The following is a 57,671-nucleotide window of genomic DNA, read 5'->3' as shown; positions in this document are numbered from 1 at the left end:
TGCGCAAACGTGCCGGGCTGGCGCGGGCGCTGGTGCTGGATCCGCAGATCATTCTGGTGGACGAGCCCGACTCCGGCCTCGACCCCGTCCGCACCACGTACATTTCGCAGACGTTGATCGACATCAATGCGGAGATCGATGCGACGATTCTGATCGTGTCGCACAACATCAACCTGGCGCGGACGGTGCCGGACAACATCGGCATGCTGTTTCGTCGTCAGTTGGTGATGTTCGGACCGCGGGAAGTGCTGCTGACTTCGGAGGAGCCGGTGGTCAAGCAGTTCCTGAACGGCACGATGATCGGTCCGATCGGGATGTCGGAGGAGAAGGACGATGCCACCATGGCTGCCGAGCAGGCGATGGTCGACGCCGGTCATCATGCCGGTGGTGTCGACGATGTCGAGGGCATCGTTCCGCAGATGAAGGCGACGCCGGGGATGCCGTTCCGGCAGGCCGTGGCCCGCCGGCAGGAGCGGGTCCGGCACATCATGCATACCCTTCCCGAGAGCGCGCAGATGGCCATTCAGGAAAGCTTCGACGACACCTCTGTGACAATGGATTTCGGAGGCGGGTTCACCGATTCAATCTATGAAGACGCAGTCGATTCGCCCTCGACCGGGCGTGGCTGGAGCTATGCGCCATAGACGTCGGTCTGGCGTTGTTGACACACAATTCTCAAACTCGAGTGCCCCGCCCCCTCCTGCGATCGCAGCCGGGCGCCGAACTTGGATCAAGGCCGGGGGCGTCGTGCGCGGCGAACGCACCGGACGAGAGGTCAATCAGAATGTCGTGACGACTGGGGTCCCGCACCAGGATGCCGGTGAGGGGCGACAGTCGTTCTCGAGCCGTTAGCGGTGCTCGAACACCGGCGTGCGCTTTCAAGGCGAACGTCGTCGTCACTCCCTCTATCTCGCCACCGATGCTTTCGGTGAGCGTGGTCCGGACGAGCGGTGACCGATTCCTTCGCCATCATCGCCACTGAGATATCTCGGTGACAGGCTGAGATGGGACGGGCCGGGACAGGTGTCTCCGACGCGCGTCCATCACGCCGGTCACTGTGGGGCGAATCGTCCAGCGCGGTAGTCGAGGAATGCCTGGCGAATTTGCGCCTCGGTATTCATCACGAACGGTCCGCCCGCGACCACCGGTTCGTGTAATGGTTCTCCCGCACCGAGAAGAACTCGCAGATCTGTGACCGCGGTGACGCTGAGTTCGGTGTCATCGCCGCTGGTAGGACGGTCCAGCCACAGAGTCTGCCCAGCTCGGCCGGAGGTGTGGGTCGCGCCGAATTCGCCATTTCCTCCGCTGCCCGCGGTCATGAACTGAACGTCGCCGGAACCGAGAACCCCACAATTTCCACGATTATCGGAATGGGTGAGCGCACCCTCGATTACATAGGTGATCGTTTCGATTCCTCGATGCGGGTGCATTCCGAAGGCGCCGATTCCGAAGTCGTCTTCCATCATGAGCAGGAACGGATCGTGGCGCACCCAGTTGCCCGCCGGGATCATTGCCCGAGCGACGTGCTGGGGCGAATCCTTGATCAGGGCGGGATCGTCGACGTGGGCGATACGACGAGCGATCGGCACGCTAGCGGGCTCGCGGTTCATGCCCATGTTCCTTTCGGCCTGGCTCCACGGTCGCCGGTGTACAGGCAACTCGCACAATGTGTTATCGAATATTGCACACTGGTGAGGTGTCCACGCCACCGCGGGTGGGTTCGGATTCGGCAACTGTATCGACTGCCGCAAGAACGCAATGGGCTCCGCCATTTTTTGGCGGTGCGCGCAAGAGGCATGTGGCCCGGGTCACGTAGCGTTTGTGGTGGTCGTACTCAGGATGTCGACACCGCAGATCAAGGGCCACTTTCGCCGGCGACTCGTGTCCACGACGTACAAGTCGAAGCTCCCTGTCTGGCCGATGGTTGGCCCAGATGTCCCGTTGAATGAAAGAAGTGAGAACAGTGACTGCTACTGCGATGCCGCGTGATACCCGGGATTTGTTGGCGGAGGCGGTGAAGATTGTTCCGGTGGTGGCCGAGGGGGCGCCGGAGGCGTTGGAGTTGCGGCGTGCTCCGGATCGTTCGGTGCAGGCGTTGGTCGATGGTGGTTTGACGGTGATGTCGTTGCCGGTGGAGCGGGGTGGGTGGCGTGCGCCGACGGCAGTGCAGGCGGAGGTGATGGCGACCCTGGCCGAGGCGGATGGGTCGTTTGCGTGGGTGACGTCGATTTACAACGCGGTCGGGCACATGGTGTGTGCGTTCGGTGATCAGGCGCTCGATGAGTTCCTCAGTTCGGATGTTCCGCGTTCGGCGGGTGTGTTCGCGGTGACCGGCCGTGCCGCGGCGGTCGAGGGTGGGTATCGGGTCAGCGGTAAGTGGGGTTTCAGCTCGGGTCAGCATCATGCTGGTTGGATCATCGTTCCGGGTATTCCGGACGAGGGTGGGGCGCCGGTTGCGTTCCTGGTGCCGAAGGCGGAGTTCGAGGTCAAGGACGACTGGTTCGTCACCGGTTTCATCGGGACTGGCTCGAACACGGTGGTGCTCGAGGATGTGTTCGTGCCCGAGCATCGGGCGATTCCGTTCATGGACATTGTGACCGGGAATTATCGGACGGCGTCGTTGGCCGGTGACACCTATTACAACCAGCCGTTTGTGCCGTTTATGTGTGCGATGTCGGTGGGTCCGGCGATCGGGCTGGGTCGTGCGGCGTTGCGGGCGTTCGAGGAGCGGGTGGGGTCTCGGGGGATCACTTACACCAACTATGCCCGGCAGGCCGATGCGCCGATCACGTTTCATCAGCTTGCTGAGGCGCGGATGAAGCTTGATCAGGCGAAGTTCCATGCGGACCGGATTACCGGTGCGGTCGATGGGCATGCGGCGTCCGGGGCGGTGTGGGAGATCGCCGAGCGGGTGCGGTGTCGGGCGGATATCGCGTGGGCGATCAAGCTGACGCGGGAGGCTTGCGAGATCATCGAGCACGGTTCCGGTGCGAATGCGTTGCGGGGTTCGGACAAGCTCGGTTCGATTCTGCGGGACATCCGCACCATGTCGGTGCACTCGTTCCTGTTGCACTCGACCAATGCGGAGTTGTACGGGCGGATCCTCGCGGGCAACGAACCCGACGTCCCCTTCATCTGACGAGAGACCATGTGTGCAATCGCCTTGCATCATGTGCAGTCGCAGCGACGGTCATGGGCTGCAGGAGAAAAGGAATCAGATCGATGAGTAATGAGAGCGATTCACTTCAGCACAGTTTCAAAGAGGCTATGGCTCACGTGGCGACTCCGGTTGCGGTCGTGTCCTCCGTGGACGGAGGACTGCCCGTCGGAACGACCGTCAGCGCCTTTATGTCACTGTCGATGACCCCACCGATGGTCCTGGTCTCCCTGGACAAGGGTTCGGAGACGCTCGAACTCGTGGCGACTTCGCGGCGGTTCGGCCTGAACATCCTCGCCAGTGACCAAACGTCGACCGCGCTGAAGTTCGCGAAGAAGGGCGGCGTGGGGAAGTTCAACGGCGTCCGGTGGGATCTGGATCATGAGGTGCCCCGGATCACCGGTGTCGCCGGTTGGGTCGCCTGCACCGTGGGGCAGATCGTCGAAGGCGGTGACCACATGATCGTCCTGGGCACCGTTGTAGCGGCGGAGCACGTTCATGGCGAGCCCCTCACCTATCACGGACGGGTGTTCGGAACTCACTCCGCCATCGAAGTGCTGCAGTAGCCCGTCGCGCCCGCCCATGAGCGATCCGGATGGAGTCCATTCTCGCGATCGGAGTTTGGCACATTGCCCATCCCGGTACTCACGGCAGCGCATGAACTGGGCATTGTGCTCAAATTATCGATCCGTTCTTGCGCAATGCGGGACCATGATCCACTGTTATAACAACTTCGCGCCCAACAAGGACGATGCGACGACAGATCCGCCGCTTCTGTCTCAGGCCGAGCCGATCGGGCCCATCCGCTCCCGATCGGCTCGGCTGTCCCGCCGTTCAGCCGTACCCCGATTGCGCCCCGCGCAACATTTCGCATGTAAGGAAAGAGATTCCGATGTCCAACACCCTGACCGCCGCTCACGGGTCCGAGACCCCGGCCGCACAGACCGGCGGTTCGGTCGATCTGGAAACGCTGGAAGCGATTCAGCAGCGAGTGTTGTGGCTTTCGACGTCGATGATCCATCACGCCAACCGAATCCGGCCCAACCCCACAGGTCTGAAGGTGGGCGGCCATCAGGCCTCGTGTGCGTCGATTGTCTCGATCATGACCTCTCTGTGGTTCGAGCAACTCCAGCCGGGCGACCGGGTGTCGGTCAAGCCGCACGCCTCCCCGGTCTTGCACGGCATCAACTACCTGCTCGGTGAACTCGACGAGAAGTACCTGACCACGCTGCGGGAGTTCGGCGGCCTGCAGTCCTACCCCAGCCGGTCCAAGGACCCCGACACCGTCGACTACTCCACCGGTTCGGTCGGTATCGGCGCCACCGCCCCGATCTGGGGTGCCATGGCCCGCCGTTACGTGCAGACCACCACCGGGGGCGCGGGCACCGGCCGCCAGTACTCGCTGGTCGGAGACGCCGAACTCGACGAGGGCGCGGTGTGGGAGGCCATCCTCGACCCCGGTATCGCCGACCTCGGTGAGGTCGTGTGGATCGTGGACCTGAACCGCCAATCCCTGGACCGGGTCATCCCGAACATCGCCGCGAACCGGCTCGAGAAGATGTTCGACGCCGCCGGCTGGCAGGTGATCACCGTCAAGTTCGGCAAGCTCCTCGAAGAACTGTTCACCCGGCCCGGCGGGCAATCACTGCGCACCCGCATCCTCGAGATGCCGAACCCGGAGTACCAGCGGCTGCTGCGCTGCAGCGCCGACGAGGTCCGCACCCGCCTGCCCGGCGACGGCCCCGGCAGCACCGACATCGCCGCCCTGATCGCCGGCCTCGACGACGCCACCCTGACCGCGGCCATCCGCAACCTCGGCGGCCACGACCTGTCCGCACTGACCGCGGCGTACCGGCAGATCGACGACACCCGGCCGACCGTGATCATCGCCTACACCATCAAGGGCTACGGGCTGCCCACCCAGGGACACCCGCAGAACCACTCCTCGCTGCTGTCGGTCGACGAATACGCCTCGCTCGCGGCGGATCTGGGCATGGACCCGGCGTCGCCGTGGGGCCGGTTCGCCGCTGACTCCGCGGCCGGGCGGCGGTGCGCGAGGAACGCGGAGCGGCTGCGCCGGAACCCTGTCCCGGCGCTGCCCGCGCTGACGATTCCCACCGACATCGGCCGCACCCCCAAGGGCACCGCCACCACCCAGGCCGCCCTCGGCCGGGTGCTGCTGGACCTGACCCGCGAAGCCCCCGACGCGGCCAAGCGGGTGGTCACCGTCAGCCCCGACGTCAGCTCGACGACCAACCTCGGCGGGTGGGTCAACAAGGTGGGCGTGTGGTCCGCCGCCGAGCGCCGCAACTGGTTCGACGACGACCGCGAGACGATCATGCACTGGAATGAGCGGCCCACCGGGCAGCACATGGAACTGGGCATCGCCGAAACCAACCTGGTCGGGCTGATGGGGGAACTCGGGGCCACCTGGAGCCGGTGGGGACAACCGCTGTTCCCGATCGGGGTGATGTACGACCCGTTCGTCGAACGGGCGCTGGAACCCTGGTCCTACGGCATCTATGCGGGTGGGCAGTCGATCCTGGTCGGCACCCCCTCCGGTGTCACGTTGGCCGCCGAAGGCGGTGCGCACCAGTCGATCAAGACCCCGTCCATCGGGCTGGAGCAGCCCGGGTGCATCAGCTACGAACCGGCGTTCGCGATCGACACCGAGTGGACCCTGCTGGCCAGCATCGGCCGGCTCGGCCGCCCGGACGGCACCTCCGCCTATCTGCGCCTGTCCACCCGCCCCGTCGACCAAACATTGGCGGCGGTGCCCACCGATCCGGCGGCCCGCGAACGCCGCCGCCGGCAGGTGGTCGCCGGCGGCTACCCCCTCGTTCGTCGAGAGGATGCGCTGGTCACCCTCGTGGCGATGGGCGCGATGGTGACCGAAGCCCTTGTGGCCGCCGACCGCCTCGCTGAGCAAGGCATCCCCGCCGACGTCGTCTGCGTCACCAGTCCCGGGTTGCTGTTCGAGGCGGTCCAGGCGCGGCAGGGCCGCGGGTCCGGGGAGAGCTGGATCCTCGATCAACTCTTCCCCGCCGACCGCGCCACCCCGATGGTCACCGTCCTCGACGGCCACCCGCACACCCTGGCCTTTCTCGCCGGCATCAACCAGGTGCGCAGCACAACCCTCGGGGTCAGCAAATTCGGACAGGTCGGCTCCCTCGACGACGTCTACCGCTATCACGGCATCGACACCGACAGCATCGTGCGGGCCGCGCTCGACATTCTCGCCTGATCTCACACGCCAGGAGCACACAACATCATGACAACCGAACAACTCGCAGGTACGACGGTGCGCATGCCGGCGCTGGGCGAGAGCGTCGACGAGGGCACCATCACCCGGTGGCTCAAGCAACCCGGCGATCACGTCACCGCGGAGGAACCGCTCCTCGAGGTCGCCACCGACAAGGTCGATACGGAGATTCCGTCGCCGATCACCGGGATTCTTCGACACATCCTCGCGGAAGAAAACGACGTCGTCGCAATCGACGCCGAACTGGCAATCATCAGCGAATCGTCCAGTGGTCCGATCGACAATTCGCCTGCGCCTCCGACACCGGCACCCGCTGCGGATCCGGCACCGACCGCAGCAGCGGTGCCCCCGGCTCCGGCGACGGTTCCCTCACCGTCCCCGGAGCCGGACACGGGCAGCACAACTACCCACGTGACGCAGCCCTCCATCGGCGCGATCACCGAAAAGCTGCCGCGCATTCGCCGCACCATCGCCCAGCGGATGGTCGAGTCGCTGCAGACCGCCGCCCAGCTCACGACGGTCCTCGAAGTCGACGTCACCGAGGTCGCCCGGCTACGAACGGCGCACAAGGACGACTTCCTGCAACGGACCGGAATCAAACTCTCGTTCCTGCCGTTCTTCGCCAAAGCCGCCGTCGACGCGCTGGCCGAACACCGCGTTCTCAACGCCTCCCTCAATACGGGGGTCACCGAGGTGACCTACTACGACCACTGCCACTTGGGCATGGCGGTCGACAGCGAGAAGGGGCTGATGGTGCCGACCATCCGCGATGCCCAGCAACTCAGCATCGAGGGCCTCGCCCGGGCGATCGCGGACAAGGCCGACAAGGTCCGTACCGGGAAGATCGCTGCCGATGAGCTATCCGGCGGCACCTTCACCCTCACCAATACCGGAAGCCGCGGCGCCCTGTTCGACACCCCGATCATCAACCAACCCCAGACCGGAATCTTGGGTGTCGGGGCCGTCGTCGAGCGGCTGGTCCCGACGCGACACGACGGCGAGCTCCGTATCGACGTACGGTCGATGGCCTACCTGTCCATCTCCTACGATCACCGCATCGTCGACGGCGCCGACGCTGCCCGCTTCCTCGCGGCCGTCAAAACTAGGCTCGAAAAAGGCTTCACCAAAACGGATTTGACCTGAACGCAAGACATCGAATCGGGACTAGGAGGAATGGTGACCCGAGACACCCACGCCATGCTGGCGTTCGCAACCAAATGGTCCCGTTTCGGCGGAGGAGACGAATACATCCTTCCCGAGTTCGGAATCACCCCCACGGTGTTCTACCAACGCATTCTCGCGATGGTGACCAGCACCCTGATCAACGAAGTCGACTTCGCAACCCGCACACATCTGCGGGAGTTCTGCTCTCACAAAATCGTTCAGGCGAAGGCAACCCCTCCTGTGCAGGTTTCGCGGTAAAACGGCCCGACACGCTGCGGTGTCCCCCTCGGCGGCTGGGTCACTTGCAGGATGCTGGCTACTGGAACACGATGGAGGCCCGGTGATTTCTCGCCGGGCCTCCTCCTGGTCTGCGGTATGTCGACCGCCTCACTCGCCGCCAGAGAGGGCCACGATCGTGATTCCCAGGTGCACGAGACGGGACACGCCCGCCCAGGGGCCCAGCATAGGGAATACCGTCCTATCCAGCGTCACATCGGCGACGAGTTCGAGTGCACCGTCACCGGCCTTGACCGACCGGAGCTGCAACCGTACGGGAGCGGTGGTACCCCGTACAGTCACCTCGCACGGGACGCTCTCGTCCGAAAGGTCGACATTCTCGATCGCCACCTGGACCGTGGGGTGCTCGCGTGTGTGGAGGTAATGCGAGGACCGCAGATGCCAATCACGCGGTGCCAGGCCAGTACTGATCTCGTCGGCGGCGAGGACACCGGTGCCGGCGAGCTTGCCGCCGCCGATTTCTATCGAACCGTCACGAATGGGGAAGTTTCCTCGGACCCACATCGCCCCGAAGGCTTTGGCGCGAAAGGTGACAACTGACCGTGCGGTGTCGACGACGTACGCTCCCGCGGGAATCGAGTCGGGCGAGAAATTGGATGACACGGAGTGAATGTCGGGCATAGCGGAGAGCTCCTCCAATCGGGTGGCCTACGGCACCATCGTAATATGTGATAACAGACATACTAAACGAGTTCGACACTCCTTTCAAACCCTCTCTACCGTCACAGATTCGACTGCTACAAGGACGAAATGAGGCCGCGGCAAGTCCGAGAGGTCGGCGTCGATGCTTGGCACGATGCTCAGCCGCACAGGCCGGCCGCCATTGAAACCGTGCGGATTGATCAACCTCGGCGGCGGCGATTGCACTCTCTGCAAGTCACTGATTGACTATTGCCACGACAGGCCCGGGGAAGTGGGACCATCCCTTCACGCGGCCACCGGGAGAGCTCACGAGGCTGTGGTCCCGGACGATGACACCGCCGCCGCTACCGATCCGGCGAGTCTGAACCACAACCGTCTGCCGTCACGAGGTGCACCGCGGACCCGAACCTAGGAACTGCACGTGCGCTCATCTGTCTCTACCGCCCCAGCCACGCAGCGACGTCTCGCTGCGGTCAGCGAGAGCGACTCTCCTGTTCCCAATGTCGAAACATGCAGTTCGGACACTCAGGACAACCGACCGACACGAGTCACCGGCGCGCAAGCGGTGGTGCGTTCGCTCGAGGCGCTGGACGTAGACGTTGTCTTCGGCATCCCGGGCGGGGCCATCCTGCCCGTCTACGATCCGTTGGTCGACTCCCCGCGAGTCCGCCACGTGTTCGCACGTCATGAGCAAGGCGCCGGGCACGCCGCGACCGGTTACGCGCAGGCCACAGGCAAAGTCGGAGTGTGCATGGCGACTTCCGGGCCGGGCGCGACGAATCTGGTTACTCCCCTTGCCGATGCGCAGATGGACTCGGTGCCGGTGGTGGCCATCACCGGCCAGGTCGGGCGCGGGCTGATCGGCACGGACGCCTTCCAGGAAGCCGACATCTCCGGCATCACCATGCCAATCACCAAGCACAATTTTCTGGTGACGGCCGCCGAGGACATCCCCCGCTCCATTGCAGAGGCATTTCATATCGCCGCCACCGGCCGCCCCGGAGCGGTGCTCGTCGACATACCCAAAGACGTCCTGCAGGCCACGACTACATTCTCCTGGCCCCCCGCCATGGGCCTGCCCGGCTACCGGCCGGTGGCCAAACCGCACCGCAAGCAAATCCGTGCGGCAACCGAACTGATATCCCAAGCCAAGGCACCGGTCCTCTACGTGGGCGGTGGCGTGATCAAAGCCGAGGCCTCGGCCGAGCTGGTCGAGTTCGCGGAACTGACCGGCATTCCCGTCGTGACCACGCTGATGGCGCGAGGAGCGTTCCCGGATAGTCATCGACTGCATTATGGGATGCCCGGTATGCACGGAACCGTCGCCGCAGTGGCGGCACTGCAAAAGAGCGACCTGCTGATCACACTTGGTGCGCGGTTCGATGATCGCGTCACTGGTGAGGTGACCTCGTTCGCGCCCGGCGCGAAGGTCATCCACGCCGATATCGACCCCGCCGAGATAGGGAAGAACCGATACGTCGACATTGCCATCGTCGGCGACTGCAAGAAGACGATCGCGGCCTTCATGGATGAGATCAGTGGGCGACCGGACCGAACTCCGGCGACCGGCCTGGCGGATTGGCTCGCGTACCTCGACGAGGTCCGTCGCGCGTACCCACTCAGCTACGACCGACCCGCAGACGGAAGGCTCTCTCCGGAATTCGTCATCGAGTCCCTCGGCAAAGCTGCTGGTCCCGACGCGATCTATGTTTCCGGCGTCGGACAGCACCAGATGTGGGCCGCTCACTATATCGACTACGAAAAGCCGCGCACCTGGCTCAATTCTGGCGGCCTGGGCACGATGGGTTACGCGGTTCCAGCGGCACTCGGAGCCAAACTCGGAGCACCGGACCGCGAGGTGTGGGCGATCGACGGAGACGGGTGTTTCCAGATGACGAACCAGGAACTGGCCACCGCCGCGATCGAAGGTGTCCCGATCAAGGTCGCCTTGATCAACAACGGAAACCTCGGCATGGTGAAGCAACTTCAGGCGATTCACTACGAGGGCAGGTACTCGAACGTCGACCTCGGTACGCATTCCCGGCGCATCCCTGACTTCGTGCAGCTCTCCGAGGCGCTCGGTTGTGTCGCCCTGCGCTGCGAACGCGAGGAGGACGTTGCCGCGGTGATCGCTGAAGCCCGCTCGATCAACGACCGCCCTGTCGTCATCGACTTCATCGTCGGCGACGACGCCCTGGTGTGGCCGATGATCGCCGCCGGCACCAGCAACGACCAAATCATGGCCGCGCACGGGATCCGTCCCCTGTTCGACGACAACGAGGAATCCATCGAGAGAGCCGCGATCGAGAACTGACGATAAGTATCGCTAGCGTTGTGCACCTGAAATTTACTGGGCTGGTGTGTGTTCGGAGATGAAGATCTCCTCGGTCTTCGTCCAGCCGAACTGATTTCGGGAACTGGCGTCCGTGCCTGATTCAGTCGCGGGTGTCCTTCCCCAGTGCGGCAACGCTTCGGGAGACTTCGCGGTGTGACACTCCAAGTAAGGGAAATATCGTGTTACTTGTATGGGAAATCGTTTCTGCCCGCTCTAGCTCTAGCTCTTGCACGACATCGACGGGCGCGCCGATCGAACTACTGCCGGACTGCTGAGGATTCTTTTGGTGCCGACCGATCGAGCGGTAGCTGGAAATCCGCCCGGGCGCAGCCGGGTACTGACGCCGTGTCGGCCGCTTATGAACTGACGTAGGGTCCGGCGTGCAGGCAATCGGCAAACCGTTATAACATAACTTGACGACTGAGACGGCCGTCGAAGGTCGAGACCAAGCGGAGGATGCGGTGACAGCAACCACACAGGAGCAGCGCTCGTTTGTGCGATCGCTTGCACCGACATCGGTTCCCGATCAGGTGGCGAAGGAGATCCGCCGCGCCATCTTGTGTGGTGAACTGCGGCCGGGGCAGACGTTCTCGCTGCGCGAGATCTCCGGCCAGCTCGGTGTCAGCTTCATTCCGGTCCGCGAGGCCCTTCGCGATCTCGAAGGCCAGGGACTGGTCATCACCCGACCCGGCAAGAGCGCGATGGTGGCCCCACTAGCGCATGACGATCTTCATGGCATCTATCGTCTGCGTCGGCAGATCGAACCCGAGCTCGCCGGGCGCGCTTCCAAGAAGCTCACGAGCCAGGATTTCGACCGGCTCGAGGGATACTTGACGATGTTCGCCGACGAGACGTCGGGTATCGACGACATCTACGACGCCCATCACGCGTTCCATTACGAACTGCTGCGTCCAGCGGCGACGGCTTGGGATCTGCGCACTCTCGAAGGGTTGTGGCATGCCGCGGAGCGGTACGTCCGGCTCGCCTTTTCCGGACGCGACGCCGAACCGGACGAACCGGGCAGACGGTGGCACACACACAATGAACTCCTGGTCGCCACGCGTACCGGTGGAATCCGCCAAATTGCGGCGGCGACACGCAAACATCTCGACGACAACGAACAGATCGCGCTCCGCGCGCTCGACGACATCGCCCCTTGACCACGGAGTGAGCACCCCAGTTCCTGTGCGGTGAGCGGTGTGGATGCAGGAACCCCGTGGCGAACGCGGAGTCTTCAGTGTGTAGGCCCGCAGCCCATCATGGTCGATGAGCTGCGGGCCGGCTTTTGGGTGAGGCCAACACATCTGCTATTTGAGTTCGGTGAGGACGGTGCCCTGGGTGATGGTGGCGCCGGGTTCGACGGCGAGGCCGGTGACGGTGCCGGCCTTGTGGGCGTTGACGGGGTTTTCCATTTTCATGGCCTCGAGGATGGCGATGAGGTCGCCTTCTGCGACTTGTTGTCCTTCTTCGACGGCGACCTTGACGACGGTGCCCTGCATGGGGGCGGTGACGGCGTCACCGGAGGCGGCGCCGCCGTGGGCGCCGCCGCGGGTGCGGGCCTTGGGCTTCTTCCGGACCGCGCCGGCGGGGGCACCGTTGCCGGTGCCGAGGGTGAACTGGCCGGGCAGCGACACCTCGACGCGGCGGCCGCCGACCTCGACGACGACGTTCTGCCGGGGCAGATTCTCTTCGTCGTCGAGGGGGGCTGCGCCGGTGAAGGGTTCGATCTGGTTGTCCCATTCGGTTTCGATCCACTTGGTGTAGACGTCGAAGCCGCTGCCGTCGCCGATGAAGGCGGGGTCGGAGACGATGGCCCGGTGGAACGGGATGACGGTGGCCAGTCCTTCGACCTGGAATTCGGCGAGGGCGCGGCGGGCCCGGGCGAGGGCCTCGTCGCGGGTGGCGCCGGTGACGATCAGTTTGGCGAGCATGGAGTCGAACTGGCCGCCGATGACGGAGCCGGTTTCGACGCCGGAGTCCATCCGGACGCCGGGGCCGGTGGGGGGCACGAACTTGGTGACCGGTCCGGGGGCGGGCAGGAAGCCGCGGCCGGCGTCCTCACCGTTGATGCGGAATTCGAAGGCGTGGCCGCGGGGGGTGGGGTCCTCGAGGATGTCGAGTGCCTCGCCGTTGGCGATCTTGAACTGTTGCAGCACCAGGTCGATGCCGGCGGTTTCCTCGGTGACGGGGTGTTCGACCTGCAGGCGGGTGTTGACCTCGAGGAAGGAGACGGTGTCGCCCTGGACGAGGTATTCGACGGTGCCGGCGCCGTAGTAGCCGGCCTCCTTGCAGATGGCCTTGGCGGAGCTGTGGATGCGGTTGCGTTGGTCGTCGGTGAGGAACGGGGCGGGGGCCTCCTCGACGAGTTTCTGGAAGCGGCGTTGCAGGGAGCAGTCGCGGGTGCCGGCGACGATGACGTTGCCGTGCTGGTCGGCGATGACCTGCGCTTCGACGTGCCGGGCCTTGTCCAGATATTGTTCGACGAAGCATTCGCCGCGGCCGAAGGCGGCGACGGCCTCGCGGGTGGCGGAGTCGAACAGTTCGGGGATTTCCTCGATGGTGTGGGCGACCTTCATGCCGCGGCCGCCGCCGCCGAACGCGGCCTTGATGGCGACGGGGACCCCGTATTCCTGGGCGAAGGCGACGACCTCGTCGGCGTTCTTGACGGGGTCCTTGGTGCCGGCGGCCATCGGGGCGTTGGCTTTTTCGGCGATGTGGCGGGCGGTGACCTTGTCGCCGAGGTCGCGGATCGATTGCGGGGAGGGGCCGATCCAGATCAGGCCGGCGTCGAGCACGGCCTGGGCGAAGTCGGCGTTTTCGGAGAGGAAGCCGTAGCCGGGGTGGATGGCGTCGGCGCCGGACTTGGTGGCGGCGTCGAGGATTTTGTCGAACACCAGGTAGGACTCGGCGGAGGTCTGTCCGCCGAGGGCGAAGGCTTCGTCGGCCAGGCGCACGAACGGGGCGTCGGCGTCGGGTTCGGCGTAGACGGCGACGCTGGCCAGGCCGGCGTCGGCGGCGGCCCGGATCACCCGCACTGCAATCTCACCGCGGTTCGCGACAAGCACCTTGGAAATACGTGCAGGCGCGAGAAAAACTCCATTCGGCATGGGACCAAATATCCTTCGCGGTGTCACGGCGCAGCATTTTGTACCGGGCCTTCTGTCCGTTGGAGAGCAGTTGGATTGCTCATATGCGGTGCGGGTAGATCGAGATCGAGGGGGAACGATTGTCGTGCTTGCCTGAGCACGACGGACATACCTGCTACGGCTCGAGTAACCACAGCCGGGATTGTGAGTGCGCCGACAGCCATGATGCCGAGTATTTTGTCTGCTCTCATCGATCGTCCATTTCTGTATCTTTCAACACCGCTCCGGGGTTAGTAGCCTGCGTTGACCAGGACGGCAGCGGCGGCTACTTGCCGACGCAGAATGAGGGCGGGGGTGCCCCACGAATCGTTATCGGACGCGGGCGTTTGTGCCGCGGAACCGGACGAGGCGATCGCAGCGAATACCGCGAGCACTGCCGCGATGTCGGTGTCGCTGGGGTTGCCCGTGAATGTCACGGCCGGTGCTGCCGGCTCCGAGGCGAGGCCGGCGTCCAGCGCGATCTCGTCGAGCACCTCGTCGATCACCAGTTCCGCGGTCATAGCGGGATGTTCCCGTGCTTCTTGGGCGGGAGGGTGACCATTTTGCGTTCGAGTAGGCGCAGGGCGGCCACGATCTGTCCGCGGGTGTGGGACGGGGGGATGACGGCGTCGACGTAGCCGCGTTCGGCGGCGACGTACGGGTTGACGAGGGTGTCCTCGTATTCCTGCTGCAGTTGCAGGCGCAGCGCGTCGACGTCGTCCCCGTTTTTGGCGGCCTCGAGCAGGCGTTTGCGGTAGACGAACCCGACGGCGCCGGAGGCGCCCATGACGGCGATCTGGGCGGTGGGCCAGGCCAGGTTGACGTCGGCGCCCATGTGCTTGGAGCCCATCACGTCGTAGGCGCCGCCGTAGGCCTTGCGGGTGATGACGGTGATCTTGCCGACGGTGGCCTCACCGTAGGCGTAGAGCAGTTTCGCGCCGCGGCGGATGATGCCGTTGTATTCCTGGTCGGTGCCGGGCAGGAAGCCTGGGACGTCGACGAGGGTGATGATGGGGACGTTGAACGCGTCGCAGGTGCGCACGAAGCGGGCGGCTTTTTCGGAGGCGTCGATGTCGAGGCAGCCGGCGAAGACGGTGGGCTGGTTGGCGACGATGCCCACGCTGCGGCCGTCGACGCGGCCGAAGCCGACGACGATGTTGCCGGCGCGTTCGGCCTGGACCTCGAGGAATTCGTCGTCGTCGAGGATGCGGCGGATGACCTCGTGCATGTCGTAGGGCTGGTTCGCCGAGTCCGGGATCAGGGTGTCGAGTTCGAGGTCCTCGGCGGTGAGGGAGTCCTCGATGGCGCCGGTGATCGGGTCGGTGGGCAGCATCCGGGGGGCGGCGGCCTGATTGTTCGACGGCAGGTAGGAGAGCAGGTCCTTGACGTAGTCGAGGGCGTCCTGTTCGCCGGAGGCGACGTAGTGGGCGACGCCGGACTTGACCATGTGGGTGTGCGCGCCACCGAGGTCTTCCATGGTGACGTCTTCGCCGGTGACGGTCTTGATGACGTCGGGGCCGGTGACGAACATCTGGGAGGTCTGGTCGACCATGACGACGAAGTCGGTGAGGGCGGGGGAGTAGACGTGGCCGCCGGCGGCGGGGCCCATGATCAGGGAGATCTGGGGGATGACGCCGGAGGCCTGGACGTTGCGGTGGAAGATTTCGCCGTAGAGGCCGAGGGAGACGACGCCTTCCTGGATGCGGGCGCCGGCGCCTTCGTTGATGCCGATCAGGGGGCGCCCGGTTTTGAGGGCGAGGTCCATGACCTTGACGATTTTTTCGCCGTAGATTTCGCCGAGGGAGCCGCCGAAGACGGTGGCGTCCTGGGAGAACACGCAGACGTCGCGGCCGTCGACGGTGCCGTAGCCGGTGACGACGCCATCGCCCACGGGGCGGTTGTCGGCGAGGCCGAAGTTCACCGAGCGGTGCCGGGCGAGGGCGTCGAGTTCGACGAAGGAGCCCTCGTCGAGCAGGGCGGTGATGCGTTCGCGGGCGGTGAGCTTGCCCTTGGCGTGGACCTTCAGGGCCGCGGCTTCACCGCTCGGGTGCTGCGCCTCGGCCTGACGATTACGCAGGTCGGCGAGCTTTCCCGCCGTCGTGTGAATATCGGGCGTACTCGCCGACTCCGCCGCAGATTCCTGAACCTGTGTCATTGCTTAGCCCCTGCTGTTCCGTACCGACTGTCGGCCGCTGCTCCTGGTCGCCCGTTTCCTGGTCGCCCGTTGATTCTTTCGACCTGTGGGCGCTCGCTCGGAGGTCCGGTTCCACACACCGCATCGACTCTCGCGCCTGCCCCAGTTCTGTGCGGACGAGAGGTGTCACGTTGCACTCGGGGTGTCGATGGTGTGCCGGAACCGCTTTGCGTAGTCGATGTACCAGTCGAGGGCGGCGGTGTCGGCGACGGTGGCGCGGTTGATTGCGGTCTCCGGAGAGACTCCCTGGATCAGTTTCTTGACCGGTATTTCGAGCCTCTTGCCGGTGCGGGTGATGGGAATCGCGGGGACGTCGATGATCTCGTCCGGCACGTGCCGGGGTGAGGCCTCCCGGCGGATCGTGGTGCGGATCTTCTGCACGAGCGTCTCGTCGAGGTCGTATCCGTCGCGCAGTACCACGAACAGCGGCATGTGATAGCCGCCGTGGGGTAGTTCGGCGCCGATCACCAGGGCCTCGGCGATCTCGGGGAGGGCTTCGACGGCCTGGTAGATGTCCGCCGAGCCCATCCGGACACCGCCGCGGTTGATCGTCGAGTCCGACCGGCCATGGACCACGCAGCTGCCGTCGGCTTCCATGGTGATCCAGTCACCGTGCCGCCACACCCCCGGGTAGGTCTCGAAATAGGCGTCCCGGTACCGGTTTCCGTCCGGGTCGTTCCAGAAGTAGATCGGCATCGACGGCATCGGTGCGGCGATCACCATTTCCCCGACCACCCCGACGACCGCCGCACCGGCCTCGGTCCAGGCCTGCACATCGACCCCCAGGTAGGGGCCCTGCAGTTCTCCCACCCGAACAGGGCTCAGCGGGTTGGCGCCGATGAAGCCGGTGGCCACGTCGGTGCCGCCGCTGTCCGATCCCAGGTGCACATCCGGGCTGACCGTGTCGTAGATCCACCGCCAGGTGGTGTCCGGCAGCGGCGAGCCGGTCGACATGATCGACCGCAACCCGGACAGGTCGAAGTCGGTGCCGGGCTGGGTGCCGGCCTTCTCGCACAGCGTCAGATAGGCGGCGCCGGTCCCGAAACGGGTGGCACCGTAGCGGGCGCAGATCTCGAATTGGTGGTCGGGCCGCCCGAAGGTGGGGCTGCCGTCGTAGGTGACGATCGTCGCGCCGGTGACCATGGCGTCGACGAGCATGTTCCACACCACCCAGGCAGTGCTGGCGGCGATGAACACCCGGTCGGTGGGGCTGAGGTCGTAGTGCAAAGCATTGGCCTTGAGGGCTTCGAGCAGGATGCCGCCGTGCGAGTGCACGATGCCTTTGGGTAGGCCGGTGGTGCCGGAGCTGTAGAGGATCCACAGCGGATGATCGAACGGCACCTGCTCGTACTCGGGTGCGGCGTCCCCGACCACGAGGTCGGCGTACGCGGCGACACTCTGCCGGTGCTTCCCCTCGTAGGGCAGGCCGATGTTGTCGACCATGATGGCGTGCCGCACCGTCGGGAGCTGGCCTAGCAGGGCGGAGAAGACGTCCCGGCGGTCGACGCGTTTGCCGTTGAACTGGTAGCCGTCGACCCCGATCAGCACGGTCGGTTCGATTTGCGCGAACCGGTCCACCAGGCCCTTGACACCGAAATCCGGTGCGCAACAGGACCACACCGCACCGACGCTGGCCGCGGCCAGCACCGCGACGACGGTGGGCGCGATGTTCGGCAGCACCGCGGCGATTCGGTCCCCGGGCTGCACCCCGATCTTCCGGAAGTGGGCGGCGAGGTTGGCGACCTGCGCGACTAGCTCGGCCCGCGAGAGTTCCCCGGCGGTCCCGGTTTCGTCGACCGAAATGATCGCTGGCCCGGCCTGATCGGTGTGGCGGAGCAGGTTTTCGGCCCAGTTCAACCGGGTACCGGGCAGCCACCGGGCGCCGGGCATTCGGGGGTCGGCGAGCACCCTCTGCGGGGGCACCGAGGCGATGACGTCGAAGTACTCCCAGATCGAGAGCCAGAACTTCTCGAGGTCGCTGATCGACCAGCACCACAGCGAGTCGAAGTCGGTGGTGGAGACGTTCTTCTCGGACGCGAGCCATCGTTGGTAGCGGCTCATGTTCGAGGCGAAGACCCGCTCGGGCGGCGGCGTCCACAACACTTCACGTCCTGGCGCGGTCATTACTCATGCGTCCTTTCCGGCGGATTCCGCGGCCCACGGGCAGACTTGGTGTCCTGGCCTACCCGTGGGTGAGGGGTTTCGTGCGTTGGTGTCAGCGTGCGAGCACGGTGCCGAGGGCGCGGGTGAGCTCGTCGGCGGGGTCGGCGACGGCACCGGAGCTGCGCCAGGCGACGTGGTTGTCCGGGCGGACCAGGATCGCCCCGGCGTCGTCGATCTGGCGGAGCTCACTCCAGCGGCCGGTGGGGTCGGTGTAGTCGGCGCCGATCTGGGCGACCTTGATCTGGACCCCGAACTTGTCCTTGGCCAACCGGGCAGCATCGGACCAGGCGGCACCGTCCGCGGCGGTGATCAGCACGAAGTGCGCGTTGTTTCCGGTGAGGTCGTGGGTGGATATCCGCCGGCCCTCGTGTTCGAGCCACGCATGCGGCAGACGATGCCCGGGACGGGTGGTGGGGTAGTACGTCGAGCCCATCGGGTCGCGCGGCGGTGCCTCGGTGCCGTCGGCGACGAGGGCACCATCCCGGTACGCGAAGCCGATCTCGAGGTCGTGGGCCTGGAATTCGGTGCGCTGGGTGCTGATCACCTCGGCGGCTCGGGCGCGGCGGGTTTCGCCCATCGGGGTGTCGGAGAAGTAGTCCCGGAACACCTGGACCTGGGCTTCGAGCGGCTGGCCGGGGATCAGACCGAGACCCGCGTCGATGACCATGTGGTTGAGGAAGGTGAACATGGCCCAGTCGACGTTGCGCATCCCGACGAGGCGGCGTTCGGGCTCGTAGGTGTCGAGCAGGGCGGGGGCGGCGTCTCCCTTGATCACCGCGGCCAGCTTCCAGACCAGGTTGTGGGCGTCCTGGATGGCGGTGTTCAGGCCGAGGCCGGTGGTCGGCGGGTGCCGGTGGGCGGCGTCGCCGGCGAGGAAGATCCGGCCGACCTGGTACTTGTCGGCGAGCACCCCTTCGAGGATCCAGTGGCTGACCTGGTGAATCTCGAGTTCGAGGTCGGGCAGCTTGAGCAACTCGCGCAGCCGCGGAACGATCGCCTCCTCGTCGAAGCGCGCGGGATCATCCGGTCGGAAGGTGAAGTGCAGCACGAACTCCTCGGAGTGCTTGCCCCACGTGGGGCCCATCGCGGCCATGGCGCCGCTGTTCCAGGATCCAGCACCCTCGGGGTTGAGCAGCCAGGTGATCAGGACGTCGTCCTCCCAGTACTGAGACAGGTCGGCGGTGAAGTGGGTGCTGACCATGTCGAGGAGCCCGGTCGGGCCCTCCATTGTCACCCCCAGTTCGGGCCCGACGGTCTTGCCGCCGTCGGCGGCGACCAGGTACTGGGCGTGCACGGTGTAGGTCTCCTGCGTCTCGCGGTTCAGGACGACGGCGTGGATTCCGTTCTCGTCCTGCTCGAAGGAGACGAGTTCGCGGCCGAAGTGGATCGACTCGGGTGCCCGCTTCTCCGCGTGCTCACGCAGCAGCGGCTCGAGCCGGATCTGCGGGTAGTTGCTCGACGCGCAGGGGCTGTCGACCGCGTACTTCTCTTCGAGGATGCCGCCGCCGAACGATTCGAGGGTGTACAGGGTGCGCCCGTCCAGTTCGCCGTCGCCGCCGAGAGAGGTGACCCACCGGGTCTTGCCCATGTTCTTCGGCGGGGTGCCGACCGCGTAGATCGAGTCCGCGACCCCGACCTGGCGCAGCACCTCCATGGTGCGCTGGTTGAGGTAGTGCGCCTTGGGCAGGTGGGAGGTGCTGGTGTGCCGTTCGACGAGGTGGTGGTCGATGCCGTGCTCGGACAGCAGGATCGAGGTGGTCAATCCACACCCGCCTCCACCGACGACGAGGACGGGGACGGTGATCTCAGACATGATGGGTGCTCCTGGAGACAGTGGTGAGGGGGTGCGGGCGATCGGTGGCGGTGAAGCGGTGCCGCATCTCGCCGATGGTGTCGGCGCGGCTGACGAGTTCGTCGTCGACACCGATGAGCCGCTTGGGTTCTCGGGTGAAGCCGATACCGGACGGGGTGCCGGTGAAGATGAGGTCGCCGGGCCGCAGCGGCACGATCGAGGACAGGTAGGCCACCAGGACCGGGATCGGGAAGATCAGATGCCGGGTCCGGGACTTCTGCATCAGTTCGCCCGATAGGACCGTGCTGACCTCGATGTCGTCGGGGTCGTCGAATTCGTCGGGTGTGACCAGCATCGGTCCGATCGGGGCGAAGCCGGCGAACGACTTGCCGAGGGTGAACTGTTGCGGTGGGGGGCCGGACAGTTGCAGGTCTCGTTCGGACAGGTCTTGGCCGAGGGTCAATCCGGCAATATGATCCCAGCCCTCGGCGACGGGGACGTTGCAGGCTTCCTTGCCGATGACCGCGACGAGTTCGACTTCGAAATCGACCGAGCCGCCGGGGTGTTCGACGGTGTCGTAGGGGCCGGTGATCGAGGCGGGGAACTTGGTGAACACGAACGGAGTGTCGGGCAGGGTCAGTCCGGATTCCTCGACGTGGTCGGCGTAGTTGACGCCGACGGCGAAAATCTGCCCGGGCCGGGGAACCGGGGCGCCCAGATCCGACTCGACCACCGCCGCCCCGTCAGTGAAGTCCACCGTGGTCGCCCATGCGGTGAACTCGTCCCACCGGTCGAAGATCTGCTGGGGTTCGGCGGAGAAGCGGCCTCCGCTGGCCGCCTCGACGTCGACGGCGATCCCGTCCGCCACGATCTGGAGCCGGCCGGCCTGGTTTGCCACACGCATGAGAAGAAGTCCTTCGGTGATCGATCGGAGAATGCTGATTCGTCGGGCCGAGCGTGAGCTCGTGAGCAGCTCAGCTGGTCAGCGCCGCCATCGGGTTAGGCAGGTCCGGGCTGGTCTGCAGGGCCCAGGAGTGGGTGGTGACCTCCGAGACCGGGGTGCCCTGGGCGAGTGCTTGCCGCATCAGTTCCGGGACGAACGACACCCCGACCGGGTTGCTGCCGTACTCCGGGCCGTTCATGTAGGCCGTCGCCTCGTCCGGGGTGGTGAAGTTGTCGATCTGCAACTCCACGAAGTTGCCGTCCGGATCCTGGTAGTACAGCGACGTCGTCACCCCGTGCTGGATCGGTACCTTCGGCTCGATGCCCTTCTCTTTGAGTGAGTCGTACCGATCGAGAAGGTCGTCGAGGGTGTCGAAGGTGTACGCGGTGTGGTGCATGCCCGCCGCACCCGGATTGCGGGGTTCGAGCTGTACCGGGGCGCCGAGCAGCGCGACCCGGTGGTGTTCCTCGTCGAAGGTGATGAAGCACAAGCCGTGGCCCTCGTAGACCACGTGCGCATCCAGCACGGTGCAATACCAGTCGCGCATCTCCTCGAACCGGCTCGTCTGCAGGACGACGTGCGCGAACTTGGGGGTGGCGGTCATCGTTGACTCCTTCGATACCGATCACGGTCGGGTGACCGTGAGGGATGTGTGAGACCCGGGTTCGAAATGTCGTTCCACAACTATGGTGAATTCTAACCCAGGGCTATATTTGATAACAGTTCGCCGCGAACGCTTGCAACGACCATTGCTGTGGTGCCCGTCACGTTGCGGTCTCCCCATTTCACGAGATCCGGTCGCGGATAGCTAGTGGCTGGAAAACAGGAACTTCGAGGGAATTTGGTTTACAGCCCAATTCGGGTGACGTGTTGGTTGTAGCGTTGAGGCGGATCGGAAGGATGTCGAGTGCCGCACTGGACTGGTGAATTATCGGGAGCACGGGCCCGGCAACCGGAGCTCGAGTGGCTCAGCCCGGACGCCGAACGGATTCGCGCCGTGCTCGGCGACGGCGCGGTCACCTGGGCCGTCGAAGTCGGCCAGAACATCGCCGCCACGATCTCCGGGAAAGTGCCGGCGCTGGGCGATGGGGTGGCACCTCCGGATGCGTTGCGTCGGGCGACCACCTCGACAGCGCTGCGGGCCCTGACTCTGGTCGCCGGCCTCGGCGAGCCGGAGACGTCGCTGGCCAGTGCCGAGGTGGAGGAGATCGCTGTCGACTTTGCCCGCCAGGGTATGGAGCTCAACGACCTGCTCCGGGCTATCCGGGTCGGGTACGCCGTGCTGGCGGCGGCCCTGCTCGACGCGGCGACCCGCCTGCTACCGCCGAGCGAGAGCAGCAGCGAGTTGCGCCGGATCTCCGTGCTGCTCTTCGAAGTGCTCGACGACTTCACTGGGGTGGCCGCCGCGGCCTTCCTTCACGAGCAGAGCGCGTGGGCAGCGGGGGTATCGGCGGCCCGGCTCGACCTCGCCACCAAGATCATCGCCGCGGACCCCATCGAACCCGTCCACGCCGAACAGGTCCTCGGCTACCCCCTCGGCGGTCACCACGTCGCCCTCATTGCCTGGAGCGGTCCGCACTCGAGCCACGACCTGCGGGCCGTCGTCGACCCGGTGCTGCGGCACTGGGGAACACCGACGGCTGCACTGGTGATCCCCGTCGGGCTGCAGGCGATATGGGCGTGGGGGACGATCACCCCGGACCCGACCCGCGCCCTGACCCCCCCTCCCCCCCGACTTCGGCGACACTTTTGTCGTGACCGGCCAACTCGGCTCCGGGATGGACGGGTTCCGTCGAAGCCACCTCGAGGCCCGCGCGGTCGAGCGGTTGGTTCGCCTGCGGGTAGGCCATCCACCCACCACCACCGCGCACGAGCACATCGGCCTGGAAGTGCTACTGCTCGCCGATCCGGATGCCGCGGTGCAGTTCGCCTCCCGTCTGCTCGGCCCGCTCGCGGGCGACGACCCCCGGATGGCTGGTCTGCGGTCGACCCTGAGCCTCTACCTCGACAAGGAACACAGCCTCGCCAAAGTCGCCTCGGCCGAGCATATTTCCAAGAACACGGTGACCTATCGAGTGCAGAAGGCCTTGAGCCTGTGCACGCTCCCCGGTGAATCGACCACGGACCTGCGGGCCGCGCTCCGCATCTACGAGTGGCTCAAAGACGCCCCCATCGCTCAGTGGTAGCGAGCGTAGGCCGATAGCCCGAACCCCCGGTTGGTTCAGAAACCAAAAGTCGGCGACAACACTGGTCCCTGCAGTAGTGCGAACTGGGTAACTGATGCGGTCTACTTGTGGTGTAGGACACAACGGGTGGTGAAATCCCGAAGGCCAGCGGCACCCGTCCCCGTCCGTTCTCCACGGTTCGTTGCGCTGAGCGCCGCGGTCGACAGAAGGAAGATTTATCATGCATACCCCCTCGAGTCCTGTCCAGGAAACATTCAAGGACGTGATGGCGCACGTGGCCACTCCGGTCGCCGTGGTGACCTCCATGGACGGCGGCCTGCCCTTCGGCACCACCGTCAGCGCCTTCACCTCGTTGTCGATGACGCCGCCGATGGTCCTGGTCTCGCTGGATCGCGGATCGGAGACGCTCGAGCTGATCACGGCATCGAAGAAGTTCGGATTGAACGTGTTGGGTCGAGACCAGCAAGGAACCGCGCTGAAGTTCGCGAAGAAGGGCGGAATCGGCAAGTTCCAGGGCGTGCGGTGGGACCTCGACCACGAACTTCCCCGAATCGCCGGCGCCGCCGGCTGGATCGCCTGTCACGTCGCCCAGTTAGTCGAGGGCGGAGATCATGTGGTCGTGCTCGGCAACGTCGTTGCGGCAGAGAACAACTACAGCGACCCGCTCACCTATCACCGCCGCGTCTTCGGCACGCACTCGGCGCTCGAATCCGTATAACCCACCACTCGATCAGTAGTCCGCCGCGGCCAGCCCGATCGGGCGCGCGCAGCAGCAGGATCTTTCGCACAGGGAAGGCACGCCATGACGACCTCGTTCGCGCCCCGCGCCTCGCACCATCGGTCATGGTCGACGCTCGCCGCCGGTAGCCGCGCCCTCGCCGCCGGTGAGCTGATCATCCTGAGCCATCACCGCCGCGTCGTGCTCGTCGGGTGCGCCGGCGCCGTGACCACCGGGCAGATGACCTTCCTGATCCGTCACACCACAGGATTTCTGCAGGTGGCAATGCACGAACGGATCTGTGACCGTCTGGTCCTGCCAGAAGCGACCCCCACGGTTCGGGTCATCTCCACCCTCGGCCACGGTCAGTGTGTCACCGTCGACGCCGCCGCCGGCGTCACCACCGGGATCTCCGGCGCCGACCGGGCACACACGGCCCGCACCCTCGCCGACCCGGCCACCGGGCCAGGCGATCTCACTCGGCCCGGGCACCTGGTCCCGGTGCGCGTGACACCGACGGAGTTCCGGATGCGCCTGACCACCCCCGCCGTCGCCCTCGCGCTCACCGACGCGACCGAGGCCCAGTACTCGGGCGCGGTGTTCGCCGACCTCGACGGCATCGCCGACCCGACAGACGCCGGCGATCGAGGCGATGCCGAGGTCCTTGCCGACCGGTACGGGCTCACGCTCGTCGCCGGACCGGACCGTGAGGGCACCTTCCGCTGACCCCCGGCCGTGCCGTTCGCGACACGCACACCGACCAAGCCGGCATCCGCACACCTCAGGCGCGGTTCCGGCATGTCCAGAGCTACGCCGATCGCCCCCAGTAGCTGAGAAACACCACCCTTACACATCGGAGAAAACAATGGACATCACCCGCACGGAACACATGGACCGGGTGCACGCCCTGGTACCGGCTTTCGCCGAACGCGCTCAGAAGACCGAGGAGAACCGGGCTCCCCTCGACGAGACGATCACCGACCTCATCGACTCGGGAATCCTGTCCACGCTGACCCCTAAGGAGTACGGCGGACTCGAACTCGGACTCGACGTCGCCGCCGAGATCGTCCGTACCATCAGTGCGGTGTGCCCGTCGACCGGGTGGGTCACCTCCTTCTACATCGGCGCGGCCTGGCGAGTGAACATCTTCACCGAACAGGCGCAACGAGAAGTGTTCGCCGACAAGCCCTACACCCTCACCGCCGGTACCGCGGCCCCGCTCGGGCAGGTGCGCAAGGTCGACGGCGGCTACCGCATCACCGGGCAGACGGCCTGGAATTCCGGGTCGGCGCACGCGGAGTGGTTCACCTTCGCCGGCGTCGTGTTCGAGGAGGGCAGCGCCCCCACCCCGTTGTGGTTCCTGGTACCCCGCGAGGACGTCAAGATCCTCGACACCTGGTACATCGCCGGCATGTCCGGCACCGGCAGCAACGACGTCAGCGTCGACGACGTCTTCGTCCCGGACTACCGCACCGGTCCGTTCGCCCTCGCCCTCGCCGGTACCGCTCCCGGACAGCTGATCCACCCCAACCCCATGTACCACCTCCCCTTCCTGCCGTTCGCGATGGCCGAGGTCACCCCCGTCGTCGTCGGTGCGCTGCGCGGTGCGGCGGACGCGTTCGTCCGGCGCACCCGGGACCGGCAGGGAACCATCAGCCAGGAGAAGGCCTCCGGCAAGCAGGCCGCCCAGATGCGGCTCGGCCGGGCGCTGGCCGCGGCGGACGCCGCCGAAACGCTCCTCGACGCCTTCTTCGAACGCCTCACCGCCCAGCGGCCCGAGCAGGCCGAACCCCGCGATCGTGCCGAAATGAAGTTGAAGGCAGCATATCTGGCAGATCTGGCCCGCAACGCCCTCAACGACATGGTGCGTGGAATCGGTGGCGACGGGTACCGGACCTCTGCACCGATCCAGCGGTTCTTCCGTGACCTGTCCGTGCTGTCGGTGCACGCCTTCCTCGACATCGACACGGCCTCGGAAACGATCGGGCGGTTCACCCTCGACCTTCCCGTGGCCGATCCGCTCCTGTGATCGGCGGCGGCACCACCGCGATCACGAGCAGCCGGGACCGGGCATGAATCGGCATCGACCCAAAAAGGGGCAGGAGGAAACAAAGTGGTGAGCAGTAACCCGACGGTCGACTGTCTCGACGACGCAGCCAGAGAGCTGCTGTTCGCGGGAGCACGAACAGTCAACAACTTCGCATCGACCCCGGTCAGCGATGACGAACTCGCACAGATCTGGGACATGGCCCGCTGGGCGCCGACGGCCGCGAACTCCCAACCGCTGCGCGTGAAGTTCGTTCGCACCGACGAGGGCCGTCGCAGATTGCTCGAGCACCTGGACGAGGGTAACCGAGAGAAGACCACATCAGCTCCCGTCACCGCGATTCTCGCGGTAGACATCGATTTTCACGAGCACCTTCCCCGAGTGCTGCCGATCCGGCCGCAGATGCGGGAGATCTTCGCCGCCAACGACGCGCTGCGGGGGCGAACCGGCAACTTCAACGCAGCCCTGCAGGCGGGATATTTCATCCTCGCCATCCGTGCCGCCGGGCTGGCGGCCGGCCCGATGGCCGGTTTCGACCCCGCAGGAATGGACACTGAATTCTTCTCCGGGACAACCTGGAGATCCATCCTGGTCGTCAACATCGGACACCCCGGCGAGAATCCGTGGTTCGAGCGTCTCCCCAGACTCGACCCCGCCGCGACCGTGCACTGGGCCTGAGAGCTGTAAACCCACCCAGGTCGTGCCCGTCTTCATCTTCAAATCGACCCCCCGCACTGCCGGGGCCCACGCTACGTCACCTCAGAAAGAGAGTCCGCGATGACCACAGTCACAACCGAGGTCGAGACCACCCGCAAACTTCTCCACGCCGCCGACACCGACATCGCAGCGTTCTTCGACTACTTCTCCGACGACTGCATCTTCCGCATGGGCAACAATGCCCCCGTCATCGGGAAGGACTCGATCCAATCCTGGGTAGCGCAGTACCTGACCTCGGTGGCATCGATGCGCCACGAGATCATCGAACAATGGTCGGCCGGCAACGTGGCCGCGCTCCGGGTGGAGGTCACCTATACCTTGCAGAGCGGTGAATTCTTCACCCTCCCGGCCGTGACGCGCACCCGCGTGGAGCAGAACAAAGTGACCGAATATTTGATCTTCATGGATCCGAGTCCTGTTATCTCTGGCACCACGCAGTAGGCCCGTTCGCAACCGACCTTCCCGCCCGGGACCCGACCCCGTGACCGACCGTGCTGAGAGCCTCTCGACGCTACCGACGGTGGCGTGAACGACCGTGCAGGCCTGCACCAGAGCAGAGGCAGCGCGCAGGTCGCTTCAGCATTCCCCAGTCGGAGCTTCCTGGTGTACGACCCGTTCAGCCGGGAATCATCAGCATACTTTCGTGGCTTGCCCCCGACCGCGCTGGCCGTACCGGCGACCACGCCACCGATCATGTGCCAGAGCGCCGACACCGATGGCGCACCGCACCACACGTGTCATGCTCGACCCCAGCACCCCGTGGGCGGGGCCAGGTCCTCGTCCGATGGTGAGCTACGCGGTCGCCACACACGGGGAAGACGATGCATGCGAACCGTCGCGTCTTCGTCGATGCAGTGACCGTAGACCCTTATCGGCACGCGCCGCCTCGACGCGGAGCTTGCCGACCTCGGGCACCGTGTCATACTCGACACCAGGACCACCGAAGTGGCTGTCCGACAACGAACAACTCGGAGTTGCCCTGGCCGAGCTCGCACCAGCACACCTGACGATCACTACTGCTGCACCTGGGACGGGCCCGGCGACAGGCCGGCCTCGGACGCGCACCGCGTCACCGTCCGAGCGCGAGGGCGGGCTGACCTGCCCTCCACGAGAGGAGCCGAATGAAGCACGAAGGGCCGACACCCGGCATGACCATCGCGGGCGTCGATAGTCGCTATCTGGAGGCGATATCCGGGGCAGGCCCCGGTTCTGGCCGGGTGCGTTCTCTGCACGGCGGAACAGGTCCGCCAGTTGTGTTGCTGCACACGGTGAGAACGCAGGCCGAGCACTTCCATCGTTTGATACCTCTGCTGCTGGCCGACCATTCCGTCTTCGCGCTCGACTTGCCCGGAATGGGGCATTCGGACATCGTGCCGGGAGCGTCGTACGAGGAGCCTGCGATGCGCAGTGCGGTGACCGGTTTGCTCGAGAAGCTCGACCTGCAGAACGTGACCCTGATCGGGGAATCGATGGGCGCGGTGCTCGCGCTCACGGCGGCGGTGGCGGTGCCGGATCGCGTTCGGCGGGTGATCGCGGTCAACGCGTACGACTATCCGGGGGGAATTGCGAGATCCAGTGCTCTCGCCCGGGTCGTCGTGTCGGGCATCCTTGCGCCCGGTGTGGGTCCGATGATCGCAAGGGTCGAACCCAGGCCCGTCCTGCGGGCGATCCTGCGCGGAGGGCTCGTCGAGAAGTCCTGCCTGACCGGCGAGTATCTCGATGAACTGCACGGGGTCGGGCGCCGCCCCGGTTACCCTGTGGTCGCCCGCGCCGTGTACGCCAATCTGCCGAGCCTCGTCGCCGCCCGGCGGCTCTACCCACAATTGGCGGTCCCGGTGGATCTCGTGTACGGGGAGGACGACTGGTCCCGCGTGTCGGACCGGGAAAACAACAGGCGGTTGCTGCCGGACGCTACGTTCACGCAGGTACCCGGCGCCGGACATTTCCTCACCCTGGAGAAGCCCGAAGTTGTTGCGGCGCTGGTCCGGTGATGCCCGGGCCGAGTGCGGCGCCACGGGGGCGGGAGCAGGAGTTCACGCCGGGAGGCCGGCAGGGTCGGAGCCTGCGGTCAGTGCCATGGCCGTCAACTCGGAGAGGCGGCGGAGCGCATCCGCACTGCCGGTGATCCGGGCCGGTGTCTCGGCACCACTGCCGGAGAGCACGGCGAAAACCTGCTCGGACGTCCCCGCGAGGGTGACCTCCGCCGACTCGTCGCCGTTCGTCACCGACGCGCGTACCCCGGTCGGACCGGAGACGAGCAGCAGGCGGTCACCGTCCGCGTCGATACGTGCGGTGACGGTCGGGAAGCGTGCCGGGGCCGGGAGCGCGGCCGCCTCCGGGTACAGCGCCATGATCGCGAAGACCAACCACCGCCCTCGCTTGTGGTCCTCGACCGCGCCCGCCGACATCAGCGGCACCCCCCACCGGGCAAGTTCCACCAACGGTCTGCGCAACCCGAGCCCCCACTCGGTCAGGACGTAGACGCGCGCCGACACCGGAGCGGGCTCCTCGGAGGAAGCCACGACCCCGGTTTCCTCCAGGGTCCGAAGGCGTTGCGCCAGCAGGTTCGTTGCGATCCCGGGCAGTGATTTGTGCAGGTCCGAGTACCGGCTGGGACCGACGAGGAGCTCCCGCACAATCAACATCGACCACCGGTCACCGATGACATCCAACGCCCGCGCCAGCGCGCAGAACTCCCCATACGACTTCATGCCCCCAGTCTACACTTGACAATCTTGTCTATGTGCTTGAAATAATAAAGTAATGACTTCGATCCTGCAGCAACGCCGAACCTCGCGCATCCCCGTCCTGGTGGTGCTGTGCGCAGCGACCTTGGCCATCAGCCTCGCCACCACCGCGATCAACGTGGCCTTACCCTCGCTCGCACTCGATTTGCGAGCCGGCAACCGCGAACTCCAATGGATCGTCGACGCCTACAACTTGCTGTTCGCCACGTTCGTCCTGGCATTCGGCAGCCTCAGCGACCGCTACGGCCGCAAGGGCGCGCTGATCCTCGGGTTGTCCATCTTCGCCGGCGGTGCCGCCGGAGCGTCGTTCGCCGGCAGCTCGGGCCAGCTGATCGCCTGGCAGGCGGTGATGGGCCTGGGTGCTGCGTTCGTCTACCCGACGACCCTATCGATCCTGTCCAACGTGTTCACCGAACGCGCGGAGAAGGCCAAGGCCATCGGAATCTGGGGTGCCACCACGGGAGTCGGGGTGGCGGGTGGTCCGATCCTCGGCGGCTGGCTGCTCGAACACTTCTGGTGGGGCAGTGTCTTTCTCGCTCTCGCCCTCGGTGCGCTCGTCGCGATCGGTGCAGCAGTTTTCGTGGTGACCACCTCTCGTGATCCCGGCACGCCGCGCATCGACGTCGGCGGCCTGATTCTGTCCGTGCTCGCGGTCGGCACCCTGGTCTACACCATCATCGAGGCGCCGGAACACGGGTGGGGTAGCACCGCCACGCTCACCGGGTTCACCCTCGCCGCCGGCCTGTTCCTCGCCCTGGTGCGCTGGGAGCGCAGCCACGACGACCCCATGATCGACGTGTCGTTGTTCGCGAACATGCGGTTCACCGCGGCGAGCGCCTCGGTGACCTTCGCCTACTTCGCCCTGTTCGGCTTCATCTTCTTGATCTCGCAGTACTTCCAGCTGGTGCGCGGCTTCGGCCCGCTCGACACGGGCCTGAAGTTCATTCCCGTCGCGGCGTCGATCGCGATCGGGTCGGTCCTCGGGACCCTTCTCGCGGTCCGACTGGGCAACAAACTCATCGTCACGGTCGGGCTCGTGCTCTTCACCTCGGCGTTCCTGTGGATCTCCACGCTCAGCGAGGCAACGAGCTACCTGGAGATCGCCGGCCAGATGATCCCACTGGGGCTGGGGCTGGGACTGACCTCCGCACCGGCGACGGAGGCGATCATGGGTGCCGTCCCGCGGGAGAAGGCGGGTATCGGATCCGGGATGAACGACGCCACCAGAGAAGTCGGTGGAACTCTCGGCGTGGCGGTCATCGGCAGTGTCTACGCGTCCTTGTACGCGTCGACGTTCGCCGCCTCCGACACGGCGCAGCATCTGCCCGAAAACGTGCAGTCTGTCGTCCAGGATTCCGTGGGCGCCGCCGTCATCGCCTCCGAGCAGATTCGCGCCGCCGGGAACCCGGGCACCGCCGCCGCGGTCACCCACGCAGCCAACACGGCCTTCCTCGACGGTCTGACCGCCGGCGCCTACGTCGCGGCGGCCGTCACGGCAGTCGGCGCCGTCATCGCCGCGGTCTTCCTCCCGTCGCGGCCGAAGTGACGAGGCGCTGCGGGTGTGACACGTGGTCGTGATCGCTGGTGTCTGTCTCTACCGCAGCGAAATCGCGCCTCAGCACGGGGCGTAGTGGGACAGACAGGGGAGGTGGCTGGCCTGTGGTCCTGGAAACAGGCCAGCCACCCGGCGTCCTCGCCGCTGTGGGTCAGATGAAGGAGGTGATCTGAGGGTGTCCAAGCATCTGGCGCCCATCACCTCGTACTGGACGGTCGCCATCGCTACGAGAGCTGCTCGGCTGGAACGTCTCTCGACCATTGTTGCCGAGCGGATCGCGCAGATACAGGTCGCCGAATGGTCGGCAGGTTTTTCAATCGCCGTTGCCCTCATTCTCGTCCTCGTGTGGGGGCGGGTTTCGAGAAGATCACCTGGCTCCACCGACGGGACGTCACCGTCACCGGCGGCCACGATGTTTTCGTGTGTCTCACCGTCAACGGTGACCGGATCGTCCTTCCCGCCGCCCCTCGAGGCACCCGGGATCGCGGTATCAACGGTCTATCGAGGGTGGACGGAGGTCCTGGAATTCCTCGATCGCCACCACGGCGCCACTCGCCCCCTCGGCGAGCGCGCCAAGGCCGGCGGCGACCTGCGCGGATTCGACTTCGCCTACCAAACTGACGACCGGTCGCTGATGACCTCGATCAACCGGTGGGGTCACACGCCGCTCGGCCCGGCAACGCTGACCGCACGCGCGATCACCGCCATCACTCAGGCGCATCTGTCCGGTAGGCCAGGCGAGCGCGAGTTCGAGTCCGCCCGCACGGCGTGCCCGTGGATCGCTGCCGCGACGGGCAACCGGCTCGCTTCCAGCCGGGGAGGCCGGGGCCGAGACGCCCCCGGAGGAACCCCGTCGGGGCTTGGCCACGGGCATGCAGGTCGAGAAGATGCTGGAGGTCTGGCGGTGTCGCCGGTGAGGAAGTGCTTCCCGTCGGTGGTGAATCGGCCCGCGTCGCCGCGCCCGGCCGCGTATTCGGTGAACGTAATCAGCGGACTATCGGTGACCGCCACGGCCAGACGTCCGACGGTTAGTTTGATCTTTCAGTCCCAAAGCTGTTTTGGTGCAATCTGATTCATACTTGCGTAGCCGGATTCAATCACGCGTCGACGAAGGTAGTCTTCGCATTCCTTAGGTGTACGGGTTGTGAGTACGTCGATGATCTCTTGGTGTGAGGTGACGTGATCGGCGGTCTTTGAATAGTTGTATTGCGAGTTGGCGACGAGAAGGCTGACGCCATGCCGCATCATCAGCCAACTCTTGTGCAGCCATGTATTGCCAGAAGCGATGCACAGTTCTTCGTGGAAATCCCAGTCGTGGGTGAAAAAGGATTTGGGATCGACGGCGGCGACGTCGGCTTTCATTTGAGTAGGAATGCGGCGGAGTGAATCGAAGTTGGTGTCGCCGGCTCGATAACGTGTACATGTAAGGCGCGCAGCGAGGCCTTCCAAGTTCCCGCGCATCACAACGATGTCGATTCGGTCTTCTTCGCGCAGTCGCGTGACGAACCACCCGCGGCGGGGAACGTAGTTCACGAGACCTGACTCCGAGAGTTGGCGTAGAGCTTCACGCACTGGGCCTCGACTGGTAGCGCGGCGGTGCCCGCATCGATGAAATTTCGACAGACCTGCTATATGGACCGGGCGTCGTACTCGATCTCACACCGTTCTCAGGCGAGGACGTGGAATTTACCTTGGCGCACATCCAGGCGGCTGAGGCGAAGCTTGACCAGCCGATCCAGCCCAACGAGTTCGTGCTCCTTCGCAGTGACTGGTCGCAGACCTACGGCACTGATCGTTACTGGACGAAATCACCCTTTCTGTCTGAAGCTGCAGCCAAGTGGCTCGTACAAGAACGGAAGGTGCGCGGACTGGGTTACGACTTCTCGCAGGAGTCGGCCGGGCGTACCCATCAAGATCTGCAAGACCGTATCGACAGCGGGGAAGCCAGGCCGGGTGAGGAATTGGTGATTCATCACGCCGTGCTCGGCGCCGGTCTCTTTCACGCTGAGTGTTTGCGCAATATCGATCAGATCGCCTCGCAGCGTTTCAACATCGTGGTCGCGCCGTTGCCGCTGAAGGGTGTGGAAGCCGCGCCTGCCCGTGTGCTTGTGATCGAAGACTGACCGACCTCCCTACTAGTGATAGGTCTCCGATGAGTTCACGGGTGATACGGCCTTTTCGACGCCGTAAGCAATGACACCTTCGTGCACCGCCTCGATCCGCGCGTCAAGCTGCTTGCCATCGCAGTGGTAATCGCCGGGACGTTTCTGTTTATCCATCCGCTCGCGTTGCTGATCATCTTCGTATTGACGCTGATTCCGTGGGTGGTAGGGCGAATCAATGCCCGGGCGGCATGGCCGCTGATCCTGGGTGGACTCGTCATGGCGTTGGGCGTGGCGTGGACGAACGCTTTCTTCTATCCGAGCGCCCCTGGTGCCGAGGTGCTGTGGCAGGCCGGTGGCGTGCGAGTAACCGATGAGAGCCTCCTCATCGGCCTGGGTAACGGCATCCGGCTGTTGCTCCCCATGAGCATCAGCATCGCGGTCATCCTGACCACTGATCCGGTGATGTTGTCGCGCGGTCTCACGAAGCTGAAGGTCCCGTTCCGCCCTTGTTTCATGTTCGTTTCTGCGGTGCGGTTCATCCCACTCGTCGTCGAAGAAGCCGCCAAGATCCGAGACGCGCAACGGGTGCGCGGTGTGGAAGGGAAGGGTTTCGGTCCCCTCACCAGGCTTCGTCTGATGCTGGTGCCGCTGCTCGCGGGATCTTTGATTCGGGCGAGGGCGACCGGACTCGCGGTTGAGACCAAAGCTTTCGGAGCCGGTCAATGGCGAGACTTCTACCGCGATGTGCGCTTTCGGAGAACGGATTGGGCGGTGTTGGTGGTACTGGTCATGCTCATGGGAGTCGCGGTGTATCTGCGCACGCAGGGCTTCGGAACTTTTGCGTCAGTCCTCAGGCAGGCGAGTTGAAATGGGAAGAGTCATTAATAGGCCAATCGCCGAAGCGCGCAATCTAACCTATGCCCATGCAGGCGACGACACACCGTCGCTGCGGAACGTCAACCTAGAGTTTGCGCCGGGAGAGTTCGTTGTCATCATCGGGGCGAGTGGCTGTGGCAAGTCGACTCTCCTACGGTGTCTAGCGGGTATTTCTCCGCACATGACACCAGGGGAAATGAGCGGCTCCGTTCTCATCGATGGGACCGACACGCGCGATCAAGAGCTTTACGAGATTGCCCAATCGGTCGGTTTCGTCAGCCAAAATCCTACTGACCAAATCTTCTCGCTCACAGCAGAAGACGAGGTTGCCTTCAGACCCGAGAACCTGGGTCTGTCGCGTGAGGAAATCTCCGAGCGCGTGCGTTCATCCCTCGAGATGGTCGGGCTCATCGATCGAGCACGAGCATTGACTCTCACAATGTCCGGCGGCGAGAAGCAGAGGCTGGTAATCGCAAGCTGCCTGGCGTTGCGTCCTCAGATGCTCTTGTTCGACGAACCGACCACCGACTTGGACCCCGAGACCAAGGAGACCGTGATCGACCAGCTTCGGTCGGTCGGCAACCTCACGATCGTGATCGCCGAGCACGCGATCGGTGAGATCGTTCAGCACGCCGACCGGGTCATCGTCATGAGCGACGGTGAGGTGGTCCTCGACGACCGTCCGGAAGTGGTCCTCGGTCAGAACGCACGATTGTTGCGCGGACTCGGCTTACGGATGCCCGGCCATATCCGAGCCGCTTAACTTCTGCAGTCCGCGGGATGCGATCTGGGCGCCTTCCCCGTCCCGCCTGCCGACCTCGCGTCGAGTATCGACGGCGCAGTGGCGGGCGGTGCATTACGTCCTGCACCGCCCGCCCCACCCGAGCAGCTGCGGACCACTCACCGCGCTTCACCGCTCATTCAGGCCTCCGATGTGTGGTACCGACACACCAAGGACAAGTGCCAGGCCCGTGGGCTCGACGCTGCCGTGCGCCCGGGCGAGTACATCGCCGTTCTCGGTCGAAACGGCGTAGGCAAAAGCACCTTTGGGAAGCTGCTCATCGGCCTACACCAGCACGAGCGTGGAGCCGTGGTCACGGCTGGCATGGACACCCGGAAAACCAGCGTCGCGGCGATCTGTCGTCGAGTGGGTTACCTGTTCCAAAATCCCGCCCACCAGCTTTTCACTGGCCGGGTGATCGATGAAATCCTCTTCGGCCTGCGCATCGCGGGAGTAGAGGGCGACGAGGCAGTACGACGGGCTCGGGAAACGCTGGAGTTTGTCGGACTCGACCACAAACACGAGCAACACCCCCTGAAGTTGTCGCAGGGCGAACGAAAAAGGCTTGCGGCCGGCACCGTCCTGGCGTTGCGCCCTGACGGGATGATCCTTGATGAGCCGACAACGGGTCAAGATCACCGTAGGTTGACTTATCTGCTGCGGCTGATGGAAAACGTCAATCGCGACAGCAGTACGGCCATCGTCATGGTCACCCACGATATGGACGTCGTTGCCAGTTACGCCACACGCGTCATCGGACTGTCCGACGGTGCAGTCGCATTCGATGGGCGCATGGATGAGCTGTTCGCAAACGCGGCTGCGATGCAGCGTCTGGGGGTACGCCCACCCGAGGTTGTCCAGGTCGCGAACGAAGTGACGTCGTTGGATCTTGGACTGCCGAAATCTCCGGAAGATCTCGTCGGACGCCTCGTCGGACACGATCTGGTCGTCGAAGCCCCCGAACCTGTCCTCGAACTCAATCAGCACCGAACCAGCGGACGATGACCATCTCCATCTGAAAAGTCGGTCGCCGATCCCACGGCCTCCGCACCGATCGACAGATCGACAGGAGGAACCCCTCATGCGCAATTCCCAGGATGCACAACCGAAGGCGGCAAGGGTGAGCCGAAACCGGCCCGGCAGATCCAGGAGAAGCTTTCTGGCCGGCTTTACGGCGGTCGACCTTGTGACCATCGCGGCTCTCGCCGCGTGCGCGCGCATCACACATCTCATCCAGAAGTTCATAAATTTTGCATTCCCACTCAACGTGGGCCTGTGGTACATATTTTTTGCCTGGGCTCTCGCGACGGTCGTCGTTCTGGTACCCAAGCGCGGTACGGCATCGCTCTACGCCGGCCTCAACATCATCGCGATCAACACTCTGATCGAGGGTGACCCGCCGCAGTGGCTCATCACCGTCCCGTTCGCGGTTGTACTGACCGAAGTCATTTTCTGGGCCGTCGACAAGTTAGGCGGCAGTTACTGCACGACTCCCGCCACCGCGGTGATCGGGGTTGACCATCATTGCGCCGGTCTGGTGGCTCGCAATGGTCTACTTCGGCCTACACATGGTGTTCGGTGTCCTGATGAAAGCAGCGGTACTCGGGATCACCCTGGGAATGTTCGTCATCAGTGCCCCCATCGTCGCATTCCTCGGTAACAAGATCGGCAGATCGCTGAAACCGCTACTCGCCTACTGATCCAACCAGCGCCGTTTGCCCCGATCCACAAAGGAGAACAACTGTGAGACCCCGCGAGATCAACATTGCACTGCTGCCCGGCGACGGAATCGGGCCTGAAATCACGACATCGGCAGTTGCTGTCCTCAATGCAGCGGCTACGAACCATGGAATTGAGCTTCGTTTTACTTCACACGAAGCCGGCGCTCAATTCTTCCAGAGGTCCGGTGTCGGAATCAGTTCCGACGTAATGCAAGAGCTCGAAAAGGCAGATGCGATCCTGTTCGGAGCTATGGGACTGCCCGATGTCCGTCTCCCGGACGGCAGAGAAGTAACTCCTCAACTCGAGCTTCGCGAGCATTTCTAGCTCTTTGCAAGTATCCGCCCCGTCCGGCAGTTCGACGGTATACCGAGGGTCCTGCAGTCCGGCGACGCAGACATGGAAGTCATACGCGAGACCCTTCGCGCACCGGAGCGACCCAACAATCGAACCCGGTAGAAGCGTCACTGACCGGCTGACCATCACCCGATCGGGTAGTGAGCGCCTGTTTGAGCTCGCGTTTGAGCGGGCGACCAAGCGAAAAGCGCTGGGTGGTCAAGGCAAGGTCACCCTGTTGGACAAATCCAACGCCCTTTCCAGCTTCGTGTTCCTGCGTGAGATCTTCGACGAGGTGGCCGCGCGCCATTCAGACATCACCGCCGAGCGCCTCTACGTGGACTCGGCATCAATGCTGATGGTCCTGGATCCGGAGCGTTTCGACGTCGTTGTCACCGAGAATCTTCTCGGCGACATCGTGTCAGAACTCGCCGCCGGTCTGATTGGGGGGGTCGGCTTGGCTCCATCCGCCGAGGTCGGCGTAGACCAGGCATTGTTCCAGCCGTGCCACGGAAGTGCACCTGACCTCGCCGGCCACGGTGTGGCCAACCCACTGGCGACCATTCTCTCCGCGGCAATGCTGTTGGACTGGGTGGGTCAACGCCGAGACGACGAGCAACTCATTGCCGCGTCAGTTTCGATAAACAACGCTGTTGCGAAAGCCATCCAAAATGGGCCACACACACCAGATCTCGGCGGTTCGAACACGACGGAATCTGTCACCGACGCCGTGATCGACCAGATGAGTGCAGTCGAGGTCGCAGTCTGAAGTCACTACCGGGCCGATCGGGCACTTGAACCGGCGTCTGCCGTTTGCATGCATACATCCACCATCACGATGTTGCATGCAAACGCTGGCAGTTGAATTCAGCGTGCAGTAGCAGCATGTGGATGCCGAAGACGCTCTTCCAGGCGGTGCGGCAGGGCAACAATACCGCCGATCGCCCTGATACACACCATCCTTAACGGACCGGTGTTCGTCGGACCCTCACGACGGACATCGAGAAGAAACGACCCCCGAGATCCGGCGACGACAAAGAAATGGTGAGTCGATGACCGACCTCTACGTGGCACCATCCCCCGCCGCGCCGTATGATCCGGTACCCGAGCACTCAGCTCCTCGCTGACCGACTCGACAACGGTGCAGACCTATCAGCGTTCGCAGGCAGCGCGCGGCGCGACGAACGGCCGCTGCTCACATCCATCGACCGGTGGGAGCATACGCCCTGCGTCTCGACTCCGCTGACTGGACGATCCGTCGCCGCCCTGGTCCGCACACGCACCTGACCGGGCAATCGCCGAACTGCCAATGCACAGGCGATCCACGACGCCGGCACGCGAAAACGTGCGGGTTCCGGACGTGGTTGACGTCGATCTGGACCAGGGCTACTACGACCGCGGCATCGTCGCCCGCCGTGACGCCCACGACCACGTCGAGGACATCACCGACATCCTCGCCGGCATCGAGGACGAAGCCGACAAACTTCTCGTCGACCTGCTCGAGATTCCGACCGCACCCAAGGTGATTGACTTAAGGCTGGTTCCTACACAATGCGCGCGTTTGCCGCTTTCGCCGACGGCATGCCGGCCCTCTATAGCGATGATCTGACGCGCTCCTGCTCTCGCCTCGAATCAGTCATTGTCGAGTTCATAGAGCGCGGTGATCGCACACTCGAAGTGGCCGCCTACTTCGGGCGGGATCAGCCGTGGGCATGAAGGGGTCGGCCGGCCAGGGCGAGGTGTGCCTCGCCGAGGGCTTCGGCCTGGGTGGGATGCGCGTGGATCAGGTCCGCGACCTCGTCGGGGTGAGCGCCCCAGTTCACGATCAGCTGCGCTTCGCCGACGAGTTCGCCGACTCGCTCGCCGACCAGGTGGATACCGACGACGGGTCCGCCCTGGGCTCGAATCAGTTTGACGCCACCGCTGGTGCCGAGAATTTGGCTCTTGCCATTGCCCGCCAGGTCGTACACGGTCGTGTTGATGGCGGGGAAGCGTTCGCGTGCCTGAGCCTCAGTGAGTCCGACGGATGCGATTTCCGGGTTCGAGTACGCCACGCGGGGGATATTGACGTCGTCGACAGCGGTGGTAGGTAGCCCGGCGATGTGTTCGGCGGCGAACAGTCCCTGCTGGAATCCTCGATGGGCGAGTTGCGGGCCGGCGACGATGTCACCGACGGCGTAGACGTTCCTCACGCTGGTGCGCAGATGTTCGTCGACGCGGGCGAAACCACGTTCGTCGAGTGCGATGCCGCCTTCGGTGAGGCCGATGCCGGCGGTGCGGGGTGCTCGGCCGACTGCGACGAGTAGAACATCGGCGTCGATGGTGTCGCCGGACTCGACGGTGACACTGACCGAGTCCTCGTCCTGGACTGCCTTCTCGAAGCGGGTATCGGTCTTGATGGTGATGCCGCGCTTGCGGAAGGCGCGGGTAAGTTGTTTCGAGGTCCACTCGTCCTCGGTGGCGACGAGGCGGGGCAGCGCCTCGATGAGGGTCACGTCGGCGCCGAGGGCGGACCAGATGCTGGCGAACTCGACACCGATGATGCCTCCACCGAGCACGACGACCCGCCTCGGGATGGTGGGGAACGTCAGTGCCTGGTCGCTGGTGAGGATGCGGCCGTCGATCTCGAGGCCGGGGATTCCGCGGACCTGGGATCCGGTGGCGAGAACGAGTGACCGGCCGGTGATCGAGCGGCCGTCGACCTGCACGGTGGTGCCACCGGCGTAGTGCCCGGTGCCGGTGACCAGGTTGATCTTGTGGCTGCGCACCAAGCCCTGCAGTCCCTTGTAGAGGCGATCGACGACGCCGTCCTTGTATGCGTGCACCGCGTCGGCGTCGATGTCCCCGAGCGTGGCCCCGATCCCGATCGAGGACGCGTGCGCGACGGTGTCGGCGACCTCGGCGGCGCGGACGAGCGCCTTGGTGGGGATGCAGCCCCGGTGCAGGCAGGTGCCGCCGACCTTGTCCTCCTCGATCAGGGTGACGGTCTTGCCCAGCTGTGCGGCGCGGAAGGCACACGCGTAGCCGCCGGATCCTCCGCCGAGGATCAGGACGTCGGGTGAGTCGGTCATGGAAGCTCCTTGAGATGCGCCGGTGCGTGGTCGGTGTGGGAAAGCGCGGAATCTGTCGAGCTGCCGGGCGGGTCAGCTCAGTGCGATCAGGCTCAACGGATCGGAGAGGATGTCGGCCAGGGTGGCGAGGAACTTCGAGCCGTGTTCGCCGTCGACGAGGCGGTGATCGAACGACAGGCTCAAGGTGGTGATCGATCGCAGGGCGATCTCACCCTGGTGTTCCCACGGGCGGCGTCGGATCGATCCGAAGCACAGGATCGCCGCTTCCCCCGGGTTGAGGATCGGGGTCCCGGCGTCGACGCCGAACACGCCCACGTTGGTGATGGTGATCGTTCCGTCGGCCAGGTCGGCGGGTCCGGTTTTGCCGTCCTTGGCTGTGCGTGTCAGGTCGGACAGTGCGAGCGCCAGCTCTCGGAGTCCGAGTGTGTGCGCGTTCTTGATGTTGGGCACCATCAGTCCCCGCGGGGTGGCGGCGGCGATCCCCAGGTTGACGTACCTTTTGGTCACGATTTCCTGCGCGTCCTCGTCCCAGAACGAGTTCAGGGAGGGATTGGTGCGCAACGCCACCAGCAGTGCTTTCGCGACCAGCGCGAGCGGGGTCAGGCGCACACCGGCGAAGTGCTTGTTCTCCCGCAGCTTGTCCAGCAACTCCATCATCGGAGTCACGTCGACGTCGACGAATTCGGTGACATGTGGGGCGGTGAAGGCGCTGCGGACCATCGCGGCGGCGGTGTGCTTGCGCACACCCTTGATCGGGGTGCGTTCCTCGTCCCCGATCGGCGCGGTCGTGGACGGCGGCGCGTGGAGGTCGGCGGCGGGGTTGTCGGTGACGGCGTTGAGGATGCGATCGAGGTCGGCCCGGGTCACCTGGCCTTGGCTGCCGGTCGGGGACACGTCGGCGAGGTCGACGCCGGCCTTCTTCGCCGCGAACCGCACCGGAGGGGCGGCCAACGGCCGTCCCTGAACGGGGGTGGTGGGTGGCCCGACAGGAGGAGTGGGTCTCGCACCGCCTCGTCGACGGCGACTGGTGCTCTCTTCGGCGACGCCGTAGCCGACGAGGACGGGTGTGCGTTCGGCTGGCGCCTGCTGCACGGGCGCGGCCATGGGGGACGGCGCCGGGGATGCGGTGTCGTCGGCGATTTCGATGTCGATGAAGGCGCTGCCGACGTCGATGGTGCTGCCCTCGTCGGCGTGCAGGGTGACCACCGTTCCGGCGTAGGGGGAGGGCAGTTCCACCGATGCCTTGGCGGTTTCGACCTCGGCGATGATCTGGTTCAGCTCGACGGTGTCGCCGACGGCGACGGTCCAGCTGATCAGTTCCGCCTCGGTGAGTCCTTCACCGAGGTCCGGCAGCAGGAAGGTTTTGATGGTGGGCATCGCTGGCGGGTCTCCTGGTTTACGCGGTGAAGGTGCGGTCGACGGCGTCGAGGATGCGGTCGGCGTCGGGCAGGAAGTGTTCTTCGAGCTTCGACGGGGGATAGGGCAGGGTGAATCCGCCGACTCGTTGCACGGGGGCCTCGAGGTGGTAGAAGCAGCGCTCGGTGATGCGGGCGGCGATCTCGGCGCCGATGCCGAGAAAGACCGGGGCTTCGTGGGTGATCACCAGCCGGCCGGTGCGCTGCACGGACTCGGCGATGGTGTCGATGTCGAGGGGGGAGATCGAGCGCAGATCGATCACTTCCAGTGACCGGCCCTCGTCCGCGGCGATCGTCGCTGCCTGCAGGGCGGTCGTTACCAGGGGGCCGTACGCCAGCAGGGTGGCGTCGGTCCCCCGGGTGAGGACGCGTGCCTTGTGCAGCGGGTACGCCTCTGCGGTGGGGTCGATCTCGGTCTTCTCCCAGTAGCGGCGCTTGGGTTCGAAGAACAGCACGGGATCGTCGGAGACGATGGCCTGCTGGATCATCGTGTGGGCGTCGGCGGCGTTGCTGCAGGTGACCACTCGTAGACCGGCGGTCGCGGCGAAGTACCCCTCGGGTGATTCGGAGTGGTGTTCGATGGCGCCGATGCCGCCGCCGTAGGGGACCCGGATGGTGATCGGCATCTTGACGTTGCCGCTGGTGCGGTAGTGCAGTTTGGCGACCTGGGAGACGATCTGGTCGAAGCCGGGATAGATGAACCCGTCGAACTGGATCTCGCACACCGGCCGGTAGCCGCGCATCGCCAATCCGACAGCGGTGCCGAGAATGCCGGATTCGGCCAGCGGGGTGTCGATGACCCGGTTCGGCCCGAAGTCTTTCTGCAGGCCGTCGGTGATCCGGAAGACGCCACCGAGTTTGCCGATGTCCTCACCCATCAGCACGACCTTCGGATCGTCCTCGAGCGCGCGCCGCAGGCCGGCGTTGATCGCCTTGCCCAGCGGAAGAGTGGCGGGAGCGGTCGTCGCGGTCATCAGTGGGTTCCTTCCAACGTGTCGAGGTAGGACGCGAACTGGCGGCGTTCCTCGTCGACGAGGGGGTGCGGTTCGGCGTAGACGTGGTCGAACATCGACAGCGCGGTCGGCGCGACGGTCTCGAGGCAGCCGCGGCGCAACGCCGCGGCGGTCTCGTCCGCCTGCTGCTGGACCGCCGCCAGATAGTCGTCGTCGATGACACCGGCCGTTTCGAGGAGGGCGCGGATCCGGTCGAGGGGATCCTTGGCCTTCCACTCCTCGTCCATTGCGGCCGGCCGGTACCGGGTCGGGTCGTCGGACGTGGTGTGCGGGCCCATCCGGTAGGTGACCGCCTCGATCAGGGTGGGGCCGCTGCCCTCGCGGGCTCGTTCGAGAGCTGCCCGGGTCACCGCGATCACGGCGAGGACGTCGTTGCCGTCCACCCGAACGGCCGGCACACCGAAGCCCCGGCCCCGCGCGGCGATACTCACCCGCGATTGCAGACTGACCGGTTCGGAGATCGCCCACTGGTTGTTCTGGCAGAAGAACACCACCGGTGCGTTGAAGCTCGCAGCGAACCCGAAGGCTTCGGAGATGTCGCCCTGACTTGTCGCGCCGTCGCCGAAGTACGTGATCGCGGCGCCGGTCGTGCCGTCGAACTGCATGCCCATCGCGTAGCCCGTGGCGTGCAGTGCCTGCGCCCCGACGATGATCGCAGGCGTAGTCATTTTGTACTCGAAGGGATTCCAGCCCGAGTGCGTCGAGCCGCGCCAAAACCGCAGCATGTGCGTCGGATCGACACCGCGACAGTAAGCGACCCCGTGTTCGCGGTAGCTGGCGAACACGAAGTCGTCGACGTCGAGTGCCCGGGCCGAACCGACCTGGGCGGCCTCCTGGCCGAGCAACGGCGCCCACAGACCGAGTTCGCCCTGGCGCTGCAAAGCCGTCGCCTCGGAATCGATCCGGCGGACCACGACCAGGTCTTCGTACAGACTGCGCAGCGCGGGAAGGTCGATGTCCTCGACGTACGGCGAGAAATCCGAGTGGGTGCGTCGTTCACCGGATTCGGTGACGAGCTGCACCAGGTCGTCTGTATCGAACATGAGCTACCTCCACTGGAAACCACGCCGGCCTGGTCACCCGGCCGGGGGACTTGATCTGCGCCACACAGAACCAGCAGGCCGCAGACTGCGCAAGTGGCAGGTGCAGAAATGCGCAGACTGCCCAAACTGATGGTTAGCCGGCGTGCAACACTGGGCTGCATGCCAAGACTTGATCGGACCGACGTGCGCATCCTTCTGGCGTTGTGCGATGCACCGCGAGCGACCGGCGTCCAGCTGGCCGGGCTTCTCGGCCTCGCCCGCAACACCGTTCAATCACGCCTGTCACGGTGGGATACCGACAAGATCCTCCAACCCGTCGACCGGTGCGTGTCACCCCGCGATCTCGGACTTCTCCTGCGCGCCTTCGTCACTGCCATAGTCGACCAACACCGACTCGAGGAAGTCATCGCACATCTGGACGGCGTGCCCGAAGTGATGGAAGTCGTCGGGCTCTCCGGGGCGGCAGACCTCCACATCGAGGTCGCCGCCTCCGATGCTGATGACTTGTATCGGATAGCCGGCCAAATTCTGGCGGTTCCGGGGATCGATCGAACGAACGTTTCGATCGCGATGCACCAAGCGATTCCATATCGGACGCGGCCATTACTCGAGCAGATCGCAGGATCGCAGGCCGAGTAGGTGACAAACGACGCGATAGCCGCGGGTGAGCCGGCCACCGGCACCGAGGACGTTCACGCAGACTAATTCTCTCCCACGATGTCAGCCGAAGATGACGGAACAGGCAGCCACATGCTCGTCGAACACTTCACCACCACACACACTTTCCCGACGACCCGGTACTGGATGCGGCGTACGCAGCAGCGTTCCTACGACGCACCGCGACCACACCGGACAGCGACGCGCTGGTCCGCCTCTACAACCCGGCGCCCACCCTGTCGTTCGGGCGCCTGGACGCCCTACGCGCACAATTCCCCGACGCAGTGGAAGCTGCACGACGACATGGGTTCGCACCCGTGGTGCGCAGCGCAGGCGGGCGCGCCGCCGCGTACCACGAACAGACGCTCGTCCTGGAAATATTCGCTCCGGACACACAGGGAATGACCGGCGCACGGGCACGCTTCCGTGAACTCACCACCCGGCTCGTCTCAGTGCTCCGGGGCCTTGGCATAGACGCTCGGATCGGCGCAGTACCCGGCGAATACTGTCCCGGCGACTGGACCATCAACGGCGCTGCCCGGGTCAAACTCACCGGCACGGCACAGCGGATCATCTCGGGCGCATGGCTCTTCGGCGCAGAGCTTGTCGTCACCGACCCCGAACCCACACGGGCCGTGCTGACCGATGTCAACGCAGCACTCGACGTGGAATTCGATCCGAGCACCGCGGCGGCACTGGCAGACCTCAACCCGGCAATCTCGCTCGAGCGAGTGCGAGCAGCCATCCTCACCGACCTGGGCGCAGGACGCGAAGTCGTTGCCGAGCCCGGTCTCATCTCCGATGCGATCAGTAACCGCGCATCACACGCGCCATGACCAATGCCAATGTCTGTTGCTGTTCGCCCGACCGCCGTTTCGGCAGCGCTCGACGCTAGGATCGTTCGACACGGGCAGTAGTCACTATGCGGTTCGCGGTAGCGATCGCGGTTTCCTCGGGAGAGTCGGGCAATGGTGGACGAGCAGCGCAAGACGGTCGGTGTCTTGTCGCGAGCATTCGCCATCATCGACGCCGTCGAGTTGCGTCCGATGATCACCAGCGACCTTGCACGCACCGTCGGCCTGTCGAAGTCGACCACCCAACGTCTCGTGGCCGAGCTCGCGCACTATGGCTATCTACGTCGAGATACCGAGGGCCGGTACTGGCTCGGGTATCGCTTCACCGCCGCCGGGATGACCGATATCGCCCTTCCCGTCCTGCGGGAGCTGAGCGAGAGCACCGGTGAGTCCTCACAATTGTGGGTCCGGCGCGGTGACCTGCGCTTGTGCGCCGCCAGTGTCGAATCATCGAACGAACTGCGGGCCACCATGCCGGTCGGCACCACATTTCCGCTGGCGGAAGGGTCGAGCGGCCACGTGCTGGCCGGCGATTTCGACAACGACCCCGCCGCGCGACGCCGCGGCTGGTGGCAGACGCTCTCCGAGCGGGTTTCCGGCCTCGGCTCGGTCAGCGCACCGGTACGAGTGCACGGCGAGATCGTCGCGTCGGTGTGCGTGTCGGGCCCGGTGCACCGGCTCGGTGACGATCCCGGAGCCCGCCTCGGTCCCTCGGCCATCGCTGCAGCTCATCGTATCGAAAAGTCCCTCCTCGACTCCTGACCCCGGCGCCGCCCTCACGGCTGTGGGTGTGTCTTTCTTGCCCGCTCTACCTCTACTGGTCGGCATACACCCGTTGCGTTCTGTGACCTGTCGCACTACGGTTGCCCCATCATTCGGGTCATAGTGGCCCATATATTGGGTCACTATGACATGTCGATCACACCGCCGACAGGAATCGGAGCATCATGAACACCGCCACCACAGGTCCGCTCGACGGCATCACCATCCTGGAGCTGGGCAATTTCATCGCAGCGCCCTTCGCGACTCGGCTGCTAGCCGATTTCGGCGCCGAGGTCATCAAGATCGAGCGACCCGACGGTGGGGACGAGCTGCGCGGTTGGCGTCGCAGCAGGGGCACCACCTCGATGATGTATCGCACCATCGCCCGCAACAAGCGCTCGGTGACGCTCGATTTGAAGAGCGCCGAGGGGCAGCAGCTGGTGCTGGACCTGGCCACCAAGGTCGATGTCGTGATCGAGAACTTTCGCCCCGGCACCCTGGAACAATGGAACATCGGCCCCGACCAGTTGCAGGCAGCCAACCCTGACCTCGTCCTGGTCCGGATCTCCGGTTACGGCCAGAACGGCCCCTACGCACAGCGCGCCGGCTTCGGTGGTGTCGCCGAAGCGTTCGGTGGATTGCGTTATGTGACCGGCTATCCCGATCGTGAGCCGGTCCGGCCGGCAGCACCACTGGGCGACACCCTCGCCGGTCTCTACGGCGCGGTCAGCGCGTTGATGATGCTCCTGGCCAAAGCCCGCGGCGGCGACCACCCGCGACCCAAGGTCGCCGACGTCGCACTCTACGAATCGGTGTTCATGGCGATGGAATCGCTGACCGCCGACTACGACGCCTACGAAATGGTGCGCGAACGCACCGCCGGCAACCTGCCCGGTGTGGTGCCCAGCGGCTCCTACCCGTGTGCCGACGGCTCGGTTCTGATCGCCGGGAACGCCAGCGCGGTGTTCGCCAGGCTGATGAACGCCGTCGGCCGCTCGGACCTGGCCAGTGATCCCGACCTGGTCGACGGCACCAAACGCTACCTGCGGGAAGACGATCTCGACGAGGCGATCGTGACATGGACGACGACCAGAACCACCGCAGAGGTGGTCTCCCTATTGTCCGACGCCGGTGTCCCGGTCAGCGAGGTCTACGACGCCGCCCGCATCGTCTCCGACGAGCACTATCTGGCCCGCGGCATGATCCAGCCGTTCAAGGTCGACGTCGAAGACGGCACACCCGAGGAGGTCCGCTTCCCCGGCGTGGTACCTCAGTTCGACGGCCAGGCAACGGAAATCGGATGGTTGGGGCCCGATCTCGGTGCCGACACCGAGCCGGTGCTGGGCCGGATGCTGGGCGTGACGCCCGAGCGCCTGAACGCACTGCGCACCGCAGGCGTGATATGACCCGCGGGCATCCGCCGCTCCTCTGTTCCTGGTGCAACCACATCCTTTCCCGTCTGCTCCCGCACGGAAGAACCCGGTCCCATGGTCTACGCCATCTCCATCCTCGCCCTCGTACTGATCTTCACCATCGCCACCAAGGTGCCGATCAACATGGGCATCCTCGCCTTCGCCGGCGCCTTCCTCGTCGGCGGATGGGTGTCGGGGATCCCGATCGACGACATCGTCGACGCCTTTCCCGGTGACATCTTCCTGATCGTCGCCGGCATCACCTTGCTGTTCGCCATCGCCAAGGCCAACGGCACCATCAACATCATCGTCGAATCGGCCCTCCGCCTGGTCCACGGACGGCGCTGGGCGCTGGTGTGGATGATGTTCCTGCTCTCCGGCGCGCTGATGGCGCTGGGATCACCGATGGCGGCAGGCATGCTGGCCCCCATCGCGATGCGGCTGGCCGGGAAAAAGAACATCAACCCCCTCCTGATGGGCATGGCCATCAACCACGGCGCCCTGGGCTGCGCGTTCTCGCCCATCACGATCTACGGTGCCTTCGTCAACGGATTGATCAAATCCTCCGGGTACGAGGCGAACCCGCTGCTGCTGTTCATCGTTCCCTTCGCGCTCAACGCCCTGTTCTTTACCGTACTGTTCGTTATCTACGGTCGCGACCTGCTCCACGAGCTGCCCGACGGCACCGGTGAGACCACCGGGTCCGGCGCAAGCTCACCGGCCAGCCTCCACCCGAGCCCCGGCGGCGCCCCCGGATCTGGCACCGGTGCCGCGACCGCCGTCCTGCCCGACACCGACGTCATCGGCCACACCCCGTTCAACCGCGAACGGGTCGCGACGCTCCTCGGAATCCTGCTCCTGGCAGTAGGTTCGGTGGCCTTCAACGTTGACGTAGGAGTCAGCTCGATCTGCATCAGCACGGTGCTGCTACTAATGGCCCCGAAGAAGATGCCCCGAATCGAAGACAAGGTGGCGTGGCCGGCCGTCCTGCTGGTCTGCGGCATGCTCACCTACATGACGGTGCTCAAACAAAACGGCACCCTCGACATTCTCGGCGACGCCGCCGCCCACCTCGGCTCCCCCCTGGCCGCCGCGCTGATCCTGCTGTACGCCGTCGCGATCATCTCCGCGGTCGGCTCCTCGATCGGCACCCTGGGCATCGCGCTGCCGCTGGCCGCACCCATGCTCGCCGCCGGGGAACTCGGCGTGCTGGGATTCATCATCGCGCTCGCCTTCGCGTCCACCGTCGTCGACGTCAGTCCCTTCGCCACGAACGGATCGATAGTGGTGGCCGAGGCCGAAGTCGAAGACCGTCAACGGTTCCAACGCAGCGTCTTGGCCTACTGCGGTCTGGTGGTGTTCCTCGCCCCGCTGGTGGCCTGGGCCCTGATTGTCGTTCCCACCTCGCTCTAACCCCGGCCCTTCAGGAAGGCACACCCATGTCCGTCATCATCACCGACGTCGTCCTGCGCGACGGTCTGCAGGACGAGGACGTCCTCGTCGCGACCGACGACAAACTCACCATCGCCGACGAGCTGGTGGCTGCCGGTATCCGGCAGATCGAAGCCGTGTCGTTCGTCTCGCCCACCCGGGTCCCACAGATGGCCGACGCCGACGCACTCGTCGCCCGGTTGCAGCCCTACCGCGCCACCACACAGGTCAGCGCATTGGCACTGAACGCCACTGGGGTTCATCGTGCGGTGGCTGCCGGAGTTGACGTCGTGCACATCGCGGCGTCGGCGAGTTCCGCGCACAGCCGAGCGAACGTCGGCACATCCGCCGCGCAGGTCCTCGCGGATCTGTCCCAGGCGGTGGCCAGTTACCCGCAGCAACGGTTCCTCGGCGGGATTTCCACCGCCTTCGTCTGCCCGTTCGAGGGAATCATCGCACCCACCTGTCTGGTAGAAGTCGCCGAACAGTTCGCAGCAATGGGGATACGCACCCTCGGGTTGGCCGACACCATGGGCACCGCCACCACCGAGCACGTGCTCACCGCGGTGGACGCCGTACGCGATGCACTGCCCGACATCACCATCGGACTGCACCTGCACAACGCTGACGGCCAAGCGCTGACCACCGCCCTGCAAGCAGCACGCACTCTTGGCATCGAACACTTCGACAGCGCGGTCGGCGGATACGGCGGATGCCCATTCGCGCCCGGCGCGCACGGCAACCTCGCCACCGAGGAACTGGTCGCGCATTTCCACAGCCACGATGTGGACACCGGCATCGATCTCCAACAGCTCGCCATCGCAGCATCGACGGTCAAACGTATCCTCGCCGATTCCCCGCAGCTGTCGAAGCAATGATCGGCGACTACTCGGCAGGTGTCCTTTTCACCCCGCGGTCTCACGACAACGCAGCAACCGAAGAACTCGTCGATGCCTTCCACGCCGACGCCATAGCTACCGGCATCGATTCCGAAGGATCTCGAGGGCCCGAGCCGTTCCGCAGCAGACACTTCAACAAGTCCAAGCATGAGCCCCCCAACGACGGGGTGAGCCCAGCAACAAACGAGAACCCCTCCGGAGGTGCCACAATGGGGCAAACACTCGCAGAAAAAGTCTGGAATGAGCACCTGGTAAGACCAGGAACAGCTGACGAGCCAGATCTCATCTACATCGACATGCATCTGGTCAACGAGGTCACCAGTCCCGCCGCATTCTCGGGACTCCGCGAGGCCGGGCGCGTAGTCCGCCGACCGGACCTCACGCTGGCCATCGAAGATCACAACACTCCGACCGACGACATCTTCCGATCGATCACAGACCCCGCAGCTGCGCGGCAACTCGAACATCTTCGACAGAACTGCCAAGACTTCGGCATAGAGTTGTACTCATTGGGCGATACCGCACGCGGAATCGTCCATGTCACAGGACCGGAACTCGGACTGACCCAACCCGGCATGACGGTGGTGTGCTGCGACTCTCACACCAGTACACACGGGGCCTTCGGAGCTCTCGCGTTCGGGATCGGTACCAGCCAAGGCGAGCATGTCCTTGCCACGCAGACCCTGTCGATGCGGTCAATGAAAAACATGCTGGTGACCGTTCACGGTGAGCTTCCCCCCGGTGCAACAGCCAAAGACCTGATCCTGACTGTTATCGAGGTACTCGGCACGGACGGCGGGCAGGGACACGTCATCGAGTATCAAGGCGCGGCAATACGACAGCTCTCGATGGAGGGCAGGATGACCGTGTCGAACATGTCTATCGAGGCAGGGGCGCGTGCAGGGCTGATTGCACCGGACGAAACAACCATCGAGTACTTGCGCGGCCGCCCGCACGTGGTTGACGGCCCAGAATTCGACATTCAGGCGGATCACTGGCGAACCCTTGTATCCGATCCGGACGCCCACTTCGACAAACAGATCACGATCGATGCAACAACGATTCACCCGCGCGTCACCTGGGGTACCAACCCTTCCCAATCCGTGCCCCTGACCGGGGAGGTTCCAGACCCGGCCGATTTCGCTCGCCACGCAGAACAACTCTCCGCCCAGCGTGCGCTTGGGTACATGGAGCTACAACCTGGCACAAAAATGAGCGAGGTATCGGTAGACGCCGTTTTCATCGGGTCGTGCACCAACAGCCGGATCGAGGATTTGCGGGAGGTTGCGGCCGTGTGGCAAGGCCGAACAATCTCACCGGAGATAGAGGTGATCCTTGTTCCGGGCTCTGACACAGTGCGCGCTCAAGCAGTTCGGGAAGGTCTGGATCAAGTGTTCACAGCCGCCGGCGTGGACCTCCGCTATTCAGGATGTTCGATGTGTGTCGCGCTGAACGAGGATCGAGTGAGCGCCGGTAAGCGGATCGCATCCACCAGTAACCGCAATTTCGAAGGACGACAGGGAACCGGCGTCAAGACGCACCTGGTATCGCCCGCCGTCGCAGCTGCCACTGCAGTGACCGGTCGGTTCACTGCACCGTCCGAACTGAAGGAGTCGACCAATGGAACCCATCGTTAGCCACACCGGAATCGCAGTACCGATTCCAGTTTCCGATATCGATACAGACCAGATTATTCCCACTCGATTCTGTGTTGGTCTGACAAAGGTCGGATACCAGGATTTTCTGCTATTCGAGTGGCGCAAGGATAAAAAGTTCGTGCTCAATAATCCGGCATATCGAGGTGCCAGCATCCTGGTTGTCGGCCGAAACTTCGGGTGCGGATCCTCCCGAGAAATGGCCGTATGGGCCTTGAACAATTATGGGATACGCGTCGTCATATCTCCCGAATTCGGCGATATCTTCCGAGGTAACGCCCTGAAGAATGGTCTCCTGACGGTCACTCTCAGTGAAGCTGAGATCGAATCGATCTGGGCGGTTCTGGAGTCCACTCCCGGCGAGACGATGACCATCGACCTCGAAAATTGTCACGTAGAGGTCGGGAAGGGGCACACCTTCGGCTTCGAATACGATGCGAACGCACGATGGCGACTCATGAACGGACTCGACGACATCGCAATAACCCTGAAAAATAGTAGCGACATAGATAATTACGAAGCTCGGAGGCGACTGGACCTGCCGACCTCGACTCGAGTCGTCACTCGGATGTGATACTTCGACCGTGGGGTCAAGCTCTGGGGCGTGGTGTACGAAGTCGTCGCGTGACTCCTCGTGGGGTTATGCCGTCAGTACCGCGGGTGTCACCTCCTGATTCGGGTGCGGTCCGGGGAGATGCCCTGAAATGCGTGTGTACTTGGCCGTCATGAGCCTCGACCCCAAAGGCACCGCCCGCCAGCTCTGGTCCGACCACTGGAAGGCGGCACTGAATGCCTTCGAGATCACCTTCGACGGACGCCTGTCCACCGGACGAAAGTAGCTACAATTCAAACAGTTACAGCGTTATCTGGACAGACCCGTCTCGGCGTCGTCGAGGAAATCGCTATCCTCGACGGGTTAGTCGATGAGGTCTTCGTAGCGGTATTCGGTGGTGATCGGGGTGCTGTCCTCATGGGCTTGAGTTTCGCGGTGTTGGAGTTCGACGCGACGGATTTTGCCGGAAATGGTTTTGGGGAGCTCGAAGAACTCGATGCGCCGGACCTTGAGGTAGGGGGCGAGGTGGTCGCGGGAGTATTCGAGGATCGAGCGGGCGGTGTCGGCGGTCGGTTCCCATCCGGCGGCGAGCGAGATGTAGGCCTTTGGTAAGGCGAGGCGGGTGAGATCGGGTTGGGGGACGACGGCGGCTTCGACTACGGCGGGGTGTTCGATGAGCACACTTTCCAACTCGAACGGTGACACCTTGTAGTCGGAGGATTTGAACACGTCGTCGGTGCGTCCGACGTAGGTGATGTACCCGTCCGCGTCACGTTGTGCGACGTCTCCGGTGTGGTAGTAGCCGCCGGCCATGACCTGGTCATTGCGGTCGGGGTCACCGAGGTATCCGGTCATCAGGTTCTTCGGATGCTGGCTCAGGTCCAAACAGATCTCTCCCTCGTCGGAGACGGTCCCGGTGATCGGATCGACAAGCACCACCGGCACCCCGGGCATCGGCCGTCCCATCGAACCGGCTTTGACCGGTTGGCCGGGGGTGTTGCCGATTTGCAGGGTGGTCTCGGTTTGCCCGAACCCGTCGCGGATGGTCAATCCCCAGGCGCGTTCGACTTGGCGGATGACGTCGGGGTTGAGCGGTTCCCCGGCACCGAGCAGTTCGCGGAGACCTTCAGGTTTGGGGCCGAGGTCGGCCTGGATGAGCATGCGCCACACTGTCGGCGGTGCACAGAAGGTGTTGACCCGGGCGCGGTGCATGTGGTCAAGCAGGGATGCGGCTGCGAATCGGCTGTAATTGTAGACGAAGATTGTCGCCTCGGCGATCCACGGCGCGAAGAAGCAACTCCACGCGTGTTTGGCCCACCCGGGTGAGCTGACAGCCAGATGTACATCGCCGGGCGTGAGGCCGATCCACGCCATCGTAGTCAAATGTCCGACGGCGTAGCTGGTCTGGGAGTGTTCGACGAGTTTCGGTTTGCTGGTGGTTCCGGAGGTGAAGTAGATGAGCATCGGTTCGTCGACCGTGGTGACGGTCTGGAACGGACGGGCAGGGGCCACGTCGGCCGATTGCGCATACGGGTGCCAGCCGGCGGCCTCGCCGCCGACCACAATGCGCAGGTAGTCGCCGGTCAGTTCGTCGAATTTTGGGGTGTCGGCGAGGTTGGTGATCACGCACCGCGCCGCGCCACGGTCGAGGCGGTCGCGGAGATCTTCCGGGCCGAGGGCTGCGGTGGTGGGCATGACGACGGCGCCGAGCTTTAACACTGCCAGCATCGCCTCCCACAGCTCGACTTGATTGCCCAGCATCAGAATGACCCGATCACCTTTACCCACACCGAGTTGCTGCAGCCAGGTCGCGACCCGGTCGGATCGCTCGACCATCTCCGCAAAGGACACCTTCAGTTCGCTGCCGTCCTGTTCGGTGATCCACAGCGCCGTGCGGTCGTTGCCGCGGGCGAACGCGTCGAACCAGTCGATGGCCCAATTGAACTGCCCCGTCAGTTGGGGCCATCGGAACTCGTGCACGGCTTTATCGTAGTCGTCGATCAACGTTATCAACTGGTCACGGCCGGCACGATATAAGTCTGTGTTCGTACTCATAAATTCATGATTCCTCTCGTGTTACAGCTTGGGCAGGGGACAGCGGCGGAAGTGCTAGACGAATGCGGCGCTGACGCTGCCCACTTCGGTGTGCTCTTCGGCAGTGGCCAGATGATGATGCGCGTCTGCCGGCAGCGGATCCGAGAGACCGACATGGCTGTCCCCTGTGCGTTACTTTTGGAGGCCCTCTCGTTCAGCTGGCTTGACTGCTGAAATCAGTGTTAGGACAAGCCGGTTCATCGGCGTGGCGATTCTGTGTCGGTCGGCCGCCCGCACGACAGCCCCGGTCAGCGCATCATGCTCCAAAGGTCGACCGGCAAGACGATCCTCCCTCATCGACGACGTACCGTCCGTGGGGGCGTTAAGCAGCCAGTCCAGCATGCCCTCGGCATCGGCCGGAGTTAGTGCTGCGCCCTCAGCATTGCCGACTGCAACCGCCTCGTACATGATCTCCAATGCCAGATTCTGAATATTCGTTTCTTGCAACACATCCAAGCGACGACCTGTCAGAGCGGTGAGGGGGCTGGCAGAAATGTTCGCCAGGAGCTTACGCCAGGCGACGGTCTTCAAATCGCTTTCGAGCGTTGCCCGTATACCGCCCGCCATGAGCTCGTCGGCAAGTCTGCGACTGACCGCATCGTCGGGCAGGGAGACATCGACACTGCCAGATCTGCGCAATACCGCGCAGCCGGGCTTGTAGCGTTCGGCGTTGAGGTAGACGACGCCGGGAATAATGTGTGCTCCGTCGGTGTAGGGGGCTACCCGCTCGGTGTGCTCGATACCGTTCTGTGCCACCAGTATTTCTGTCTGGGAATCTGCGGCGGCACGCAACCAACGCTCCGCTACTGCAGTGTGATGAGCTTTGACGGCCACGATCACCGTAGAATGCGCCACGGCTTCAGCCGGGTCTCCTACGTGTTGGACCGGCCACGATTCAGTCGAACCGTTCTCGGTGATCTCGATGTGATCAATCGGAGTCCGCCCACCGCAGATGGTGATGGGCCGGCCCGCGCGGGCAAGTGCGGACGCGAGTGACAAACCGATGGCGCCTGCTCCGATCACGGCGACCGGTCGACGGGCTTCATGAACGTTCACATGGTCTTCCTGTCTGCTGATCTCAGGTGTCGCAATTTCTCCCTCCAGGGCGGACGGGGTGGCTCCAGAGCACCTTTGGTGCAACCCCGTCCGATGAACCTAGTCCAGCAGGTCAGGCTGTTCCCGCAGTATATCGTCGAACAGTGGTCGGATGCTGAGCCACGCGGCGTAAGAGCTGCCATTCTCGCGGTGGGTGAAGGTAGCCGTTTCGTGGTCCATTTCGATGGGTGTTCCGGCGGCCATTGCTGCGAGTTGTACCTGTGCACAGCGCTCCATGGCGATGAACCACCACGCTGCTTCACCCGCTGACTGGCCAGTCGTGAGCAACCCGTGGTTCTGCAGTACTGCTGCTTTAGACTGACCGAGTGCGGTAGAAATGCGTTCTCCTTCATCCCGGTAACCTGCAGGGCCGCCGTAGAAATCGTAGATCGCGTGGTCTTCGTAGAAGGCGGCTGCGTCCTGGTTGATCGGACGGATCCCCATGCCCAACGACGACAGTGTCCGACCATGGATGGAGTGGGTATGCGCTGCCGCCACGACATCGGGACGGGCTTTGTGCAGTTCGGAGTGGATGTAGAAGCCGGCGAGGTTGACGGTACCTTCGCCCTCGAGCACTCGCCCCGAGTGGTCGACCCGAAGTAGGTCGGATACCCGTATTGACTTAAAGCTCTTGATGAATGGATTCACCCAGAATTCGTCGTGGACCTCAGGGTCGCGGACGGTCATGTGGCCGGCCACGCCTTCGCCGAATCCGAACTTTCCGAACAGGCGAAGGGATGCTGCGAGTTCGCGCTTCCGTAGCAGTCTTTCGTCTTTGATCGAGAGTCCGACGGGCGGCTGAGGAAGGCCCGGTTGCGGCGTGAGCACGCTGGCCGGTCGATCGATGAGACCTGCGCTGGAGGGTGCGTCTGAAGTGATTGTCATTTCCGTTACCTTTCGCTTGTGGGGGCTTGAAATGGGGGTTCGGTTGCCATCGGGAATAATTCGACTGCCGTGGCACGAGTAGTTAGTGGCGAAGCGAATCATCTGTGGGCTCAGTGACTGGAGCGGTGTTCCAGGTGCCGTCGGATGGGAAACGTGATGGCGACGCCGATGGCTGCGGCGAGTAGGCAGACACCTGCCGGGGAGATTGGGCTATCCGTTTGTTCGACGAGCCAAAAGGCGACAAGTGGAGTGGTGGCGCCGGCGGTAACTGCACCGATGTTCCAGCCGAGAGCAGTGCCGGTGTAGCGATGTTCCGTTCGGAACAGCATTGGAACGCTGGCCAGCACTGGAGCAGCTGCAGCCATGGCGGTAGACATGAGCGCGATATAGGCCATGAGCACGGCGAGTAGATTGCCGGTGGACATGGCGGCGAAGGCTGGGACCGCAATCACGGCGAAGACGATCATGCCGGTACGAGTCACCGTCATCAGTCCGACCCGGTCGGAGATCCTGCCGGCGAGGAAGGACGCACCTCCCGAGGTCATCATGGCCACCACAACAATCCAGTACACCGCCGTCTGCGGTAGCGTGAGTACCTGAATGAGATGAACGCTGAGGTAGCTCAGCCCGATGTAGCACGTACCGTTCACCGCGATGCTGGCCAGAGAAGTCAAGGCCAGGCCGCGCCCGTCGTCGGAGAGCAGGCGGCGTAGCGCGCCCCGCCGACTGCGGGCTGCAGTTGGCGACAGTGTTTCTTCCGAGCGGCTCCGCAGCCACAAGCAGTACAGGCACAGCGGCAGGGTCAGCAGGAAAGGAATACGCCAACCCCACGATCCGAACTGTTCGGTTGGCAATGCAGAAGAGATGATGCCGACGGTGATTCCGGCGACGGAGTATCCGACAGTGATTCCAATGGCGCTGGCAGCTCCGTTGGAGCCCCGCTTGCTTACGGTGGAGGACTCCGCGATGAAGGTCATTGACCCACCGAGTTCGCCGCCTGCAGAAAGGCCCTGGACCGACCGGACCAGTACCAGAAGCACTGTGGCCCAAACTCCGATGGTCTCGTAGGTTGGTAGCAGCCCAATGGCTGTGCTTGCCAGTCCCATCGACAGCAGCGTCGCTAGCAAGGCTTGCTTGCGCCCGTAACGGTCCCCGATTCGACCGAAGATCAGACCGCCGATCGGGCGGAGCAGGAACCCGGTGGCGAACAGCATCAGTCCCGACATCAACGCGGCGGCTGGATCGGATGCCGGGAAGAACAGCGGCGAAATGGTCACTATTAGGAAGCCGAACAGCGAGTAATCGTAGTACTCGATCACGGTGCCAACGCCGCCTGCCCAGGCTGCGCGACGACCACGCGATGCGCCGAGTGAGGAGGACGGTGCGAGGTCGTCCTCTGCAGTGGCCCTGTCAGGTATCGCGATTGGCGACGGGTCTGCAGTCATCGAGGGTCTCCACATCGTTCGTCGGAAACGGCCTGGCTCGTCACTCTTTGCTGAGGCCGCGGTCACATCGACCGGGTCCGAGAGTTCCATCTCGCAAGATTGGTGGGCAAGCAGCACCAATCCTTTGACGCTCGTTTTGTTCCCCGGAACAATTCCGATCACCGTCACAGGCTCAGTTCGCGGATTAACGACCGTTCGGGTTCTCCGGCGGAGTCTTCCTGGATGTCTGGATTGGCCCGGAGTGCGAAACTTGCAGTCGGCGAGCTTCCGCTGCAAGGAAAAGATGGACCACGTCAAGCGGTGTCTTCAAGTCCCGGTTCAGAGCGCTCATCAGCCTGTTCAAGCGATACCGGACGGTATTGGGATGACAGTGCAGCTCAGTTGCCGCCGACTCCGGGTGGCCGCCGCTGTCAAACCACGCTCTGAGCGTGCCGATGAGGACATCCTGGTCGACGTTGGACATCTCTTGAATCGCCGCGAAAACATGCTGCTGCAACCCCGCAGCGAGGGCAGGTGAACTGATGAG

The 57,671-nt window shown here is 64.5% G+C and carries 55 protein-coding genes (2 of these 55 cut by a window edge); 34 read left to right on the top strand and 21 right to left on the bottom strand.

The genetic code is table 11. The annotated features are described in order from the left end of the window. Positions 1-644: the 3' portion of an ABC transporter ATP-binding protein gene (locus I1A62_RS01345; RefSeq protein WP_257890335.1), read on the top strand. The gene continues 433 nt to the left of window position 1, outside the view; 644 of the gene's 1,077 nt are visible here — the last part of the coding sequence; the start codon falls outside the window, past its left edge; it ends in the stop codon at positions 642-644. Positions 645-1,052: 408 nt separating this feature from the next. Here I1A62_RS01345 and I1A62_RS01340 read toward each other — a convergent pair whose 3' ends face one another. Next, on the bottom strand, positions 1,053-1,589 hold the full coding sequence (locus I1A62_RS01340) for a pirin-like C-terminal cupin domain-containing protein (RefSeq protein ID WP_374710693.1): 537 nt from the start codon (positions 1,587-1,589) through the stop codon (positions 1,053-1,055). Between the two features lie 425 nt (positions 1,590-2,014). Here I1A62_RS01340 and I1A62_RS01335 point away from each other — a divergent pair, with 425 nt between their 5' ends. From I1A62_RS01335 to I1A62_RS01315, 5 genes are all read left to right on the top strand, one after another. Further along, positions 2,015-3,139 (top strand): flavin-dependent monooxygenase, encoded by a 1,125-nt coding sequence (locus I1A62_RS01335; RefSeq protein ID WP_219453588.1) that lies wholly within the window; start codon positions 2,015-2,017, stop codon positions 3,137-3,139. A 128-nt stretch (positions 3,140-3,267) separates the two neighbouring features. Further along, a complete protein-coding gene (locus I1A62_RS01330) occupies positions 3,268-3,723 on the top strand; it encodes a flavin reductase family protein (protein WP_219454997.1) in 456 nt (151 codons plus the stop codon). Between the two features lie 326 nt (positions 3,724-4,049). Beyond that, the gene (locus I1A62_RS01325; protein ID WP_219453586.1) at positions 4,050-6,401 is read left to right on the top strand and encodes a transketolase C-terminal domain-containing protein; all 2,352 of its coding nucleotides are present in this window, start codon (positions 4,050-4,052) and stop codon (positions 6,399-6,401) included. Positions 6,402-6,428: 27 nt separating this feature from the next. Further along, complete coding sequence (locus I1A62_RS01320; protein WP_219453584.1) at positions 6,429-7,562, top strand: 2-oxo acid dehydrogenase subunit E2; 1,134 nt, start codon at positions 6,429-6,431, stop codon at positions 7,560-7,562. Between the two features lie 33 nt (positions 7,563-7,595). Further along, on the top strand, positions 7,596-7,841 hold the full coding sequence (locus I1A62_RS01315) for a DUF3263 domain-containing protein (RefSeq protein WP_219453582.1): 246 nt from the start codon (positions 7,596-7,598) through the stop codon (positions 7,839-7,841). Positions 7,842-7,970: 129 nt separating this feature from the next. On the opposite strand, the gene I1A62_RS01310 is transcribed toward I1A62_RS01315, so the two are convergent. Then, entirely contained in the window at positions 7,971-8,501 is a 531-nt protein-coding gene (locus I1A62_RS01310; protein ID WP_219453580.1) for a YceI family protein, read from the bottom strand. Between the two features lie 442 nt (positions 8,502-8,943). Between I1A62_RS01310 and I1A62_RS01305 the strand changes: the two genes are divergently transcribed. Both I1A62_RS01305 and I1A62_RS01300 read left to right on the top strand, forming a co-directional pair. Next, on the top strand, positions 8,944-10,836 hold the full coding sequence (locus I1A62_RS01305; protein WP_219453578.1) for an acetolactate synthase large subunit: 1,893 nt from the start codon (positions 8,944-8,946) through the stop codon (positions 10,834-10,836). 482 nt (positions 10,837-11,318) lie between these two features. Further along, complete coding sequence (locus I1A62_RS01300) at positions 11,319-12,017, top strand: GntR family transcriptional regulator (RefSeq protein ID WP_219453576.1); 699 nt, start codon at positions 11,319-11,321, stop codon at positions 12,015-12,017. A gap of 147 nt (positions 12,018-12,164) precedes the next feature. On the opposite strand, the gene I1A62_RS01295 is transcribed toward I1A62_RS01300, so the two are convergent. From I1A62_RS01295 to I1A62_RS45630, 8 genes are all read right to left on the bottom strand, one after another. Next, positions 12,165-13,964, bottom strand: a complete 1,800-nt coding sequence (locus I1A62_RS01295) for an acetyl/propionyl/methylcrotonyl-CoA carboxylase subunit alpha (RefSeq protein WP_219453574.1) — start codon at positions 13,962-13,964, stop codon at positions 12,165-12,167. A gap of 269 nt (positions 13,965-14,233) precedes the next feature. After that, positions 14,234-14,503: an acyl-CoA carboxylase subunit epsilon gene (locus I1A62_RS01290; RefSeq protein ID WP_219453573.1), complete on the bottom strand. Its 270-nt coding sequence runs from the start codon at positions 14,501-14,503 to the stop codon at positions 14,234-14,236. Then, a complete protein-coding gene (locus I1A62_RS01285; RefSeq protein WP_219453571.1) occupies positions 14,500-16,137 on the bottom strand; it encodes an acyl-CoA carboxylase subunit beta in 1,638 nt (545 codons plus the stop codon). Before I1A62_RS01285 ends, I1A62_RS01290 begins: the two co-directional genes overlap by 4 nt. A 165-nt stretch (positions 16,138-16,302) precedes the next feature. Beyond that, the gene (locus tag I1A62_RS01280) at positions 16,303-18,300 is read right to left on the bottom strand and encodes an acetoacetate--CoA ligase (RefSeq protein WP_219453569.1); all 1,998 of its coding nucleotides are present in this window, start codon (positions 18,298-18,300) and stop codon (positions 16,303-16,305) included. Between the two features lie 91 nt (positions 18,301-18,391). Next, the gene (locus I1A62_RS01275) at positions 18,392-20,152 is read right to left on the bottom strand and encodes an FAD-dependent monooxygenase (RefSeq protein ID WP_219453567.1); all 1,761 of its coding nucleotides are present in this window, start codon (positions 20,150-20,152) and stop codon (positions 18,392-18,394) included. Continuing rightward, entirely contained in the window at positions 20,145-21,035 is an 891-nt protein-coding gene (locus I1A62_RS01270; RefSeq protein WP_219453566.1) for a fumarylacetoacetate hydrolase family protein, read from the bottom strand. Before I1A62_RS01270 ends, I1A62_RS01275 begins: the two co-directional genes overlap by 8 nt. A gap of 70 nt (positions 21,036-21,105) precedes the next feature. Further along, complete coding sequence (locus I1A62_RS01265; RefSeq protein ID WP_219453565.1) at positions 21,106-21,678, bottom strand: VOC family protein; 573 nt, start codon at positions 21,676-21,678, stop codon at positions 21,106-21,108. Between the two features lie 714 nt (positions 21,679-22,392). Further along, positions 22,393-22,623, bottom strand: a complete 231-nt coding sequence (locus I1A62_RS45630; RefSeq protein ID WP_257890333.1) for a hypothetical protein — start codon at positions 22,621-22,623, stop codon at positions 22,393-22,395. Positions 22,624-22,828: 205 nt separating this feature from the next. Between I1A62_RS45630 and I1A62_RS45625 the strand changes: the two genes are divergently transcribed. The 7 genes from I1A62_RS45625 (at position 22,829) to I1A62_RS01230 (ending at position 28,733) form a co-directional block, all read left to right on the top strand. Then, entirely contained in the window at positions 22,829-23,260 is a 432-nt protein-coding gene (locus I1A62_RS45625) for a helix-turn-helix domain-containing protein (protein WP_257890332.1), read from the top strand. A gap of 220 nt (positions 23,261-23,480) precedes the next feature. Then, positions 23,481-23,978, top strand: coding sequence for a flavin reductase family protein (locus I1A62_RS01255; RefSeq protein ID WP_219453564.1), 498 nt, complete (start codon positions 23,481-23,483; stop codon positions 23,976-23,978). A gap of 84 nt (positions 23,979-24,062) precedes the next feature. Continuing rightward, positions 24,063-24,704 carry a 3,4-dihydroxy-2-butanone-4-phosphate synthase gene (locus I1A62_RS01250; protein ID WP_219453563.1) on the top strand — a complete coding sequence of 214 codons (642 nt, stop codon included), beginning with the start codon at positions 24,063-24,065 and terminating at the stop codon, positions 24,702-24,704. A gap of 139 nt (positions 24,705-24,843) precedes the next feature. Beyond that, positions 24,844-26,007 (top strand): acyl-CoA dehydrogenase family protein, encoded by a 1,164-nt coding sequence (locus I1A62_RS01245; protein ID WP_219453562.1) that lies wholly within the window; start codon positions 24,844-24,846, stop codon positions 26,005-26,007. 84 nt (positions 26,008-26,091) lie between these two features. Continuing rightward, entirely contained in the window at positions 26,092-26,703 is a 612-nt protein-coding gene (locus tag I1A62_RS01240) for a malonic semialdehyde reductase (protein ID WP_219453561.1), read from the top strand. 99 nt (positions 26,704-26,802) lie between these two features. Then, positions 26,803-27,183, top strand: a complete 381-nt coding sequence (locus tag I1A62_RS01235; RefSeq protein WP_219453560.1) for a nuclear transport factor 2 family protein — start codon at positions 26,803-26,805, stop codon at positions 27,181-27,183. Positions 27,184-27,863: 680 nt separating this feature from the next. Further along, on the top strand, positions 27,864-28,733 hold the full coding sequence (locus I1A62_RS01230; protein ID WP_219453559.1) for an alpha/beta fold hydrolase: 870 nt from the start codon (positions 27,864-27,866) through the stop codon (positions 28,731-28,733). 42 nt (positions 28,734-28,775) lie between these two features. Here I1A62_RS01230 and I1A62_RS01225 read toward each other — a convergent pair whose 3' ends face one another. Continuing rightward, positions 28,776-29,453, bottom strand: a complete 678-nt coding sequence (locus I1A62_RS01225) for a helix-turn-helix domain-containing protein (protein ID WP_219453558.1) — start codon at positions 29,451-29,453, stop codon at positions 28,776-28,778. Between the two features lie 52 nt (positions 29,454-29,505). Here I1A62_RS01225 and I1A62_RS01220 point away from each other — a divergent pair, with 52 nt between their 5' ends. Continuing rightward, positions 29,506-31,035 carry an MFS transporter gene (locus I1A62_RS01220; protein ID WP_219453557.1) on the top strand — a complete coding sequence of 510 codons (1,530 nt, stop codon included), beginning with the start codon at positions 29,506-29,508 and terminating at the stop codon, positions 31,033-31,035. A 184-nt stretch (positions 31,036-31,219) separates the two neighbouring features. After that, positions 31,220-32,116, top strand: a complete 897-nt coding sequence (locus I1A62_RS01215; RefSeq protein ID WP_219453556.1) for a hypothetical protein — start codon at positions 31,220-31,222, stop codon at positions 32,114-32,116. On the opposite strand, the gene I1A62_RS01210 is transcribed toward I1A62_RS01215, so the two are convergent. Next, entirely contained in the window at positions 32,086-32,667 is a 582-nt protein-coding gene (locus I1A62_RS01210; RefSeq protein ID WP_257890512.1) for a GntR family transcriptional regulator, read from the bottom strand. The genes I1A62_RS01215 and I1A62_RS01210 overlap by 31 nt on opposite strands. Between I1A62_RS01210 and I1A62_RS01205 the strand changes: the two genes are divergently transcribed. The 8 genes from I1A62_RS01205 to I1A62_RS01175 all read left to right on the top strand — a co-directional run bounded on the left by I1A62_RS01205 (position 32,649) and on the right by I1A62_RS01175 (position 38,470). Further along, positions 32,649-33,167 (top strand): cyclase family protein, encoded by a 519-nt coding sequence (locus I1A62_RS01205; protein ID WP_219454995.1) that lies wholly within the window; start codon positions 32,649-32,651, stop codon positions 33,165-33,167. The genes I1A62_RS01210 and I1A62_RS01205 overlap by 19 nt on opposite strands. A gap of 81 nt (positions 33,168-33,248) precedes the next feature. Beyond that, positions 33,249-34,016 carry an energy-coupling factor transporter transmembrane protein EcfT gene (locus I1A62_RS01200; RefSeq protein WP_219453554.1) on the top strand — a complete coding sequence of 256 codons (768 nt, stop codon included), beginning with the start codon at positions 33,249-33,251 and terminating at the stop codon, positions 34,014-34,016. A 1-nt stretch (position 34,017) separates the two neighbouring features. After that, entirely contained in the window at positions 34,018-34,788 is a 771-nt protein-coding gene (locus tag I1A62_RS01195; protein WP_219453553.1) for an energy-coupling factor ABC transporter ATP-binding protein, read from the top strand. Between the two features lie 78 nt (positions 34,789-34,866). Continuing rightward, positions 34,867-35,811 carry an energy-coupling factor ABC transporter ATP-binding protein gene (locus tag I1A62_RS01190; protein ID WP_219453552.1) on the top strand — a complete coding sequence of 315 codons (945 nt, stop codon included), beginning with the start codon at positions 34,867-34,869 and terminating at the stop codon, positions 35,809-35,811. Between the two features lie 509 nt (positions 35,812-36,320). After that, entirely contained in the window at positions 36,321-36,506 is a 186-nt protein-coding gene (locus I1A62_RS01185; RefSeq protein WP_219453551.1) for a hypothetical protein, read from the top strand. 43 nt (positions 36,507-36,549) lie between these two features. Continuing rightward, positions 36,550-36,852 carry an isocitrate/isopropylmalate family dehydrogenase gene (locus I1A62_RS45620; protein WP_257890331.1) on the top strand — a complete coding sequence of 101 codons (303 nt, stop codon included), beginning with the start codon at positions 36,550-36,552 and terminating at the stop codon, positions 36,850-36,852. Between the two features lie 4 nt (positions 36,853-36,856). After that, entirely contained in the window at positions 36,857-37,630 is a 774-nt protein-coding gene (locus tag I1A62_RS01180; RefSeq protein ID WP_257890330.1) for an isocitrate/isopropylmalate family dehydrogenase, read from the top strand. Positions 37,631-38,221: 591 nt separating this feature from the next. After that, complete coding sequence (locus I1A62_RS01175; RefSeq protein ID WP_219453550.1) at positions 38,222-38,470, top strand: hypothetical protein; 249 nt, start codon at positions 38,222-38,224, stop codon at positions 38,468-38,470. A gap of 91 nt (positions 38,471-38,561) precedes the next feature. Here the strand turns inward: I1A62_RS01175 and lpdA are convergent, their stop codons facing one another. The 4 genes from lpdA to pdhA all read right to left on the bottom strand — a co-directional run bounded on the left by lpdA (position 38,562) and on the right by pdhA (position 43,403). Next, positions 38,562-39,932: a dihydrolipoyl dehydrogenase gene (gene lpdA, locus I1A62_RS01170; protein WP_219453549.1), complete on the bottom strand. Its 1,371-nt coding sequence runs from the start codon at positions 39,930-39,932 to the stop codon at positions 38,562-38,564. A gap of 72 nt (positions 39,933-40,004) precedes the next feature. Then, on the bottom strand, positions 40,005-41,309 hold the full coding sequence (locus I1A62_RS01165) for a dihydrolipoamide acetyltransferase family protein (RefSeq protein ID WP_219453548.1): 1,305 nt from the start codon (positions 41,307-41,309) through the stop codon (positions 40,005-40,007). A 19-nt stretch (positions 41,310-41,328) separates the two neighbouring features. After that, positions 41,329-42,321, bottom strand: a complete 993-nt coding sequence (locus I1A62_RS01160) for an alpha-ketoacid dehydrogenase subunit beta (protein WP_219453547.1) — start codon at positions 42,319-42,321, stop codon at positions 41,329-41,331. Further along, complete coding sequence (gene pdhA / locus I1A62_RS01155) at positions 42,321-43,403, bottom strand: pyruvate dehydrogenase (acetyl-transferring) E1 component subunit alpha (RefSeq protein WP_219453546.1); 1,083 nt, start codon at positions 43,401-43,403, stop codon at positions 42,321-42,323. The genes I1A62_RS01160 and pdhA overlap by 1 nt, the downstream gene beginning before the upstream one ends. A gap of 159 nt (positions 43,404-43,562) precedes the next feature. Between pdhA and I1A62_RS01150 the strand changes: the two genes are divergently transcribed. From I1A62_RS01150 to I1A62_RS45610, 9 genes are all read left to right on the top strand, one after another. Beyond that, a complete protein-coding gene (locus tag I1A62_RS01150; RefSeq protein WP_219454992.1) occupies positions 43,563-44,042 on the top strand; it encodes an Lrp/AsnC family transcriptional regulator in 480 nt (159 codons plus the stop codon). A gap of 161 nt (positions 44,043-44,203) precedes the next feature. After that, the gene (locus I1A62_RS46985; RefSeq protein WP_219454991.1) at positions 44,204-44,896 is read left to right on the top strand and encodes a lipoate--protein ligase family protein; all 693 of its coding nucleotides are present in this window, start codon (positions 44,204-44,206) and stop codon (positions 44,894-44,896) included. Between the two features lie 132 nt (positions 44,897-45,028). Continuing rightward, complete coding sequence (locus I1A62_RS01140) at positions 45,029-45,676, top strand: IclR family transcriptional regulator (protein ID WP_219453545.1); 648 nt, start codon at positions 45,029-45,031, stop codon at positions 45,674-45,676. A 185-nt stretch (positions 45,677-45,861) separates the two neighbouring features. Next, positions 45,862-47,082, top strand: a complete 1,221-nt coding sequence (locus I1A62_RS01135) for a CaiB/BaiF CoA-transferase family protein (RefSeq protein WP_219453544.1) — start codon at positions 45,862-45,864, stop codon at positions 47,080-47,082. 81 nt (positions 47,083-47,163) lie between these two features. Beyond that, complete coding sequence (locus tag I1A62_RS01130; RefSeq protein WP_219453543.1) at positions 47,164-48,501, top strand: SLC13 family permease; 1,338 nt, start codon at positions 47,164-47,166, stop codon at positions 48,499-48,501. 26 nt (positions 48,502-48,527) lie between these two features. Continuing rightward, a complete protein-coding gene (locus tag I1A62_RS01125) occupies positions 48,528-49,397 on the top strand; it encodes a hydroxymethylglutaryl-CoA lyase (RefSeq protein WP_219453542.1) in 870 nt (289 codons plus the stop codon). 230 nt (positions 49,398-49,627) lie between these two features. Then, positions 49,628-51,055: a 3-isopropylmalate dehydratase large subunit gene (gene leuC, locus I1A62_RS01120; protein WP_219454989.1), complete on the top strand. Its 1,428-nt coding sequence runs from the start codon at positions 49,628-49,630 to the stop codon at positions 51,053-51,055. Beyond that, entirely contained in the window at positions 51,039-51,647 is a 609-nt protein-coding gene (gene leuD, locus I1A62_RS01115; RefSeq protein ID WP_219453541.1) for a 3-isopropylmalate dehydratase small subunit, read from the top strand. Before leuC ends, leuD begins: the two co-directional genes overlap by 17 nt. 130 nt (positions 51,648-51,777) lie before the next feature. After that, the gene (locus tag I1A62_RS45610; protein WP_257890328.1) at positions 51,778-51,912 is read left to right on the top strand and encodes a hypothetical protein; all 135 of its coding nucleotides are present in this window, start codon (positions 51,778-51,780) and stop codon (positions 51,910-51,912) included. A 77-nt stretch (positions 51,913-51,989) separates the two neighbouring features. Here the strand turns inward: I1A62_RS45610 and I1A62_RS01110 are convergent, their stop codons facing one another. The 5 genes from I1A62_RS01110 to I1A62_RS01090 all read right to left on the bottom strand — a co-directional run. Further along, positions 51,990-53,681, bottom strand: a complete 1,692-nt coding sequence (locus tag I1A62_RS01110) for an AMP-binding protein (protein ID WP_219453540.1) — start codon at positions 53,679-53,681, stop codon at positions 51,990-51,992. A gap of 171 nt (positions 53,682-53,852) precedes the next feature. Continuing rightward, complete coding sequence (locus I1A62_RS01105; RefSeq protein WP_219453539.1) at positions 53,853-54,776, bottom strand: 2-dehydropantoate 2-reductase; 924 nt, start codon at positions 54,774-54,776, stop codon at positions 53,853-53,855. A 99-nt stretch (positions 54,777-54,875) separates the two neighbouring features. After that, on the bottom strand, positions 54,876-55,700 hold the full coding sequence (locus I1A62_RS01100; RefSeq protein WP_219453538.1) for a class II aldolase/adducin family protein: 825 nt from the start codon (positions 55,698-55,700) through the stop codon (positions 54,876-54,878). 110 nt (positions 55,701-55,810) lie between these two features. Continuing rightward, positions 55,811-57,145, bottom strand: coding sequence for an MFS transporter (locus tag I1A62_RS01095; protein ID WP_219453537.1), 1,335 nt, complete (start codon positions 57,143-57,145; stop codon positions 55,811-55,813). Between the two features lie 184 nt (positions 57,146-57,329). Then, on the bottom strand, positions 57,330-57,671 hold the end of the coding sequence (locus I1A62_RS01090) for a CdaR family transcriptional regulator (RefSeq protein ID WP_219453536.1). It continues 984 nt past the right edge of the window; only the last 342 of its 1,326 coding nucleotides appear in the window; its start codon lies beyond the right edge, outside the window — the gene reads right to left on this strand; the stop codon is at positions 57,330-57,332.

The sequence above is a fragment of the Rhodococcus sp. USK10 genome, from assembly GCF_019378875.1.
Taxonomy (GTDB): Bacteria; Actinomycetota; Actinomycetes; order Mycobacteriales; family Mycobacteriaceae; genus Rhodococcus_F; species Rhodococcus_F pseudokoreensis.
Note: the sequence above shows the minus strand (reverse complement) of the source record. Positions and strands in the feature narration are given on the sequence as shown.

Bases quoted from the DNA above. Each gene is read 5' to 3' on its own strand.
- I1A62_RS01330 (WP_219454997.1), top strand. From the start codon at position 3,268: ATGGCTCACGTGGCGACTCCGGTTGCGGTCGTGTCCTCCGTGGACGGA.
- I1A62_RS01325 (WP_219453586.1), top strand. From the start codon at position 4,050: ATGTCCAACACCCTGACCGCCGCTCACGGGTCCGAGACCCCGGCCGCA.
- I1A62_RS01320 (WP_219453584.1), top strand. From the start codon at position 6,429: ATGACAACCGAACAACTCGCAGGTACGACGGTGCGCATGCCGGCGCTG.
- I1A62_RS01310 (WP_219453580.1), bottom strand. From the start codon at position 8,501: ATGCCCGACATTCACTCCGTGTCATCCAATTTCTCGCCCGACTCGATT.
- I1A62_RS01295 (WP_219453574.1), bottom strand. From the start codon at position 13,964: ATGCCGAATGGAGTTTTTCTCGCGCCTGCACGTATTTCCAAGGTGCTT.
- I1A62_RS01290 (WP_219453573.1), bottom strand. From the start codon at position 14,503: ATGACCGCGGAACTGGTGATCGACGAGGTGCTCGACGAGATCGCGCTG.
- I1A62_RS01285 (WP_219453571.1), bottom strand. From the start codon at position 16,137: ATGACACAGGTTCAGGAATCTGCGGCGGAGTCGGCGAGTACGCCCGAT.
- I1A62_RS01280 (WP_219453569.1), bottom strand. From the start codon at position 18,300: ATGACCGCGCCAGGACGTGAAGTGTTGTGGACGCCGCCGCCCGAGCGG.
- I1A62_RS01275 (WP_219453567.1), bottom strand. From the start codon at position 20,152: ATGTCTGAGATCACCGTCCCCGTCCTCGTCGTCGGTGGAGGCGGGTGT.
- I1A62_RS01270 (WP_219453566.1), bottom strand. From the start codon at position 21,035: ATGCGTGTGGCAAACCAGGCCGGCCGGCTCCAGATCGTGGCGGACGGG.
- I1A62_RS01265 (WP_219453565.1), bottom strand. From the start codon at position 21,678: ATGACCGCCACCCCCAAGTTCGCGCACGTCGTCCTGCAGACGAGCCGG.
- I1A62_RS01255 (WP_219453564.1), top strand. From the start codon at position 23,481: ATGCATACCCCCTCGAGTCCTGTCCAGGAAACATTCAAGGACGTGATG.
- I1A62_RS01250 (WP_219453563.1), top strand. From the start codon at position 24,063: ATGACGACCTCGTTCGCGCCCCGCGCCTCGCACCATCGGTCATGGTCG.
- I1A62_RS01245 (WP_219453562.1), top strand. From the start codon at position 24,844: ATGGACATCACCCGCACGGAACACATGGACCGGGTGCACGCCCTGGTA.
- I1A62_RS01235 (WP_219453560.1), top strand. From the start codon at position 26,803: ATGACCACAGTCACAACCGAGGTCGAGACCACCCGCAAACTTCTCCAC.
- I1A62_RS01230 (WP_219453559.1), top strand. From the start codon at position 27,864: ATGAAGCACGAAGGGCCGACACCCGGCATGACCATCGCGGGCGTCGAT.
- I1A62_RS01225 (WP_219453558.1), bottom strand. From the start codon at position 29,453: ATGAAGTCGTATGGGGAGTTCTGCGCGCTGGCGCGGGCGTTGGATGTC.
- I1A62_RS01220 (WP_219453557.1), top strand. From the start codon at position 29,506: ATGACTTCGATCCTGCAGCAACGCCGAACCTCGCGCATCCCCGTCCTG.
- I1A62_RS01195 (WP_219453553.1), top strand. From the start codon at position 34,018: ATGGGAAGAGTCATTAATAGGCCAATCGCCGAAGCGCGCAATCTAACC.
- lpdA (WP_219453549.1), bottom strand. From the start codon at position 39,932: ATGACCGACTCACCCGACGTCCTGATCCTCGGCGGAGGATCCGGCGGC.
- I1A62_RS01165 (WP_219453548.1), bottom strand. From the start codon at position 41,309: ATGCCCACCATCAAAACCTTCCTGCTGCCGGACCTCGGTGAAGGACTC.
- I1A62_RS01160 (WP_219453547.1), bottom strand. From the start codon at position 42,321: ATGACCGCGACGACCGCTCCCGCCACTCTTCCGCTGGGCAAGGCGATC.
- pdhA (WP_219453546.1), bottom strand. From the start codon at position 43,403: ATGTTCGATACAGACGACCTGGTGCAGCTCGTCACCGAATCCGGTGAA.
- I1A62_RS01150 (WP_219454992.1), top strand. From the start codon at position 43,563: ATGCCAAGACTTGATCGGACCGACGTGCGCATCCTTCTGGCGTTGTGC.
- I1A62_RS01140 (WP_219453545.1), top strand. From the start codon at position 45,029: ATGGTGGACGAGCAGCGCAAGACGGTCGGTGTCTTGTCGCGAGCATTC.
- I1A62_RS01135 (WP_219453544.1), top strand. From the start codon at position 45,862: ATGAACACCGCCACCACAGGTCCGCTCGACGGCATCACCATCCTGGAG.
- I1A62_RS01130 (WP_219453543.1), top strand. From the start codon at position 47,164: ATGGTCTACGCCATCTCCATCCTCGCCCTCGTACTGATCTTCACCATC.
- I1A62_RS01125 (WP_219453542.1), top strand. From the start codon at position 48,528: ATGTCCGTCATCATCACCGACGTCGTCCTGCGCGACGGTCTGCAGGAC.
- leuC (WP_219454989.1), top strand. From the start codon at position 49,628: ATGGGGCAAACACTCGCAGAAAAAGTCTGGAATGAGCACCTGGTAAGA.
- leuD (WP_219453541.1), top strand. From the start codon at position 51,039: ATGGAACCCATCGTTAGCCACACCGGAATCGCAGTACCGATTCCAGTT.
- I1A62_RS45610 (WP_257890328.1), top strand. From the start codon at position 51,778: ATGCGTGTGTACTTGGCCGTCATGAGCCTCGACCCCAAAGGCACCGCC.
- I1A62_RS01110 (WP_219453540.1), bottom strand. From the start codon at position 53,681: ATGAGTACGAACACAGACTTATATCGTGCCGGCCGTGACCAGTTGATA.
- I1A62_RS01100 (WP_219453538.1), bottom strand. From the start codon at position 55,700: ATGACAATCACTTCAGACGCACCCTCCAGCGCAGGTCTCATCGATCGA.
- I1A62_RS01095 (WP_219453537.1), bottom strand. From the start codon at position 57,145: ATGACTGCAGACCCGTCGCCAATCGCGATACCTGACAGGGCCACTGCA.